The following is a 57671-nucleotide window of genomic DNA, read 5'->3' as shown; positions in this document are numbered from 1 at the left end:
AGAAATGATCGTGGCGACCCACTTGTTCTAAGCCTAACAAGGTTTGCCAGATTTGAGCCAAGGCAATTTCTGTCTCACTGATGGGTTCTTCGTAGTCACGGGTCGCCACATCTTTTGCATCAGGGGCAGGCAGTGCCCGACGGTCGAGTTTGCCATTGGGCGTCAACGGGAAAGCCGCTAATGTGACAAACGCGCTGGGCAGCATATGGTCGGCAAGGTGCCGGGCGAGTTGCCGGCGCAGTTCGGCGGGCAGGAGTTTGGCATCCGGTTCTGCCAGCAGATAGGCCACCAGCCGTTTCTGATTCGGTCTGTCTTCGCGCGCCAGCACGACCGCCTCACGCACGCCGGGGCACTGTCTGAGGCGAGCTTCGATTTCCCCCAGTTCAATGCGGAAACCGCGTAATTTCACCTGAAAATCATTGCGGCCAAGGTATTCGATATTACCGTCAGGCAGCCAGCGGCCAAGGTCACCGGTCTTATACATCCGGGCATCAGGATTGGAAGAGAAGGGGTCGGCGAGGAAACGTTCCGCGGTCAGTTCAGGCCGGTTCAGATAACCGCGCGCCACGCCGGCACCGCCAATATAAATTTCACCACTCATCCCAATGGGTACCGGCTGACCGTGGCTATCCAGAATATAGATTTGGGTATTGGCGATCGGGCGGCCAATCGGTGGCGCTTTTTCTTCCTGATTGTCACAAGGATAGAGGGTGGCACAGACGGTGATTTCCGTCGGGCCATAGGCATTGAGCATTTGCCGTCCTCGTGCCCAGCGTTTGACCAAGGTTGGCGGGCACGCTTCCCCTCCTACCAGCAAGGTGTGTAAAGTATCGGGTAGTGAATCCATGGCTGCCAGTACGGTCGGTGACAGGAGAACATGGCTAATCGCATGGGTTGCCAGATAGCCGGCCAGTATCTCACCAGGCAGCAGGTCAGCACGTTTGGCGAGATAGAGCCGGGCGCCTGCCACCAAAGCCATGCAGCATTCCCAGATGCAGGCATCGAAACTGTTCGAGGCGAACTGTAAGACGCGGCTGTCAGGGGTGAGTGCCAGCGTATTTTGTTGGGTGGTAATCAAATTACTCAGGCTGCGATGTTCAATCATCACCCCTTTGGGTTGGCCGGTGGAGCCGGAGGTGTAGATCACATAGGCCAGATGACGGGCGGTCAGCCCCAATATCTGAGCATCAGGATTGTCAGACGGTTGTGCCGTGAGCTGTGCCGCTGACAGCCGATCGCGGTCATCAAGGAAATGATCAAGTAACACCGTCGGCAGGGTGCCGGGCAGTTTGTCGCGTTGGGTGGTCTGAGTCAGCAAGAGTACCGGCGTGGCATCTTCAAGCATATAAGCCAATCGCTCAGCCGGATAGGCGGGATCCAGCGGCACATAAGCCCCGCCGGCCTTGAGGATAGCCAGCAAGCCAACAATTAGCTCCAGACTGCGTTCGACACAGATGGCGACCCGGTCATCCGGTTGGATACCGAGTGCAATCAGATGATGCGCCAGTTGATTGGCACGGCGATTCAGTTCGCCATAGCTGAGTGTTTGCCCCTCAAATACGGCGGCCGTGGCATCAGGACGTTGTGCGGCCTGCGCCTCAAACAGTGAGTGGATCAGCGCATCTTGCGGAAAATCAGCTTGAGTCGCGTTAAAATCCACCAGCACTTGCTGCCGCTCTGCTAATGGCAATATCGGTAAGTGGCAGATCGGTGTTTCTGGGGACATCAGGTCGGTTTCGGTGATCTCCTCTCCCCTGATTAAGCCACGATAAATATTGGCGACATCTTCAGCAATGAGTCTTAACGTGACCTCGTCACCGATCAGGGGATGGCAGCAAAACTGCCAGTACCAACGAGTATCACTCACGCGTAACAGTTCAAAACGCCAGCGTTCACCCGACAAATCAAACGGGCGCACAAAAGCGGCCTGAATGTGTTGTTTCGCTTGCTCTTCCGGGTCTGCATGGTCTGAAAAGTCACGGATTGTCACGGAGACATTCCCTGCATCCGTGAGTGCTTGTCGTGGTAATTCTTGACTATCGACGAGTTGTAAACGCAATGCCTCATGACGATAAACAACGGCTTCAAAAGCACGTACTAACAGCGCCTCATCCAATTCACCCTCAATCAGAACCACTGAACCAAAATGGTAACAAGTACTATTAGGATGGAGGTATTGAGCGAGCCAAGCGGCTTGTTGAGTAGAACTGAGAGAAAATTTAATACTTCTGTTGTTAATGTTATTGCATGACTTAGGCATTGCTCAACTCCTGTTCATGATATTAATTAACTTTGTCAATGAATTAAATTTGGCTTATGAGACATTGAGTCATATCCAAAATATTAAGGAGTTAAATAGGATATTAATTTGAAGTTTTATTCTTTAAAATGCATAAATAACGACATTTTAATCTATTTATTTTCTGTGGGTATTATTTGAGATGCTGAATATGGGGTGGAAGTGACACTAAAGTGGCTATGGCATACTTAATATAAAATTGATTTTTGTGTGCTGCCGTGATGTGAATGGGATATCTTGAAAAATCACCGCCAAATGACTGGCGGTGATGATAATATGACCCGATCATGCGACCCGGCGTATGTCTGTAAGGTCAACTAATCACAGCCCAAGCCTGTAGCGTTTGCCAGAATGGACTTTGCCGTGCTAATTGACGCTGTTCTTCAAGCATATTCCCCAGTATTTCCAACGTGGTCAGTGGGTTTGCCAGCACGACCCGCAGAACGGTGGTGGGTTGCCGATCCCATTGCACCGGTTTGAGACACGTGCGCGAAACAAAGGATGTTCCGGCACGCCACTGGGCAGTCTGAATATCCTGATTAAGCGCGTTAAGCCATTCATGCTGTGGCTGTCTGACTGGCGCCGAACTTTCCTGTAGCGCCTGTAATACTTTTGGCGGCACATATCGATACGTCAGCAGGCAAAGCTGCGGTTCACTGATTAATTCGAAATCCTCCTGCTGATGGATCAGATCGGCAAATTGCCGGGCTTTTTCGATGCCTGCCTCTATCAGGCGGGCTAATCCTCGCCGGCCAAGCAGATAGAGGTTGCTGTGCAGCATCAGCGACATGGCGCTGCGTGAGCCTTCCAAAGTATGACGTCCGAGATCCTTCGACCCTTTGCGTACAATATAATTGGCATGTTGGGCAATCGTGTTGGTCAGGGTTGGCTGGCGGAACAGCACCATGCCTGATCCCATTGGCACATACAGTTGCTTGTGGGCATCAATCGTTACCGTATCGGCACGTTCGATGCCGGCGAATAAATGTCGATAGCGTTCTGACATTAAGCTGGCACCGCCCCAGGCGGCATCAACATGGAAATGGCACTGCGCCTGTTCCGCGATATCCGCCAGTATGTTCAGGGGATCGATAGCACCGGTTTCGGTGGAACCGGCGATCCCGACGATAGCCATAGGCTTGATATTGCGTTGGCGCAGTGTCTGCAATTGTGCAAGCAAGGCATCAATGCAGATCCGCCCCTCTCGGTCAGTCTCAACCTTTACCAAGGCATCTTGGCGGTTTCAATTTCATCGTCATACCTCACTTTCACTATTAATCAGATTAGCAGGCTTGTGAGGTGTCCGGGATCATTAAACCACTACAATAGTTCACCGTTTAAATCAAACGGACAGGTAAAAGCAGCATGGATATATTGTTTCGCCTGTTCTTCTGCGTCTGCATAGTCTGAAAAATCACGAATTGTCACGGATACATTGCTTGTGTCCGTGAGTTCTTGCAGTGGTAATTCCGGAGTACTGACGAGTCGTAAGCGCAACGCATCATGACGATAAACAACGGTTTCAAAGGCGTGTATTAACAGGGCTTCATCCAACTTTCCCTCAATCAGAACGACTGAACCCAGGTTGTAACAAGTGCTATCAGGACGGAGGTATTGATCGAGCCAAACGACTTGCTGAGTAGAACTGAGAGAGAATTTACCAGAGGCAGAAGGATCCGCCGGCGGAAGTGGATCTCGGTTGTGAGTACTGTTGTTAATATTATCGTTGTTAATACCATTGCATGACATAGGCATTGCTTAACTCCTGCTCGTGAGGCTGGTGCACTTGGCTAATGAATTAAATGTCAGTTATGTGACGCATAAGTCACCGTAAAGATATTAATGATCTAAATCGTTTATAAATTGGATACTTTATTTTTTAAATCCACACTGTAAAAGTGTTTTTATCCATTTATTTTTGATAGGTATTATTAAAAATTCTGGTGGGTATATGGGGGAATATGACGCTAAAATAGTCAGGGCACATTCAACGTTAATTTCTGTGCGCTAGCGTGATGTAATTGAAATATCTTGAAAAGTCACCGCCAGTCATTTGGCGGTGATGATGTACAGGCTAAACGTTATAATAATTCAAATGCCCGTTTGATGACGGCATCAGAATAAGGCTGTCGGCCGTTTTCCATTTGGATAATGGCCTTAACCAGTCGGCTCATGGTGGCGATATTATCTACATCGATGACAGCGCTGTCAGGCACGCCAACGGATTTGCACACATAAGCAATATAACTCTCGGTATTATTTTCATTGGGGGGCGCCCAGCGGGAAATAAACTGGCGGATCGTGTTATATCCATATTTGCGTTCATAATTACGCAGAATTTTCAGCATTGCCCGTATGCCATATTCTGGTGCGATAAACTGACAAAATGATTTATCGGTCTGAATATCACGCAAACCCTGCCATTTATCCCCGTGGCGAATATTGCCGGGATTGTGGTTACGTATCCCTCTGGTCATTGTTTATCTCCTAAACGTTTATTGATGGCCCGAAGCGCAATCTCGCGGATTTTCTCGACGCCAATAAAACCCACAGCACCGCCGAGGGCAGGTGAAATACTGTTTGGAATGCCAAATAGTTCCAGCCCGCTGGAGAATCCCCACGACAGCGCGCCACAGAGTAGCGGTTCAACCCAGCGATTTTTCCGCTCCACACCGTCATAAATCAGTCGGCCATAACAGATCATGACGGCCAAAATAGAACCAGAAATTTGCGGCCAAGCGTTTTTCAGGCCGTTCAACAGTTCGGCCCATAAATCAGGATGTTCTTTCATTATTCGTCCCGTAATTTAATGATGGGCGTCATCAATGATGCCCGGTACTTTTCTATAGTAACGTCAGGAAAGAAGATCAACATGGTTACGCCATTGTGCGCTGGCTCTTACTAAAGCCGCGGTTAAATTGACATTAGGTAATTATCTGATTTTGCTTAAGAAGAGAGATCAATCACAATTTTACTGATGTACTTTTATCCACGCTGGAATAGATAAGCATTACTGCTATATCCTGTTTAATTGATGCTGTTATGAGCATCCATTGAAAATCAGATGACAGGAGACAGGAATGTCCTATCTTATTTACTTGTCGTTAAAGGGCAAGAAGCAAGGCTTAATCTCGGCGGGGTGTTCAACGCCTGAATCTATCGGCAACCGCTATCAGGCCGGGCGGGAAGATGAAATACAGGTATTGCACCTCAGCCATGGGATGGCACGCGATCAGAACGTCAATCACCTTCCGGTCAGTTTTACCAAACCCATTGATAAATCTTCCCCGTTGCTGGGATTGGCGATAGACAAAAACGAGTTGCTGGATGCCCTTTTTAAGTGTTACCGCGTAAACCTTGCCGGGCAATTGGAATTTTTCTATGAGATCAAATTGACAGGCGCAACCATTGTTGATTTTTCCTGTCACTACCCGCATTCGATAGATGACAATGACCAGATCCCGTATGAAACGGTGCAGCTTGATTATAAGTCGATGTCATTCACGCACCGCGCGGCAGGAACAACGGGTTACACTATATCGCAATTGCAGGGACGTGAAGAAGAAAGGCCGCTGCTTTCGGGATTTGATTCTTTGCTGAAAACCGCAACAGAGGCTTTATTCAGCCATAAGTTTACGCTAAAAAATGAAATTGACGGGAAAACATGTGGTGATCTTGCTTATGGCATCAAAACTGGAAAAGGGTTGATAGAAGGGGTTTCGAAAGAATCCGGTGTTACGAATTCTGTTAATTCGAAAAAAGAAGAAGATATTGAAATTGAATATTTGCATCAGATAAAAATAGGGATGGATAAATGAGTATTTTAAAAACAAGAACCGTTAAAGGTGGAGAAAATACAGAGGTTTATTTTAAAAAACCATCTCTTTATGATATTCCAAATCTCATGGATAAAATGGGTTGGCCTGTGGCTTCGGCTTTAATGCGTCATTGGTTTGAAAGACCACTTGCTGAAATTACGGATTCATTAAGAATTAAATACATGAAAGGGAAAGCCATTGAAATTCCTGATGATATGTACAATGATAATATAGTAAAAATGAGTTGGGCTATCAGATATAAGCAAGTACAGGATGCAATAGATGAGTTGATAAATGAAAAACTAGGTAATAAAGCCTCCAGTAATAGTCTATTTGGAAGATTATTAGAAAGAAATATAATTAAATCGTCATCATCGAAAGAAATATATGCTGGATATGATGATAATATTCTTGATATTGATTATACAACTCAAGTTAATATGACTCAATTTGGTGGTTTTTTTGATACTGTTGATGAGTTAAGAGGTGCCATTGGTTCCGGTAATTTAGAACTTTGCATTCGAGGATGCTATGATTTATCTGGGGAAAAGAAAAAATTTTTAGTTGATAAAATTGGATTTTATATTAAAGATTCCTATGATTTTTCAGGAGGTAGTGAATTATTAGGTATATGGAGTTGGGACGGAGTTCTTCCTTTTAGTGATATGCCAAAATATATGGCTAGTCATGCCGCAGGATTTTGGGGGAAACTATACAGAGAATATAAAGGATTTGTTCCTGTCTTTAATAAAGATTTCAGAGAATGGCAAAAAACACATCATGAAGGTGGTGACTTTATTGTTTTCTCAGATGTTTACTGGATAGATCCTCCGAGTAAATTTAAGGTGATGTATGAAATTAAGTAAGTTACTTAAATATGGCATCATTACCATGTTTTTTTTATGGTGGTTTTTTCTATCACATGTAACATTTGCAACAAGTTCGTTTTTTATAACTGAGGATAGGAATGATAACTATGTCGTTAGATATTATTATCCTGCACCTATCAATATATTTGGCATGTATTTCAGAATAATAAAGGAACGTCCGCATTATGTTGTCTTATATGATAAGGATAATAATTTCATCGGTCAAAGCTCACCTTTCGTAATTCCTAGCTCTATACATATTTTAGGTTCTGAACATATATTGCCGAATATGTCTACAGGGAATGAACAAGATCAGCGTTTCTATATTAGTGGTGAGCCTTTTGATGGAGCTTATACCATACCAGTGAAAGAAAAAAAATGGTGGAGTGAAATCCTCCAATACTTCCATTTGTAAAATGTAAGATTTTTTAAATTTTTTTCCTTCATGTTTTCGCAAGTTTAGCCTCTGAGTTTCAGGGGCTTTTTTATCATTTTTTATAATATAAAATAGTGTCTTATTATATAAAAAACCAATAGAATAAATAAAACCCAATCAAAAAAGTAATTGCAATAAGATATTAAAATAACCGTTATTGGCAATTTTTCCTGTTTTTTCAATAGATATGGCATGGGTTCTGTGTCGATAAATCTATGTGCTGCTGATTTGCTTAAATTGCACAAGTTCAAATAGATACTATATTGTTCAATATGATTTTTGATAGGCAACTATATTTCACAAAATAGTTAATCAATATGACTATGTTACTGGCAGTTTTTGCTATGACTCACTCGGCATCGTTAAAAATACTTTTAATCATTCTTATCTAGGGTCACTGTCAGGTAATCCTGAATTTATCCTTTTAGTTCAAATAGATGTAGCGTAAGGAATAATGTCATGAAAGTATTGATAGCCAAAAACGAAGTGGGTACACGATATCATAGCCACTATATTGAAAATGCGGTGCATAGATTGGCAGATAAATTAATCGAGAAAGACGTTGAGGTGGTGATTGCTGAGTCTTTTGATGATAGCTATACAATAATTTCAGCCAATGAGCCGTTCGATTGTTTAATGATAAGCTGTGCGCTCATGGATGATGATTTATATCTGCAAATACAGAAGCTATTGAATAAACTCTTTGAGCGACAGGAAAATGTGCCGGTCTTTTTATTAAGTGATCGGGAAAAAACGGTATTTTTGCTCAATCATGCATTACTGGAACAGCTAACGGAGTTTGCCTGGATATTGGAAGATTCTGCGGATTTTATCGCGGGTCGTGCTATTGCGGCCATGCAGCGTTATCGTCAACAATTATTCCCGCCTTTAATGTCCGCGTTGATGAAATACAGCCAAACCTATGAATATTCCTGGGCGGCACCCGGACATCAAGGGGGCGTCGGATTTAATAAAACCCCCGTTGGCCGCTTTTATCATGACTATTATGGGGAGAATCTTTTTCGTACCGACATGGGAATTGAACGCGCCTCATTAGGTTCACTGCTGGATCATTCCGGTGCATTCGGTGAAAGTGAAAGAAATGCCGCCAGAGTATTTGGTGCCGACCATTCGTATTCGGTCGTGGTCGGCACATCCGGTTCTAATCGCACGATTATGCAGGCTTGCATGACCGAAGATGACGTGGTCATCATTGACCGGAATTGCCATAAATCGATTGAACAGGGGTTGATCCTGACAGGCGCGAAACCGGTTTATATGCTGCCAAGCCGTAACCGCTATGGCATTATCGGGCCTATCTATCCGCAAGAGATGCAGGCCAAGACCTTACAGAAAAAACTGAAACAAAATCCATTGACTAAGGAGATGGCCGGTCAGAAACCCGTTTATAGCGTAGTAACAAACTGTACCTATGATGGTGTCTGTTATAACGCCAAACAGGTTCAGGAACTGTTGGATAAAAGCGTCGATAGGATCCATTTTGATGAGGCATGGTATGGCTATGCGCGGTTTAATCCGATTTATCATGATCATTATGCGATGCGCGGGGAACCGAAAAACCACACCGGGCCGACCGTCTTTGCGACCCATTCCTCCCATAAATTGTTGAATGCGCTCTCCCAAGCCTCTTTTATTCATGTCCGCGATGGCCGTAGCCCGGTGGATTTCTCACGGTTTAATCAGGCCTACATGATGCACGCGACCACCTCTCCGCTGTACGCGATTTGTGCTTCCAATGATATTGCGGTTGCCATGATGGACGGTAACAGCGGCTACTCTTTGACGCAGGAAGTGATTGAAGAAGCGGTTGATTTTCGTCAGGCACTGGCGCGTTTACACCGGGATTTCAGTAAGCAGGGGGACTGGTTTTTTAAACCCTGGAATCAGGAAAAAGTCACCGATCCGGCAACCGGCAAGAAAATAGCTTTTGCCGATGCCCCCAGGGAGTTACTGACGAAAGATCAAGGCTGTTGGGTCATGCGTCCGGGCGACAGTTGGCACGGGTTTGAAGATTTGCCGGATAATTGGAGTATGCTCGATCCGATTAAAGTCAGCATCCTGGCGCCGGGCATGGGAGATAACGGGAAGTTGCAAAAACAGGGTGTACCGGCTGCCTTGGTCACTGCATGGTTAAGCCAGCACGGTATCGTACCGACCCGTACCACGGATTTCCAAATTATGTTCCTGTTTTCAATGGGCATCACCAAAGGAAAATGGGGAACCTTACTTAACACCTTACTCTCTTTCAAACACCATTATGATGCGAATACGCTGTTGAGTAAGGTCTTGCCGGATTTAGTGGAGCAGTATCCGGAGGTGTATGAACATTTAGGCTTGCAAGAATTGGGCGACAACATGTTCGATTATTTACGCCAGAATAATCCGGGCGAAAAACTCAATCAGGCCTATGCGGGCCTGCCCAAAATGGAAATGACCCCGCGAGCCGCTTATCAAGCCATTGTGACCAATGCAGTGGAAATGGTGGCACTGGATAATCTGCCTCATCGCATTGCCGCCAACTCTATCATCCCGTATCCGCCGGGTATTCCCATGCTGCTTTCAGGTGAAAATTTTGGTGATAAGTCCAGCCCGCAGATTGGCTATTTACACGCATTGCAAAAGTGGGATCATGAATTTCCTGGCTTTGAGCATGAAACGGAAGGCACGGAAATTATCAACGGCATTTATCACGTCATGTGTATAAAAAAGTGAAAACGGGAAGATAAATTATGGCTACGGTTTCAGAGGCAAAAAAAGTCGGATTGATCCCGGTAACGCTGATGGTGGCAGGCAATATTATGGGATCGGGGGTTTTCCTGCTGCCGGCCAGTCTGGCGGCAACCGGGGGCATTGCCATTCTTGGCTGGCTGGTGACCATCATTGGCGCGGTGGGGTTATCAATCGTCTATGCAAAGATGGCCTCACTGGATGACAGTCCCGGTGGTTCTTATGCCTATGCAAGACGGGCCTTTGGCCCCTTTTTAGGCTATCAGACGAACGTGTTGTATTGGCTGGCGTGCTGGATCGGCAATATCGCCATGGTGGTGATTGGCGTGGGTTATCTGAGTTATTTTTTCCCCATCCTGAAAGATCCCATCATTTTAACCCTCACCTGTACCGTCATACTGTGGATATTTGTCATTTTAAATATCATCGGGCCGCATGTGATTACCCGAGTGCAGGCGGTCGCGACAACATTAGCCCTGATTCCGATTGTCGCCACTGCGGTATTGGGCTGGTTCTGGTTTAACGGCCAGACTTATATGGCGGCGTGGAACGTCAGTGGGTTGAATACCTTTGGTGCGATCCAGAGCATTTTAAACGTCACATTATGGTCCTTTATCGGCGTTGAAAGTGCTTCCGTTGCGGCGGGTGTGGTTAAAAATCCCAAGCGCAACGTGCCGATTGCCACTATTGGCGGCGTGTTGATTGCGGCGGTCTGTTATGTGCTGTCCAGCAGCGTGATTATGGGCATGATCCCTAATGCCGCGTTGAAAATCTCATCGTCACCTTTTGGTGATGCGGCCAGACTGGCCTTGGGCGATACCGCCGGCGCAGTGGTTGCCTTTTGTGCGGCGGCAGGCTGTTTGGGATCACTGGGCGGCTGGACACTACTCGCCGGGCAGACGGCCAAGGCTGCGGCAGACGATGGGCTGTTTCCTGCCATCTTTGCCAAAGTGAACAAAGCGGGGACACCGGTTGCGGGCTTGTTGATCCTCGGCATCTTAATGACGATTTTCCAGCTCAGCAGTATTTCCCCCAATGCGGCGAAAGAATTTGGCTTGGTCTCGTCTGTCTCGGTTATTTTTACCTTGGTCCCTTACCTGTATACCTGTGCTGCCTTGTTATTAATTGGTCATGGCCATCTTGGGCAAGAGAAAACGCAATATATCATCGTTACGTTTATTGCCTTCATTTATTGCATCTGGGCAGTTTTGGGAACCGGAGCGAAAGAAGTGTCTTGGACACTGGTTGTCATGATGGTCATAACGGCCATGTATACTTTTAACTACAACACAAAACATCCTGTCCCTTTTCCGTTAGATAAAAAAGAGTAATCCGATTTTGGGTGTCACATACTTGGCGTTATTTTGGTGCTGAATATCAGCACCTTTTTTATTTGCGGTATTACCTGAAATTTATATTGGATCATTATCTGATATCTGCCATCGTGTTGGTGTCAATGTGGAAACAAGCGCAGCAAATGAGACATTTTGCCACTTGGCGAGTAGATTGGTTGAGTTTTGCGAGAAACACGGGCAAGTGCAGATTGGTTAGCATGATAAGTCGCTAATTTCTGCTTATCGCGTAGTTGTAAGATCAAATGATGTATCATATAGTGATGCATAGCGACGCACTATGACTGTTTGTGACACACTATGATCGACTATTTGATAAGGTAAAACGTCATGAATCTATCACTAAGAAGTTGTTTAGCAGGGATATTATTTGGAGGTGCTTTAACAATCCCTTCATTCGTTGCTGAGCAAGTGGATTCAAAGGACGCTCGAAATATGTTTAGCTTTAATGTAGGTCAAACCACTTATAATTTGGATGATTTAAAAGCTCAATATCAAGAAAGAAGAGTAATTGTTGATTTATTGGCTAATGAAATCAGTGAATATTATCTAAATCTTCTAAGTCTTGATGAAAGTCAAGTTCGTGGTGTTATATTTCAAAATGATTTGGAAATGAATAAAGCCTGTGAAGCTACAATAAGAGGGTTTGAGCAGGGGCTTAGAGCTATGTTGAAGCAAGATCGCCCAGATGAAGAAAAGCAAGAAATGAAACTTTATCTTAAATCTGTGGCAAAAGTTAGATTTGAAATAGCCCGGTTGAACGACCTGTCTCGTCAATTGTTTAATTTGCCTAATATTTATAAAAGCGATATAAATAAAGCTGCCTTATCAGAATTAGCTGCCTATACGACTGAAAAGATTGAGTCTGGGAATTTTTCATTTACAGGGTGATAGATGGAACAGGTAGACGTATCAATAAATGAGCATACAAGAAAAGAATTTTTTGAAGACGTTTTCCTAAAATACCCGAAACTTGAACAGGCTATTCTCCAAGACTTTAAGCGCTATAAAGAAACTGGAGAAGTTCCAGACTATTTTGGCAGAGATGTTGCTTATACTCAGCCTGAGGCTGCATATAAATCATGCATGATGCACATTCATCTTCGTTTTCCGCCTGATTCATTTCCTAAAAACAGAGTGCAATATTACAGAACATGTGAACCAAATAATCCCAAGAATGATGCATGTTTGGTTTACGTTCAAGGGCTATTGGAAGAAAATAGATTTTCTTTGTTAGCCGTTATGCATCCAGATGCTCATGGTAAAGCTAGAAATCCCAAGGTAATGAATTATCTGGCAAGAATAGCCCAATATTTCAGAGATAATAACTAAACCCACCCTGTATGATAACCAGCCAAAAAAACGTCCTGCAAGCATATTTTCCGTTAGATAAAAAAGAGTAATCCAATTTTGGGTGTCACATACTTGGCGTTATTTTGGTGCTGAATATCAGCACCTTTTTTATACTTATTTTTAGTTGAGAAATGCTTTTTAACCAGCCATTTTGAATAAAATAGGTGTTTTTAAGTGAAAACAGTAACGTTTTCTGTTTATATTCATCACTCATAAAAGATTGTGAAATAAATCATCATCTGATGTAACGGATAATTCTCTGACAGTCCAAAAATCAATAATAATAGAAAAATAAACATATGTTGGTTTCGTTCTGCATTTGATGGATATGATTGTTTTTATTGTTATTATTACAACATAAAATATTATGCGTTCGATTTATTGATATAAAATTCTATCCTTTGGGATATTTTCATTATTAATATGGCGACATTAATCACATTTATCCGCTGTAAGCCTTTTTTCATGCGCTCTACGATCAATTTCTCACAATGACCATAAACATCATAAATCAACTTTACTGTTACCCAGTGATGAAATAGAAAGTTGTCATGTTAAAAACATCAATAAGGACATGAATATGGCAAATCGGGAAAAACAGATATTGCAGATTATCAGGCGCGATCCTTTTATTCAGCAGCAGGAAATCGCCGAAATTCTTGGAGTTAGCCGTTCATGTGTCGCGGGACATATTATGAATCTGACTAAAAAAGGAAATATAAAAGGAAAAGGTTATATTCTCTCAGAAAATAGTTATGCTGTAACGATCGGTGCCGCTAATATGGATGTTACCAGCTACGTGTTCTCTGAATTAATTTATGGAGATTCTAATCCGGGGAAAAATAAATCTACGGTGGGTGGAGTAGGAAGAAATATCGCTCATAATATCGCGTTATTAGGTAATGAAAGTTATCTTATTTCGGTTATTGGCGACGATATTTATGGCGAAACACTCTTTGAGAAAACAAAATTATCCGGTGTTTATACGGACTATCTGCATAAATTGTCAGGAGAAAGTACCTCAACTTATCATTCATTGATCGATGAACAAGGTGAAATGCAGGTTGCTGTTAATGATATGAGTATCTTAGAAAAGCTCACGCCGGCTTTATTATCTCAATCTAAGGCTCTCATTCAAAATGCGGGTATATTGATTATTGACTGTAATTTAACGGAAGATGCTTTAGCGTGGTTATTTAGTTATGCAGGAAATATCCCGATCTTTGTTGATACCGTCTCGACATTTAAAGCCAATAAAATCCGTCATTGGTTATCTCATATCCATACCTTAAAACCTAATCGGCTTGAAGCTGAAATATTGAGTGGAATAAAAATCACGACATTGGCAGATGCGGCGAATGCGTCCTTTTGGTTTCATCAGCAAGGCGTCCAACGGATCGCTTTGAGCATGGGAACAGAAGGGGTGTATTACAGCGAAATTGGTGGCGTTGCCGGGTGTTCGCCAGCTATTCCAATCAATATTGTCAACGCCAATGGTGCCGGTGATGCGATGATGGCTGGCCTTGCCCATTGCTGGCTGGAAGGGATGTCATGGGAAGAGAGTATTCGTTTTTCCCAAGGCTGTTCTGCACTGACTTTATCTTCAGAATTAACTAATTACCCGAATTTATCCTGTAGTAGAGTAAAAAAACTGTTGGAATGAAAATCATGAATAAAAATATTGCCTTAAATGAGTATTTGGATATTTCTCCGGAAGTGGTTCACGCATTAGCGGACAATCGTCCTGTCGTTGCGTTGGAATCGACGATTATTTCCCACGGAATGCCTTATCCGCTAAACAGAGAAACCGCCTTGCAGGTTGAACAGTGTATTCGGGAAAAGGGTGCGGTTCCGGCAACCATCGCGATTATTGGGGGGCGCATCAAAGTTGGTCTATCTCATGATGAGATTGAATTTTTGGCGAAAGAAAGAGATCAGGTTATCAAAGTCAGCCGGCGTGATTTGCCTTTTGTTATTGCGGCGGGAAAACAGGGCGCAACGACGGTTGCCTCAACCATGATTATTGCAGAAATGGCCGGCATTGCGGTATTTGCGACAGGGGGGATTGGGGGTGTTCATCGCGGGGCTGAACGCTCTTTTGATATCTCGGCCGATTTACAAGAATTAGCCATGACCAACGTCGCAGTCGTATGCGCTGGGGCTAAATCTATTCTTGATTTGGGGCTGACCGTAGAGTATTTGGAAACGCATGGTGTGCCTCTGGTGGGTTACCAGTCAGAAAAACTGCCGGCATTTTTCTGCCGTAGCAGCCCGTTTCCCGTTAGTGTCAGGCTCGATGATCCTCAACAAATCGCCCATGCCATGAGCGTCAAATGGCGCTCCGGGCTGAAAGGCGGGATTGTGGTTGCTAATCCTATTCCTGAACCCTTTGCCATGGCGGAAGAACGCATCAATAGCGCGATTGAACAGGCTGTCCATGAAGCAGAAAATCAGGGTATTGTGGGTAAAGAAAGTACACCTTTCTTATTGGCGAGAGTGACAGAAATCACCGGCGGAGAAAGTTTACAGGCGAATATCGAATTGGTTTTCAATAATGCTAAATTGGCCGCTGAAATTGCGATTGCTTACCAAGAGATAAATAAAACATCATAATTTCCATTCAATCTTTTTATCCAAAATCATCATAAAAAAGATGCCAGCCTGATTTGTTTTTCAGGCTGGCTAAAAAGCAGGAAGATAATCATGGATATTCTACGCAGTTTATTGGGTGTGGTTATACTGCTCTTTGTAGGTTACCTATTCTCCGTCAATAAAAAAAGAATTAACTTACGTACAGTGGGCGCCGCATTATTTCTGCAAGTCAGCCTTGGTGCAATAATGCTGTATATCCCTGCGGGGAAATGGTTAATTAATCATGTGGCTAATGGCGTCAATGCGGTGATTTCTTACAGTTCAGCCGGCAGTGCATTTATTTTTGGCAGTTTAGTCAGCCCCAAAATGAATGAGCTGTTTGATGGGGCAGGGTTTATTTTTGCATTTCAAGTATTGCCGGCGATAATTTTCATTACCTCGCTGATATCGATCCTTTATTATCTTGGCATCATGAAATGGGTGATTAATATCTTGGGATATGTGTTTCAGAAATCGATGAAAATTAGCAAAATAGAAGCTTTTGCTGCGGTCACCACGATATTTCTTGGGCAAAATGAATTGCCGGCGGTATTGAAACCTTTTGTCAATAAGATGAACCGCAATGAGCTTTTCACGGTTATGTGCAGTGGCATGGCTTCGATTGCCGGTTCGATGCTGGTGGGGTATGCCGGATTGGGCGTACCGATAGAATATCTTTTGGCGGCATCATTGATGGCGATCCCCGGCGGTATTTTATTTGCCCGTTTACTCAGCCCGGCGCTGGAACCTTCCCAAGTCCAGTTTGAACAAATTTCATTTAGCGACAAGCGTCCCGCCAGCATTATCGAAGCCGCTGCGGGAGGGGCAATGCTGGGGTTGAAAATCGCAGTTGGCGTCGCGACGGTGGTCATGACCTTTGTCGCCCTGATAGCGCTGATCAATGGTCTTATCGGTGGCCTCGGCGGGATGTTCGGTTGGCAAGGCGTCAGTTTGCAAAGCCTGTTTGGTTATCTCTTTTCACCATTGGCTTACATGATGGGGGTTAACTGGGAACACGCAGATTTGGCCGGGAGCCTGATTGGGCAAAAACTGGCCATCAACGAATTTGTGGCTTACGTGAACTTTTCTCCCTATTTGAACAATCCGGCGGTGGTACTGGAAACGAAAACCATTGCGGTTATTTCATTTGCCCTGTGTGGTTTTGCCAACTTTGGTTCGATTGCCGTGGTGGTCGGGGCATTTATCGCGGTTGTCCCTGAACGGACGTCAGATATTGCACGGCTTGGCTTCAGGGCACTGCTGGCGGCAACCTTGTCCAATCTCATGAGTGCCACGATTGCAGGGATGTTTATGAGTTTGTAGGCTAATCTCTATCCATAAATCTGAATAGGGCATAACATGTTTTAGATGTTAGGTGACTCACAGTAAGTTTTCCGTGTTTCAATATACTAAAGAAATCAGGATAACTTGGTATTTCAATAAGTAGGAGCGTGCATATGTACAAAACTATTTTAGTACCAGTCGATATTTCAGAAGAGGATCTCACCAACAAGGCCGTTGGCTGCGCGCTTAAAATCGCCAGAGAAACCGGGGCTAAATTGCATTTTCTACATGTATTACCCATTTCATCAGCGATTATTAATGCTTATGCCCTGGGCTATATGGAGATTAAGGACAGGGCGACTATCAAGGCAGAACAAGACTTGAAGAAGCTGGTTGACTCCATTGAATTACCCGATCATCAGATCGCCTATTCGATTGCATTTGGTTCTCCAAGAGATGAAATTGCGGCCACAGCGGATGAAATTGGCGCTGATTTGATTGTCATTGGTTCAAGGCGTCCCAATATCACCACTCATCTGTTAGGTTCCAACTCTGCCGGTGTTGTCAGATATGCAAAAACATCGGTATTAGTTGTGCGATAATTATTTAGTCACTGGCGGTGATATCCGATTACAGGGGAGTATGTATGTATAACACAATCTTAGTTCCAATTGATATTTCGGAAGATATATTAACTGATAATGCCATCAAGCATGCAGAGTATTTGGCAAAAATATCGAATGCAAAAGTTCATCTTTTTCATTCTGTGCCCGATATTTCCCGATTTTCTGTGAATTACAGTTACCACTATGATTTGTTAAGTGCTTTTGCCAAAAAAGCTATCACGAATTCTGAAGAAGAGCTTAAAAAAGTCGTAGAACGAATTGACTTACCTAAAGATAAAGTGTCGTTTTCAGTTGCCTTTGGTTCCCCACGCGATAAGGTGCTGTCTACCGCCCGTGAGGTTAATGCCGATTTGATTATTGTCGGCTCGCGTCGGCCTGATATTTCGACTCATTTACTGGGTTCAAATGCGTCGGGTATCGTTGGCTATGCCAATATCTCTGTCTTGGTCGTAAGATAACGGATTTAATTTGGATTAAATCCGTTATTATTTATAAAACCGTGCTTGAAAAAGCACGGTTATTTTTAATCAGAAAACGAATTCAGTGTAATATCTAACTGATTCTTACCGGCAATAATAACCTGAATCTGTAAATTATTTTCTGAATGGTTAGTGGTAATGACAGTCACTTCTTCGTTCCCTGAATATTTCTTTACAACTTCCAGCAACTCTTGCTCAAGTTGTTCAGTTTTAGTGCTAATGGTCATTTATCCTACTAAAATGAATTAAAATTTTTAAAACACCTTGATACTATCCAAATAAATGACATTCAATAGTTTAATAAACATAATATTTTTACGCTTAATATTCCCATCAAATGGGTTATAAAGAAAAATAGACGAATAATATTTGTCATTTTATAGTGTTGTCAGGCAGGATAATAGCTGAATGTTATGCAGCAATATTTTGATAAATAAGTAATAGGTATTATTTTGAACAGTAAAATTCACCAGTGGGCACGCTATCTTTTGGTTTTTGGGTTAACCCTCTCTTTCCATGCCTGGAGTGCACCAAGTAGCTTTGAACAAGCCAAAGTTGAATCAAGAAAGAATGTTTATAGCGGACAGACAAAATCAGGTATTGGCACATTATATTGTGGATGTGATTGGCAATGGGTTGGCAAAAGTGGCGGGCGTGTTGATCTGGCGTCTTGTGGTTATCATGTCCGATCACAGCAAACCAGGGCTGAACGCATTGAATGGGAACATATGGTGCCGGCTTGGGTATTTGGGCATCAACGCCAATGTTGGCAAAAGGGTGGGCGGAAAAACTGCGTTGAGACTGATCCCGTATTTCGCAGGATAGAATCAGATATGCATAATTTAGCGCCGTCAATTGGTGAAGTTAATGGTGATCGCAGTAATTTCGGTTACGGAATGCTCGCCAGAAACACACCTGATATGTATGGTTCATGTCGCAGTAAAGTGGATTTTAAGTCACATCTGTTTGAACCGCGCGACAGAGTGAAAGGCATGGTTGCCAGGGTCTATTTTTATATGCATGACCGCTATAATCTGACGATGTCACGCCAGCAGCAGCAATTGATGATGGCATGGGATCGTCAATATCCCGTGGATGCCTGGGAGCGTGAAAGGGATGACCGGATTGCCAAAATTATGGGGCACCATAACCCATTTGTGACTGGCAGCAAAAAATGGGAATTGGGGCATAAAAATTCAGGTCAAGGTTTGTTATCACAACAAGGATTAGCGGCACAGAACAGTGCGCCAAAGCAAAACCATTTGCAAGCCGGGAATCATCAGGTATCAGCCCAAAGAACCACCTCGAAAATGGGGCAAAATGAGATGATTAAGGGAAACAAAAATAGTCAGATTTATCATTTTGCGCATTGCTCTGGCTATAAGACGGTGGCAGATAAAAATGCAGTTTATTTCCGTTCAGAAGCAGAAGCTAAAACAGCAGGATATCGTTTAGCCGGTAATTGTAAAAAATAGCGATTGTGAATGGTGAAAAGGCGTTGCTAATAAAAATCAAAGAATGTTTCAGTAAAATTTAACCTTCAAGCTTGTCATAAGTAAAAAACTGTCATTATACTGACATCATAGTCCGTTAGATTACACCAAAGAAAGCGGAAAGATGCGAGGAATGCTAATGACAGAAACTGAAACTGCATTCTTGTTAGGAACCGGCGATTAAGATCATGTTGCTAATGAAAGTGTGACGATCTTAACGCCGGTTTTTTTATGGGCCCTTAATGAGCTTAAAAGGAAGCTCCTATTTATTACGCAGTTAATGCTATCGATATAAAACACCGTAAAGTGAAACTTAACGATAAGGTGTGCGATTATGGCTAGACAGAAAGCAGTGATCAAAGCTCGCCGTGAAGTGAGAAGAATGTTGAAAAAGGACATGCGACAATCACGTTATCGGAATAATGATAATGTCACTTCACTGGTACAGTTTGGAAGTGTTGAAGCTATCGGAATGGCACGTGAAAACAGGGATACTTCAGACGTTATGCCGCGCAGCGAAGTGCAGTATCGTTATATGCGGGCAATCAATAACAAGCAATTAATTATTGCCAATGGTGAAGCAGGCTGTGGCAAAACCTACCTTAGTGCTGTAATGGCAGCCGATGCTTTAATCAATAAAGAGGTTGATAAAATCATCGTAACGCGTCCGGTATTACAGGCAGAAGAAGATCTCGGTTTTCTGCCGGGAGATATGGCGGAGAAATTCGCGCCTTATTTTCGGCCGGTTTATGATGTGTTATTAAAACGCATGGGCGCTTCATTTCTGCAATATTGCCTGCGTCCTGAAATCGGTAAAGTGGAAATAGCCCCTTTTGCCTATATGCGAGGAAGAACATTTGAGAATGCCTTTGTGATCCTTGACGAAGCACAAAATGTGACTGTCAATCAAATGAAAATGTTTTTAACGCGATTAGGAGAAAACGTCACCGTGGTTGTCAATGGTGATATTAGCCAGTGTGATTTGCCGGTAAATATTACATCGGGATTGGCGGATGCACTGGAACGGTTTTCCGATGATGAAGCTATCAGTGTGATCCATTTTTCTCAACAAGATTGTGTCCGCTCCAAACTGTGTCAGAAAGCGCTTTTGGCTTATGGCTGATAACCTATAGATTTCAAGAAATACCCCCAGTTAATTTTGTGGCTGGGGGAGATAAATTGAACCCGTTGTTAATTGTATTTTAAAAAGTGAATTATCACTTAACCTTCATTCCCGCCAAGGTCATTAACGCGCGAAATAACGTGGAGACGGCGTATAAGGCCAGGACACTGCAAAACCAAATGATTACCAGCCAGCCTAAACGTTGCCATAATGAAGGGCGTTGTGGTGCTGTTTTAATGGTAACCTTGTTCATGGCTGATTTTTCCTCGGAAGACATAATAACTCCAAAAGGTATAAGTCAAGATAATCGGGATGATAAACAGGGCGCCAACCAGCATAAAGCCGAGCGACTGAGGCGGAGAGGCGGCCTCTTCATAGCTGATAAAGGGAGGGATAATGTTCGGCCAAATACTGATCCCCAATCCCGTGAAACCCATGAAAATCAGTAATAGTGCAGTCAGAAACGGGGTGTAATGGCTTGAGTTTGGAGACGCTTTTAATAGCTGCCAGCTTGACCCTAATACCAGTAATGGTATGGGCATAAAGAAAAACAGATTTGGCAAGCTGAACCAACGTTCAGCCACTGTTGGGTGAGCGAGTGGCGTCCATATACTGATCATGGCAATCACCGTTAGCATCAGCAAGGTTAAGGGACGCAGAACACGGGACATCTGTTGTTGCAGATGACCTTCGGTTTTCATCACCAGCCAGCCGCATCCTAATAAGGCATAAGCGATAATCAGGCCAAAGCCACAAAATAGAGGAAAAGGCGCCAGCCAATCAAAATAGCTGCCGGTATAAACACGATTTTCGACGGGAAAACCGGCAATAACCGCCCCAACAACAACACCCTGCATAAAAGTAGCGAGCATTGAACCGACAATAAAGGCCTTATCCCAAACGTGTTGGTGCTTTGGCGTGGCCTTGAAGCGAAATTCAAATGCCACGCCACGAAATATCAAACCCAATAACATTATGGTCAACGGAATTGCCAGTGCATCCAGAATCACGGCATAAGCCAATGGGAACGCACCAAATAATCCGGCACCGCCCAGCACCAGCCAAGTCTCATTCCCATCCCAGACAGGAGCCACGGAATTCATCATCAAATCACGATCGGCTTGCCCCTTAATCGTGGGATATAAAATACCGATGCCCAGATCAAAACCATCCATCACGATATACATCAGGGTGCTGAATATGATGATCAGGAACCAAATAAGAGGAAGATCAATGCCCATTGACGGACTCCTTCTTTGAGTTTTGTGGCAGTCCCTTACGGATGAGTTTCATCATATAGGCGTAACCCATACCGAAGACGGCGGCATAGACGACAAAGAAAATCAGTAAGCTGATACTCATGTGGATTTCGCCATGGGCGGATACCGCATCTTGGGTACGCATTAAGCCATAGACGACCCACGGTTGACGGCCAATTTCGGTGGTGAACCAGCCCGCCAGAATCGCAATAAGGCCGGAAGGGGCCATCAAAAGCATAAAACGGAGAAAGAACCGATTCTCATAAAGGCGCTTTTTATGCCGCAGCCATAGCCCCCAGATACCAGCCACAATCATCAAAACGCCCAGTCCCACCATGATGCGAAATGACCAAAACACCATAAAGACATTTGGGCGATCTTCTGGCGCAAATTCTTTCAGTGCCGGCACTTGTTTATCCAGACTGTGTGTCAGGATCAGGCTGGCAAGATAGGGAATTTTGACGGCATACCGCGTCTCTTCTGCTTTCTGGTTGGGAATCCCAAACAGGATCAGTGGGGTCGCTTCACCGGGATGATTTTCCCAATGGCCTTCCATCGCGGCGACTTTAACGGGCTGATATTTTAGTGTATTCAGTCCGTGCATATCGCCAATCATGGCTTGTAATGGCGCAATAATCAGGATCATCCACATCGCCATTGACAACATTTTTCGCATGGCGGGTGAATCATGGCCTTTCAGCAGATGCCAGGCGGCAGATGCTGCAATGAAAAATGCTGAGGCCAGAAATGCCGCTGTGCCCATATGCAGCAAGCGATAGGGAAAAGAGGGGTTGAAAATCACCGCCAGCCAATCAATTGGAACGACTTGATTATTAATAATTTCATGGCCTTGCGGTGTTTGCATCCAGCTATTGGAAGCTAATATCCAGAATGTCGAGATAATGGTGCCGAGCGCCACCATGCAGGTGGCAAAAAAGTGCAGTCTTTCGCCAACCCGCTGCCAGCCAAACAGCATAACGCCGAGGAATCCGGCTTCAAGAAAAAATGCCGTCAGTACTTCATAAACCAACAACGGGCCGGTAATTGTACCGGCAAAGTCAGAAAAGAAGCTCCAGTTAGTGCCGAACTGGTAGGCCATCACCAGGCCGGAAACCACGCCCATCCCGAAATTAACCGCAAAAATTTTTGACCAGAAATGGTATAGCGTCTTGTAGTCCGTATTACGTGTTTTAAGCCATAAGCCTTCCAATACTGCTAAAAAACTGGCTAAACCGATCGTAATGGCAGGAAAGATAATGTGAAAGGAAACCGTAAATGCAAACTGTATCCTTGCGAGCTCAAGGGCATTTAACCCTAACATAATGACCTCTTATTGAAATCTATTGGGGATATGGATAAACGAAGTGAGAAGGTGCAGACAAGTAGAACACAGGGGCTTGAGGTATAATAGTGACAATTTTTTGTTTGTTGGCTATAACAGTTGGGGTGGTTATGGAACGTGTTGTGAACAATGGAGTAAATGGAAAGTGATTATTGAGCAGAATATTTTATTTTTCGATTTATGGAAAATAGGATTAAATTTTATGTAATTTTTTTGTATTAATTGAATATTCTTATATTAAAGAAACTTATTTAAAATTTTGATAAAATATCATGGTAATTTGGGCTTGACAGTCTATCTGGAAAGGTTATATAACTAAAACTCCCATAGGGATTATAATATGTCCATGACTATAAACATATTGAGTTCCTTTATTTAGTATTGACTTCAAGTGAGTTTTGGATTAAGTGAGTATTTTTATGAAAAATAAAAATATAATTTCCAATATGTCATGTGAGGTCATTGTATTTAATTGTCTGCAATCATTATGAATTTACTTATAATTTATTATTAATGGTGACAGGAATAACAAAGTATCATGAAAATATTTTTCTTATATTACAAAGAGGGGGAGTATGACTCTCAACGATATTAATCACCAATTTCCCCCTTCCTCTTCCTCTTCGGATTTTTTGTATTATAGTGCATTCCTAAAAATGTCAAAGAAGTATAATGTAATTATAGGAATAAGAGAACCAAATCCACACGGTGAAGAACTATTAATAAATGGATATCCTTCTAAAAATTTCCATATGAAGGCCAAATCCAGTTCTACTGGACCAACTGCAGGTTTTATTACTGAGGATGCCACATATTCTAAAGTATCAACTTCTTCTTATGATAAGCAGAATAAGGCGATTAATGATGCTAAAGCTCGTGGGGCACGAGCGGTCAATTTAATGATTAGCAAAGAAAGAATAGATAAATTGTGCAAAGCTGGAGAGTTAAAACAGATAAAAGAGCAACAATATTCAGCAGTATATCCAGGAGGAGAACAAAAATTCTTTATTGAACCGAATGGGGGATTGGTACTTGACGTTAATAAAAATGTTGTAAAAGTAATGACTAATCCTCCAGAGGTTGGGGTTGAGGTTAACCCACATGAAAATTTACCAATCAAAATTCCATCCGAATCTGGATTAGAAGCTATCACTGCAGACTATGATCTCTTTGCTATTATTCCACGTAAAAATCAAGACTATAATATAAGGCCATTACAAGTGCCACCGAAACGTCTTAAAGGGAATTCAAACCTTGATTTTCTAAAACCTAAAATAGTAATGGAAAATGGGCAACATGAAAGAACGTGGAAGAATAAAACGGAAGAACATGGTAACATGGGGAATGTTCATTGTTTTGGCATGACGATTATTAATGCTTTAAATAAAGAAATTAAGAATGAAGGTTATAAAGGTGGAAAACTAGTCTGGCATAATGATGAGACGGGGAATCCATATGGACCTGGATTCGATGCCAAAGATAGGCCAATTTTTTTCCTTCCTAACGGACATATTTTTCAGGCTCACTCGAAATATCAAGTAATAGATTTTTATAGAAAGATTAAAGAGCTGGGGTTCTCTCCTGAATATAACCCAATTTTCGGATTCTAATTTATCTAATGTTATATCCGGCCTTGTGTCGGATATATTTCCTTCAATATGAACTAAGTAATATCAAGGTTGTATCGGTAAAATACAACGATCTAAGACTTGTTGATATCAATCTATATGAAAAGCAGATTTAACGCATAATGAGCCCCGATCTCCAAGTTGATCCCTATAAAGTCATTAGTGATTAAAGCTGCCTTATTTTGAGAAACTCAGAGCATGGCTTTTGCTCCCATCCGGTAAATTCGTTCACAGCCAGTCACCTCACCAAATTCAGCCCGGACTATCATGCCTTCGATAAACGTTATCAACGTTTCTGCTTTAGTTTCAGCGTCTTTTTGGTTGGAGGGAAAAATAGAGGATAAGAGCGCTTTTAGCCACTTTTTATGCTGTTGAGCCTGTTTGACAATAGTTTCGTCATGGCCTTTAAATTCTGCCAAGGCGTGCATAAACAGGCATCCTTTAAAATCAGGGGATTGGAACCATAAAAAATGCCAGTCAAGGATCGCATCCAGCTTGTTTTCCGTTCCTTTTGAGACCGATACCACGCGATTGAGTGACGCTTCAAATCTGTTATGTCTCCTCATTAATAGGCTTTCAATCAGCTTGTTTTTAGAGCCGAAGTAACGATACATAGAGGTTTTTGACACACTGGCTTTATCCCGAATCAAATCAACGCCGACTGCGTTGTAACCGAATTCATTAAACAGTGATTCCGCAATATCTAAGATGTGTTCTTTTTTGTTCATCGTCATTTTTCTTCGTTATTCCTATCAGCCTTGATTAATAACCTTATTTAATGAAAGGTTGTTTTGGAGTGTACAGGTCTGTACTATTTATTGAGTGAACAGATCTGTACATACTGTATCATGCTGACTGAATAATAGTGCATATTAATTATCTGGAGAATCAAATATGAGTAAATTGAGAGGGGGAGGTGTTTTACCACCAAAACCAGATTTTATTCAATTAATTAAAGGGTTATTGGGAGGGTTTCTGGGTATTTTGGTACTGAGTTATTTAAGTCAGACAACAGAGTATCCGTGGCTAATGGCTCCGTTTGGGGCAACTTGCGTTATCCTCTTCGCGGTTCCGGCTTCTCCGCTTGCTCAACCAAGAAATGTGATTGGCGGTCATTTACTGGCCACGGCTGTCGGGATTATCACATTATATACATTGGGAAACGCTTTAATTGTGATGTCGCTATCGGTGGGAATAGCCATTATGTTGATGCAACTGCTTAGAGTTGTCCATCCACCCGCAGGAGCTAATCCGTTGGTTATATTTTTGGCCGGGCAAGAAGCGGTTGGTTTTGATTTTCTTTTTACCCCTGTGCTGATGGGTAGCGTGGCGCTTGTTGTGATTGCCTCTTTTATTAATAACATGGGTAAAGAAAATCGTTGGCCGATATATTGGTATGGGTTTACCAGAAGAAAATAGGGTTGATACGGGACTGATTGCTTGACCGGATGCGGGTATAATCGGGTGTTCATTTGTCCATCAATTGATTGAACAATCTCCGGAGCATGAAACAATGTTGATGACCATTGCAGAAGAGCTTGAGCAAAAAGGGCGCGAGCAGGGTATCAGGCAAGGTATTGAACAAGGTATCAGGCAGGGTATCGAGCAAGGCCGGGAGGAAGGTAAACTGGAAACGTCAGCGCGCACTAATACGACAATGGCAATTAAGCAAAACAGATTTTTGCCCAGCGTGCCAGACCTGTTGTGACTGAGCCGAAGTAATTACCCCCAACCAACGGAATCCCCGGTAACTCCTGTTCAACCGTGTGGCGTAGAACAGGCGAACTGGCTGAACCCCCGGTCATAAAGATCACATCGGGTTGGGTTCCACTTTGTACCACGGCTTCGCTGACTAATTTCGCCATTTTCTCTTTGGTGGATTCGATCGCGGCAATCATCTGATCGCGCTGAATATTCACTTCAATAATTTCTGAAGATAGATTCAGTTTAATGCGATGTTCAAATTGCTCCGAAAGCGCAATTTTGGCTTTTTCCGCGCTGCGAACAAGACTGTATCCCAGTGTGTCTTGATATACTTTCAATAAGCGTGCTAATTTTTCGGGTTCTTGGGCATCTCTGTGCAAGGATTTTAATGCGGCAAAATTCTGGCGGGAGTAAAACTCTTTCTGAGACTGTATATCGTTAATGGCAATCGGGTTCCAGAACTGGGTCAATGGCATCTCAATACCTGAGGTAACTTTGCTTCCCAAGCCAAAAGGGTGCATCAGTTGCTTGAAGGTCAGATGAATATCTAAGTCATTCCCGCCAATACGTTGCCCCGTGTGCGCCAGTAAACTGTCATTGCGTTCAAATTGACCTCGCCAGCTTGGCCCCATTTGAATCACGGAGCAATCGGTTGTTCCGCCGCCAATATCGACGATCAATACCGTTTTATCTTCTGTTAATGTGGCTTCATATTCCAAACCGGCTGCCACGGGTTCAAATTGGAATTCAATATGGCGAAAACCTGCCCGTTTTGCTGCATTAAGTAAAATCCCTTCAGCTTGTTGATTTGATTTATCGCCACCACGCCCATGAAAATTGATTGGGCGCCCAATGACGACATCTTCGACAGTTTGCTGTTTATTGGCTTCGACTTGTTGTTTGATATTAGCCATCATGGCGCAAACCAGATCCTCAAAAAAGCTGATTTGGGTCTCTCTTAAGCCCATTGCGCCCAAAAAAGATTTCGGGGATTTAACGTAGTAAATATCTTGGGGATCTTCCAAATACCGCGTTAATGCTTGTTGCCCAAATACGATATCTGCGGGTAAAAGTTCGATGCCTTCCTCACGGTTTGCAGCAACCGCACGACGAAGCAGTTGCTTACCCGCTTGATTGTTTGGTCTGATATTCCAGTGGCGAAATAAATGCTCGGAAACGGATTCTCGGCTCGGTGCAGCCAGAGCAGAAGGCATATAAAAGTTAGCATTTTCGATAGCAATAAGCTGCGGTGTATCGCCGATCATTTCTGCTACCGCGCAATTTGATGTGCCATAGTCAAAACCGATGAACATAAGTTTCCTCATTTTTAAGCGTGGAAAATTTCAAAAAGGGCGCAGATGCTAGCTTAAATTAGCTTGAAACGCGAGTTTAGAGGAAAAAGTGCATCTTGAAGTATGATGAGTATAATACTGAAAATTTTTTGCTAAATACCTATAACAGTTTAAGCAAGGGCCAAGCATATGACGCGTTACGAACAATTGGCTGGCATGATCCGCCAACAAATAGAGGACGATATTTGGCAAGTGGGGGATAGATTACCGTCACTGCGGGAATCGGTGAAATCGTCGGGTTTGAGCTTGATGACGGTGCTACAAGCTTACCAGTTGCTGGAAAGTCAAGGATGGATAGTGGCACGTCCACAATCAGGATATTATGTTGCCCCCCGATTAAAACCTTTTGCGGCGGCAAAGGGAGGAAAAGAACTCAATTTAACTGAAAACGTGGAGATCAGTGCATCTATTTTTGATGTTTTGCAGGCATGCAAAGATCCGCAAATTATTCCTTTCGGTTCGGCATTTCCTGATCCCTCTTTATTGGCCGAGCCTAAATTGTCAAAAATATTGGCTTCCGTTGCCCGCCGTTTCGTTCCACACAGTTCGCTGGCAAATCTGCCGCCGGGCAATGAAAAGTTACGGCGCAATATCTCCCGTCGCTATGCCGCCCACGGTATTCATGTTTCCCCTGATGAAATTGTCATTACTGCCGGCGCAATGGAATCATTAAGTTTCAGTTTGCAATCCGTCACTTCGCCGGGTGATTGGGTGGTGATTGAATCGCCTGCTTTTTATGGCGCGCTACAGGCGATAGAGAGGTTACGTTTGAAAGCCATTGCCATTAAAACCGATCCGCTCACGGGTATTGATTTGGATACGTTGCAGCAGGTTGTACAGAAATATCCCATAAAAGCCTGTTGGTTGATGTCGCGTTTTCAAAATCCGTTGTGTAGCACCATGCCGCCCGAAAATAAACAGCGATTGGTAGAGATTTTGAATCACAGCCAGATTGCCTTGGTTGAAGATGATGTGTATGGCGAATTGTATTTCGAGCAGGAGCCTCCGGCACCCATAAAAGCCTGGGATACAGAAAATAATTTTATGCACTGTGCGTCATTCTCAAAATGCCTTGCCCCCGGTTATCGGGTAGGTTGGGTTGCAGCAGGTAAACACGCAAAGAAAATTCAGCAACTCCAGATGATGAGCACGGTATCTGCCAGTACCCCAACCCAGTTGGCCATTGCGGATTATCTGGCGCAGGGAGGGTATGACAATCACTTGCGTCGATTAAGGCGGCAGTTGGAACAGCGGCAAAGCCGGATGCTATGGGCAATCAGTGAATACTTTCCCCAATCCGTGAAAGTCAACAGCGCACGGGGTGGTTATTTTCTTTGGCTGGAATTTGAACCACCTTTTAATACTCACCGGCTCTATCAACTGGCGTTGGCAAAGCATATCAGTATTGCGCCCGGTAGTATGTTTTCCACCAGCGCTCAGTTTGATCATGCTTTTCGCCTGAATACTTCGTTTGCCTGGAATGAAACGCAGGCTTTGGCAATGAAGGAATTGGGGAAGCTGTGCCATCAGCTTTTAAAGGAATGCGGGTAATCAATCACACTTCAACGACTTTGATATTGTCGCAAGAGAAATTATTTGCCAATGTGCCTATTAACATTTTGATGCTGATTATCTTTTGGCTTTGTAAACAGAATATAAAAGTGGTGAGGGAGTGGCATGAAAATAAAATGTTTCGATTATGCAACATTACCAAGGCTGCAATGGTCTGAAGGGAAAGGCGAAACAAGGGATATTGTTTGCTGGCCTGTGTCTGATGATTTTGCCTGGCGAGCCTGTTTTACGACCCTCCATCAAAGCGGAGTAGTGGGGCAATTTCCTGATATTGAACGCACAATCATTTTATTAAAAGGGAAGGGTATCCGCTTGACCAGTCCGGGGTTTCTGGAACACGAGTTGGTGAAAAAGATGACGCCATTTAATTTCTCTGGCGATATTCTGGGACATGCGGAATTATTGGATGGTCCCGTTCAGTGTTTCAATATCATGACTCGCCGTTCATGTTGGGCTTCTGAGGTTTCAGTCATTTCTGAGGAACGTTTACTGCCAACATCACACAGCGGTGTACTCTATGTTTTAAAAGGGCGTTGGGAAATGGCAGGCGCAAATTGTGTCCAGCTTGCTTTTGGCCAAGGTGCATGGTGGTTGCCGGATATTAGGGAAGGGGTAATTAAGCCACTGGTTGCAGATAGTCAGTTGTTATGGGTCGATTTACGCCCGATAGGGTGAACGGGATCATCGTTGAAAACCAATATATAAGCGGCCTGTTTTTATAACAGGCTGTTGAATTTTATTTATTAAAATCCAATAGTTAAAAGTTTTAATCAAAAAATCCTGCCTAAAAAATGAAAAATAGCTAAAAGCGTATAATCTTAATCTATGAACATATAACGATAAAAGTAATATGACACAAATATTATTATTTCCTTTGTTGATAGTTAAAGAAATTATCTCTTTTAGCCGTGAGTTGTTGTCAGATAACAGGAAATAGAAATACTCAGCTTTTGTTCTGATAAGGTAATGATAAGTATGATTAAAAACTTGATAGTAATTCCATTAGTCACTTTATCTTTTGGAATTATGGCACAACCTGCGTCATCACAATATTATTGGGGAGATAATAGTGTCTCTTTTATGCTTGGGCTTGGCTGGCTGAAAGGCGAATCTAATGAACATCTCTATGGATATTCCGAAGACCCGAAATACAAAAGCAGTCAATTGAATTGGAAAATAGGTGATGCCCTGATTGCCAGAGGCAAAGTTTCCTGGGAGCCTCTTGACAGATTAACCGTGAATGGGGGTGGTTGGGTTAAATTATCATCTCGCAATAGCAAAATGGATGATTATGACTGGTTGGATGTAAACCAAAGCCATTGGACTCATTGGTCAACCAGCCCAGATACTTCCTTGAATGATGCCAATGAATTTGATTTAAATGCCGCCGGTTGGCTAATCAAACAACCCAATTACAAATTGGGTGGTGTATTGGGTTATCAGGAAACACGTTTTAGCTGGACGGCTTATGGTGGACATTATATCTATGATAATGGCGCTAATATCGGGGAATTTCCTTCTGGGATGGCAGGGGTGGGCTATAAACAAAAATTTAGTTTGCCCTATATTGGGTTAACCGGGCAGTATCGTTATCAGGATTTTGAATTTAACCTGTTACTGAAATATAGCCCGTGGGTAAAAGCCCGAAGCAACGACGAGCATTATATGCGTCGTTTAACTCTGCCCCAGAAATCGGATAAGGTTCGTTATTATGGTGCCAGTATCGATGCCGGTTATTATTTAAATCAAAATACAAAGATCTATACGGCATTTACCTGGAATAAATATCGTGAAGGTAAAGGCAAAACAAAACTCATCTATTATGATACTGGCTACACCAATGAGTTAGGCGACGATTCTATCGGAATTGAAAACCGAAACTACAGCATAGATCTTGGATTACAGTACCATTTCTAGCTTTCTTGTTATTACATTACTGGCGTAACTGACAGCTACCGTTTTCTTCGGTATCTGTCAGTTTAAAATGCATTCCTCCTCACAGTTCAATAAAATATCGTTTCACTATTTCTCGGCCAATCTCCATTGACGCCGTGGCTGCGGGTGAAGGTGCATTGCAAACATGCAGTGAACGGCGACCTTTCACGAAGTGAAAATCATCCACTAATTTGCCATCGGTGGTAAGTGCTTGGGCGCGAACACCGGCTGGCCCTGGTGTAATATCTTCTGGCTGCAAATCAGGAATAAGCTGGCGGGCATTTTCAGTAAAAAGCGAGCGAGAAAAGGAGCGTCGCATTTCGGCCATGCCTTCACAGAAATAACGGGTGGCGATTTTCCAGAATCCTTTGTAAGCCAGTACCTCTGCCATATCCCGTAGATTGAAGTCTGTCTTGTGATATCCCTCACGCTTAAAGGCCAGTACAGCATTGGGGCCAACATCCCGTTTACCATTGTGCATTCGCGTAAAATGAACGCCGAGAAAAGGGAAATCGGGATTGGGCACGGGATAAATCAGGTGATTGACCAGATAATTTTTACGGTTATTTAAAACATAATATTCACCGCGGAAGGGGACGATTTTCATCCCTGTTTCATAGCCTGCCAGTTTGGCAATTCTGTCGCTGTGCAATCCGGCACAATTCACTAACCATTTTGCCTGATAATGGGTTTGCTGAGTTTGTATCTCAACATAATCATGATGCTCACAAATACCTTGTACTTGCTGTTGATAATGAAGTTCGCCACCTCTGGTCTGGATAATTTCAGCCAATTTGGCGGCAATTTCCGGGTAATTCACGATCCCGGCATCCGGCACCAATAGTGCCTCAAGGCCGTTGACATAAGGTTCACGCTCTTTCAATTGGGCTTGCGAAAGCAGGCTAACGTCAAGGCCGTTCTTCAATCCTCGCTGATAGATATTTTCCAGCAAAGGCAACTCCTTGAATTGCGTTGCAACAATCACCTTACCGCAACGGTCGTAATATAATCCGTGCTGCTGACAAAACGCATATATTGAGCGGTTTCCCTGTTTCGCCAGCCGTGCCTTTAAACTGCCTGGAGTGTAATAAATGCCGGAGTGCACAACGTTGCTGTTATGGCCGCTTTGGTGTGCCGCCACGCCATTTTCTTTATCTAACAATAGCAAGCGCAGGTGCGGATGCTGTTCTTGCAAGGCATTGGCGGTGCCAAGCCCGATTAATCCTGTACCAATGATAATGACGTCATACATTTTTAGGATGTTCCTCATTATTTTTGTTTTTACACGTTCCGATTTATTGCGTAACCGATTTATTGCGTAACCGATTTATTGCGAAAGAAGTGCATAACACCTGCGGCGACAATCAATATCACCCCGGCCAGATCTGTGATCATTCCTGGTTTGATTAACAGGATTGCGGCAATAGCGAAGAGAATTCGCTCTAACCAATGGGTTTTGTACATCCAAAAATTAGCGCTGGCAATGGAAAGCGAATAGATGCCAATCAGGGCGGTCAGGATCATATATCCAATGGACAGGGCGTTTAAGTCATTGCCTTGCATCAATAATGCCGGGTTATACACCAAAATAAAGGGAATGATAAATCCTGGCAGCGCCAGATAGACGGCATTCCACGAAGTCTGTATGGGATCAGCACGGGCAATGCTGGCAGCCGTATAACTGGCAAGTGCGACAGGCGGTGTAATATTAGAAAGTGCGCCAAACCAGAAAACAAAGAAGTGAGCGGCTAAGGGTAAAACCCCCGCTTTGATTAATATCGGTGACACTGTCACGGCAACAACGATATACAAGGCCGTTGAAGGCAGCCCCATGCTGAGGACAATACAAACAACCATAACAACCAGCAGGATCATCCACAGTGTGTTGTCGGTCAGGGAGACAATATTGAAAGCGAGTGTCGAGCCAATGCCTGTCATGGTGACAACACAGATAATCACGCCAATGGCGGCACAGGCAACGGTGACCTGAATCGCACCACGGGCAGCTTCATTGAGGGCAGCGGCAATTTTCTTGGGCGTCATGCGCACGGAAGTATCTGGTGTGATCCAACTTGCGAGGATAATCGCGATAATGCCGAGAAAACCGGCATAAATAGGTGTTTTTCCGGCTAATAACGTCCCGATCACGATAAATAGCGGCAGTAACAACAGGCCACGGGATTTTAGAACCGTTTTGACTTGGGGAATATTTTCTTTGCTGACACCTTGCAATCCTTGTTTTTTGGCTTCCAGATCAATAGCAATAATCAGGGCGGCGTAATAGAGCAGTGCCGGAATGATGGCTGCAATCACAATGGTGGTATAAGAAATGCCCAAAAAACCCGCCATAATAAAGGCAGCGGCGCCCATAATCGGTGGCATGATCATGCCGCCTGTTGATGCCGCTGCTTCAACAGCGCCGGCAAAACGGGGAGACAGGCCGATATTTTTCATCAGTGGAATGGTGAAGGTGCCGGTTGTAGCAACATTGGCGACCGCGCTGCCACTCAGTGATCCGGTCAGGGCGGAGGAAATGACCGCAACCTGAGCAGGCCCACCGCGGCGGCGTCCGGCTATTGCCATCGCAAGGTCATTGAACAATGCTGTCGCACCGCTGACACTTAAGAAAGCGCCAAACAGGATAAAAACCATGATTGCCGTTGATGCGGTGGAGAGGGTAATACCAAAAATACCTTCGCTGGTCATAAATAAGCGAAATAATAGGCGCTCAAGTGAAAATCCGGCATGCCCGAAAATACCCATAAAATACTCTCCGAACAGGGCATAGATAATGGCAAACAGGGATAAACCCGGTATGAAATAGCCGGTCGTGCGCCTTGCTGCCTCAAATAATACCGCGATACCCATCACAGACATCACATAATCAGTGGTATTGGGAATGCTGTTGCGGACAACATGCAAGTCAGTGTAAGTAAAATAAAAATATCCATAACTGACCAAGGTGAGCAAAATAAAAAAGTAATCCCAATAATTGAATTTGGCGGTTGAATAACGTTGAGAAATGGGGAACAGAATAAAACCTAAGCTCAAAATACCCGCGAGAAATATCGCATTGCGGTAAAATTCCTGCGTATTGGATAACGCATTGGCATAGATAGCATAAAGGGAAATGGCGATGGCAAGTATCGTTGTAAGCTTCAAATAGAGGCCGGTTAAATGGCGGTTGCCTGATCCTGCTTCTTTATCCAGCTCAATGTTATTTGGTTCAATCGTGGATGGCGTTTTATTATCAGTATTCATGGTGACTCCATAATATTATGGCCAATAACATGGAAAATCAGGTTGAATTTTAGGGTGTCAGGTCAAAAATCATGGTTGTTTGTCCGCAGATTTTAGTTCTGGAGGGACAAGATAGTTCGGAATATTCAGGCCAATCTCGCGATAATATTGATAGGCACCAAGATGTAATGGAACGGAAACCCCTTTCAATGCGTTTTCGGGCAGAATATATTTCGCGGAGCTGTGGATTTGATGGACTTCCTTCTGATTTTCAAACATCACTTTAGTTAATTCATAGATGGTTTTTTCATCTATTTTGCAGGTTGTCATCAGAATATTGGGTTGCGCAATCGTTTGGATGGGCTGTGTTTGGCGTGGATAAGTCTTTGGTTGAATGACGAAGCGAAACCATGAATTGGCGATAGTGTTAATCTTTTCCAGTTGTTCATCGGTGACGTTTAGAATACGGGCAGGAACGCCACTGGCATACATATCTGTGACGGCCGATGCCGGTACACCGGCAGGTAAGGCGCCACCATCAAGACGACCATCCCGCATGGCTGAAACCGTATCACCATAACCAAGATATTCTGGACGGATATTTTGTTTGCTGAGGTTAACACCTTGCAGAATAATCAAGGTAGATTGTTCAGTCCCACTGGCTTGTGGCCCGACAGAAAAACGTGTTCCGGTAATATCGTTTAGTGTTCCATCCTTGATTTTATCGTCTAATAACACAAAGTGTTCTACATTCGGCCAAAGAACAGAGATAGAACGCAGATCCTGATAAGGGTGGTTTTTGAAATTTCGCACTCCTTGATAGGCTTCGACGGCGATCAAACTCTGTAAAATAGCGAGTTGAGCTTCATTCTTCTGGAGTAGATCAATATTTTCAATCGAACCGGCTGAGGATTGCCCTGTAACCTGAATATCCTCCTGTTTCAAATGGTGACTCCAGATATTGGCTAAGCCCACGCCCATTGGGTAATAAGTTCCGCCTGTGGACGCCGTTGCTACGGAGAGAAAACGTCTATTAGTATTTTCTATTTTTCCTGTCATGGCCATGATAACCAGGGCAATGGCGATCATAGCCGTTAATAGGAGCTTTACTTTTGAGGAAGCCATATTTTTTATTGTCATAATGTGATTACCCGATGATGTTGTGTCATAAATAGAGGCTAACTATTTGCATTAGCTTGTATACAACATTACCTGTCTGGATCAGAGTTTCATGTTGAAAATTTGTGATAGGTGTTTTGTATACCGTAAAAAAATAAACGAAAAATATGAAGTCACTGATAGATTTTAAGTGAAAGAAATGCCCTGTATAATCTTGCAGGGGATAAAAAAATCAGGTTTTATGAACAAATATCATATTCACTTTAGAGAAAGCCAAAACAATAAAAATCTCTGTTGTTTTATGATGGTTTAATATTAATGCTTTGTAAGCTAATTCAATAGCTTCCTTAAACTAATCTGTTATTGATTTTTGAGGAGATAGAATAATGGCTACCACACGTAACTATAATATTAAAACTCGTTATGCCGGTATTTCGGTAATCGATAGTGGCGGTAATGGATTGCCTGTGTTGTTAATTCATGGCAATTCCAGTTGTAAAGAAGTCTTTCGTCATCAAATTAATCAGTTAAAAGGAAAGTATCGGGTTGTGGCGTTAGATTTACCTGGACACGGTTTGTCATCAAATGCGACTGAACCACGTCAAGCTTATTCAATGCCTGCTTATGCCCACACGGTTATTGAGGTACTGGAAAAAATAGGCATTAACAGAGTCGTGGTTTTGGGCTGGTCGTTGGGGGGGCATATTGGGTTGGAAATGTTGGCCCTATTCCCTAAAATGATTGGCTTGATGATTTGTGGTACTCCGCCGGTAGCAGCGGGCGCGAATAACGTGGCTCTTGGTTTTCGCCCTGGCTTGGGGCTTGCCGGCAAAGCGGAATTTACTGAGGAAGATATTAAGCATTTTGTCTCTGATACTTACGGGATGAATGGATTTCAAGAACCTTTTATTGTTGAAGCGGTGGTAAGGACAGATGGATTGGCACGGCAATATATGTTTGAGGCGTTTCTTTCTCCTCAGGCAACCGATCAAAAATTATTGGCTGAAACCAGTGAAATACCGTTAGCGATTGTTAATGGGGCAGATGATCCCTATATTAATTTTGATTATATCAATGGATTGAATTACCGAAACCTTTGGCACGGAAAAGTGCTCAATTTGGCGAATGTTGGTCATGCACCGTTCTGGGAAGCGCCTGAATTATTTAATCCAGTCTTAGTTGAATTCCTTGAGGATTTTTAGTGTAATTGGGTATGGTAATCCATTGATGAAGATAAATGATAGTGGGAGCTTTTTATTACATATTTATTTCAATAAGTTAGCTTAAAAAGCTCCCGGCTATTATATTTAAGGTTTTGTTTAACCATTATTTTCAAGTAAAAACTTAAATTTCACGCTGTAAAATAATAACATGGTTTAGAATTAAATAATGACATTCTTTTTATTTATTGCTAAGTTACAGGCAAAATTCCCTTAAAATTTTGTTAGGTGCATTATTACAGAGGTTTTTGCAGTGGATTTTTATGGTGTTAGTAAATATCTCACAAGCTAATGCATTTGCATTAGCAGTAACAATTGTTCCTATCATTAATGACAGTATACAAGCAGCTAATTTTCTTTTCATATTTTTCACCTCATATGATTAGAGATTAATATAAATAAAATCTAAATATTAGCGACGTCGATAGTGTTAACAGAAACAGGGTTGTTTATGTCAACAGATTCATTCTTACAAATGTTCTGGGTTCTTGGCTATCGTTCTTTTTATTGTGTTTATGCTTTGTTTACAAAATAAAAACATTTTTATTATCTTATGGAAAAATAATAAAAAATAGAGGTTAATAAATAGTGGGGAGTAAATTAAATGATCGAAACCCCTGAAAAGGAAAACGCTCAATTTGACGGAAGATAATGATGTATCATTTTGGAGTAATTTTAAGTTATTTACCTCTAACTTAGTTGAGTTACTTAACGGTTTTCAACGAAATTAAGTGTGATAACCCATGAGTTATGATAAATATTGTGGAGTGTCTTAAAAGCAGAGCCTGAAATTGAATTGAATCATGGCAAGGATACTCCTTGACTGACTGAATATCCTTGTTTTTTATCTGTAAAATGTTAACGTAGAATTATAAGCAAATGGTTCTGGCTATCTTTAAGATGGTGCCTTCAAAAGGTATTAAATGACATATTTTTGCTAAAGACGATTTAATAGGGTTATCAAAACTATTAGCGATTAGCGCATTTGCGTTAGCGGTAACAATTGTTCCCAGTATTAATGAAAGTATACAAGCAGCTAATTTTCTGTTCATGGTTTATACCTCATAAAGTTAGAGATTAACATCAATAAAACATAAAGATTAACAATATGTATAGTGTTAACATTAACGTGATTGCTTATGTCAACATGATTATTTTTACAAGTGTTCTGGTTTTTTGGCTATTTGTTCTTTCATTTTGTTTATATGTTGTTTTTATTTTTTACAAAAAAATAGTAATAGTGTGTTTTTTCATTATGTTGTGGGAAATGAGAGCAAAAGAGATGTAAATATATTTTTAGTGGGCTTGATTTGTTTGGAAGCTAAAATATCCACTTGATATACAAATGGATATATATGATCTTTAATTAAAAAATGTCGATAAGTGTTTTTTTAATTGTTTAATGTATTGAGAAACTTGTGGGTTTTTTATCACATCATAGCAAGCAAATGTTGGGAGTGGAGACATCCCTAAAAATTGGTTTGCTTTATGGAAAGGGTAGTAAACACTGTCAATGCCTTTTCCTTCAAAAAATTGATTGGGATCTTCAAATGATTCCAGAGGTGCATTCCAGGTTACCGAAAACATATAAGTTTTGTCTTGTATTAGGCCACCTGAACCATATTTTTTGGCAGGATCATGACGGGTTCGTCCATCATCTTTAAACAGGGTACTGCGGCCAGCACTAAAAACTTCATCGACATATTGCTTTAAAATCCACGGGGCTTCCATCCACCAACCCGGCATTTGATAAATAATGCTATCCGCCCAAAGAAATTTATCCACCTCTGCGGCAATGTTATAGCCTTTATCGACATGGGTAACCTGAATATCATGGCCTGTTTCTGTCAGGTGATCTTTAATAATTTCGGTTAAGGTGTTATTTAGCTCTCCTTTTGATTCGCCAAAATCTTTTGCTGAATTGATAACTAAAATATGACCCATAAGCCATAATACTCGGTTCATACAACCAGCCAATGGGATCTGTGGGCTGTTCCAGATGGCAAAGCGTCAGTTGGGGAATTGCTGTTTTTACCGCATGGGTATTGGGTCGAGCTAATGTCGCTACTTTGCCTGCCAATTGTTGTAACTGGATTTCGATTTCTCTATCGGATTGGTGATGTGATTCATCCATTTTTTATTTCCTTATCTTTTAAAAATCATGATGATAAGAAAAATCCACGCCATTGCGTGGATTTTATTGAAATACGTTGAGACAAGAGAAACGATTAGACGTTAAACAAGAAATTCATCACATCGCCATCTTTAACGATATACTCTTTCCCTTCTGCGCGCATTTTACCGGCTTCTTTTGCCCCTTGTTCGCCTTTGTAAGTGATGAAATCTTCAAACGCAATAGTTTGGGCACGGATAAAGCCTTTTTCAAAATCGGTGTGGATCTTACCCGCTGCTTGTGGAGCGGTTGCACCGACAGGGATCGTCCAGGCACGCACTTCTTTCACACCCGCAGTAAAATAAGTTTGCAGGTTCAGCAATTGATAACCGGCGCGAATAACCCGGTTCAAACCCGGTTCTTCAAGACCCAATTCCGCCATGAATTCTTCGCGGTCGGCATCTTCCAGCTCGGCAATATCCGCTTCAATCGCCGCACAAACCGGAACAACGACAGAACCCTCTTTTTCCGCAATGGCGCGGACGGTATCAAGGTGTGGGTTATTCTCGAAACCGTCTTCATTGACGTTGGCAATATACATGGTGGGTTTCAGAGTCAGAAAGCTCAGGTAGCGAATGACGGCTTTTTCTTCTGCATTCAGATCCAAAGCGCGCAGCATGCCGGCTTGTTCAAGGTGGGGAAGGCATTTTTCCAGAACTTCCAGTTCTGCTTTCGCGTCTTTATCGCCACCTTTGGCTTTCTTCTGTATCCGGTGGATAGCGCGCTCGCAGGTATCCAGATCCGACAGCGCCAGTTCAGTGTTGATAATGTCAATATCAGCAGCAGGATCAACTTGGCCAGAAACGTGGATAATGTTGTCGTTTTCAAAGCAGCGCACGACATGGCCGATGGCTTCGGTTTCACGAATGTTGGTCAGGAATTGGTTACCCAAGCCTTCACCTTTTGACGCGCCTTTTACCAGACCGGCAATGTCCACGAATTCCATCGTGGTTGGCAGAATACGTTGTGGTTTAACAATCTCAGCCAATTGGTCGAGACGGGGATCTGGCATCGGCACAACACCGGTGTTTGGCTCGATAGTGCAGAACGGGAAGTTTGCTGCTTCGATACCTGCTTTGGTCAGCGCATTGAATAATGTAGATTTCCCAACGTTAGGCAGGCCAACGATACCGCATTTGAATCCCATATTTTTATCACCTTAAATCACTTATAAACCAACGAGCAATATGCTTGTCGGTGAGTTAGACAAAATTGGCGCTATTATACATGCAATAGCCCACAGTGCCATGTACTCCCTGTCAGGCGCTGGCTTTAAACGCATGCAGGCGGTTAATTGCTTTACTCATGCCGTCTTTAATCAGGATGTCGGTACAGCGCAATGCTTCATCGATGGCATCATCAATCAGTTTTTGTTCGCAAGCCAAGGGCTTGCCAAGGACGAAACCCACGACTTTGTTTTTATCGCCCGGATGACCAATGCCGATCCGCAGACGATGAAAGTTAGGATTATTACCCAGTTTATTCTGAATATCTTTCAGGCCATTATGACCCCCATTGCTGCCACCCAGTTTCATTTTTGCCACACCCGGTGGTAGATCCAGCTCATCATGTACAACCAAGATTTCATCCGGTTGAATGCGATAAAACCCAGCAAGGGCAAGGACAGATTTACCGCTGAGGTTCATGAAAGTACTTGGCACCAGCAAACGAATATCCTGCCCGTTAATGTTAATGCGGGCGGTAAGCCCAAAAAATTTACTCTCTTCTTTCAGGGGTTGGTGATAGCGTTGTGCTAATAAATCGACAAACCATGCTCCGGCATTATGTCTGGTCTGTGCATATTCAGCCCCAGGGTTTGCCAGGCCAACGATTAATTTTATGTTACTCACAGTTTAGGTTCGCTTATTGGCAATAGAACAAAAAGGAGATTAGTTTACCTATCTCAAAGCTTGAGTACAAAACTCATTATGTCCTTTCTTAACAAATATTATTTTGCCGGAATGTAAAAAATTAGGCTTAAATTTGTACGGCTTGTGATCGCTGCCGCAATAACCTTTTATATGATAAGGCTATAATTCAATTACAAAGAAGATGTCTACTTTCGTGCTTTTGCGTTCGTTGTATGTGCAAATTAGCGTTCACAAAAAGTATTGGAGGTTGGTTATGAGACGTGAAAAGGCGTTTGTTTTTGGCAATATCCTCATGGGTGCAGGAATGGCGGCAATGCTGGTGAGTCTGGCTTATGTATTGCTGAGCCATATCTTCAATTTTGATCTCTCTGAATTTTTGACCGGCCTTTCATTAATGGGGTTGTTTATTGGCGCATTTATTTGGCTGGTCGGGGCCAGTATTGGCGGTCGGGAACAGGTGACCGATAAGTATTGGTGGTTGAAGAATTACGATGAACGTTATCGTCGTAAAAAACATCGACATCCGTGATAATTTTAAATGTTAGCATTCGGTGAATTAAGATAAGGCGGCAATGGTGACCGCCTTATCTTTTCTGGTTAAATGTTCTGCATATTAAAAGCTGACATTGAAACCGAGGTTGAAATTGTAGTTATGATTCGGCCCATTATCATTTTTTTCATGCGATACAGCGGCAAATGCGTGGAAATTATCGGTCAGGTTAGCATTGACGCCGACGGTGTATTGAATGCGATTTCTATCCTGTTTTTCGCCCGGTAGTACGAAACTTGTTTTGGTAGAATTGATCGCGCTGCGAAGAGTATAACGTTCATCATCGAATTGGTGATTGAACAGGATAGAGGCATAAGGATTGAGATATCCCAATTTTGTATCGACTCGCCAGCCCACCGAACCCACTCTGGAATGGTAGTTTTGATCGCCAAAATGCATGGTGGTGCTGTTGTTACCCGTTTCACGATAACCATCAATACTTCCGTTGTCCCAGGCATATTGGATGATTGGGCTGGTGGTCAGGTAACGCGTGATGGGGATATCCCAGCCAGCCGTAATACGCCAGCCCCATTGCCTGCCCATCGTTGAACCTGATTCCCTGCGCGTCGCTGCTCCAAGCTGGATGGAACGTGACAGGTTATCGTAATGGGTGCGTGAATAATGCACATCGCCGCTCAACCATCCATTGTCATAGTAGTTCCAGAGTGTGTAAGCGGTTATAATATGACCCGTCGCGGCATAATTGAAATGAGATGTGACATCTTGTTCTGTTTTGTAACGTGAAAGGGTGGTGCCCAATAGCCAATTATCCGCTAATTGATAATCACCACCCAATGTCAGGGTACTATTGTTATTGCCTGTATAACCGCCGAATACGCCAACCTTACCTTGGGCATTACCATTATTGCGAAGCTGTTGCAGGTGACTGTCAAGTAAGCTAAGGGTCGTTGTGACGGGGATGCGGTTGACAGAGTTCAATACCCGCACCTGTAAAGGCGCTGTGTAGATCGACATAATATACTGGCCGATGACTTTGTGTGCGTCAGGTGTCGGGTGGAAACTATCGGAAAACAAGTAGGGTTGGCTTTTATCAAAGCCAGGATCGGAAGAATCACACGACGAAGCCCATATATCATACGGGCAGGCATAACCCAGCGTATTAGAAATACCATAAATGGTTGGATTCTCGATAATTTCATGTAAGAGCTTATTGACATCGGCACGCAGGATATTACCGTTACCGAGCAGGTTTTCTACTTGTTGGTTATATTGGTCGGAAAATTGGGACGCTGTTTTGCTGGCATTATTATAAGCATCAAGCAATTGGCGATAAATTTCTTTAGCCTTATCTGGATCTTCAGGAGAAGCTCCTTCAGCAATCTTTTCAAAAACCCCCTGAAGCACTTTATCTCTGATTTCCTTATTGGGGGTCGGGTATTTGTTGATGGCTTCATGAACTTGTTGCAGAATTTTTTTTATCTCTTCTTCGGATATCTGGCTTTTTCCTAAAGCGCCTTTAAGTACCTTTTCCATAATCTTGGGTGTTGTACCAATATCGGGAACATTCGGTGCAATAATCAAACCCGCGCCAGCCTTAGCAAGTTGATTGATCTGTGATGCTGCGGATGCGGAACTATCATTAATATTCTGTTGTGCCCCATCCTTATCACCCTGATCGAAATATTTCACAATGGCGTCCTTTACATCATTGCCGCCCACCCAATGTATGTACACACTATTAGGATCAGCTCGCCCAGAGTGTGCTTGCAAATAATCATCGAGCTGTCTTTGCGTTGAGTGTATGAATAGATTATCTGAATCATTCGCAGTTGCGCCTGCGTACGCATAATTGGTTCCGCCATTTTGGGAGGGCTTTAGTTTCTTATGAACGAGTTCGCGGGTGATATAATCATCGTAGAGTTCAGGATCTTCGTCATTTGTTGTGAATGTGAATTTTCCGAGAATAGTATTTCCTCCATCACTCAAACTATCCCCAAAAACAGTCACATTGTCATAGGCATACGAATTTGTCATGAAGTTGGCTAATAATAGTGCAGTGGTGGCTGATACCAAAAAGAGGGCTTTTTTCATATCGTTCTCCTGAAAAGACAGCGCATTAGGTTAATGCCAGCCAACACCTTGATTTAAAAGAGCACTAACTCATTTCTCATCGATTGATGGCTGATTTTCTGATTGTTTCAGTCCGATATTACTTCTATCTGCATATACGAAAATTAAACGAATGGTTAACGTTTACGTAACAGAATTAAACGGTAGGTAAACAAAAATGCAAGGCAGCCCTATTGACTGCCTTGCGTCCCTGAGTACTGAATTAGAAACTGGCGTTGATGCCCAAACTGAAATTGTAGGTAGGATCTTGCGTATTGCCGTCATTACGGGTGACGGCAGCAAAACCACGTACATTATTGGTGAAATTTGCGTTCATGCCGAGCGTGTATTGCCGCCAATTGGTGCTCTGTTTGCCACTTTCCATCTCAAAAGTCTTTTTGGAAGAGTTAATGGCACCACTCAGCTTAGAACTTGTATCACCAAATTGGTGATTGAACTGAACAGAGGCATAAGGATTAAAACGCCCCAGTTTAGTATCGACTCGCCAACCCAGTGTGCCGACTTTGGAGGTGTAGTCCTGATCAGCAAAATGCATGGAAGAGCTACTGTTGCCGGATTCGCGGTAGCCATCGACTTCACCTTTATCCCAGGCATACTGAACGATTGGGCTGGTGGTCAGGTAGCGAGTCACCGGGATATCCCAACCGGCGGTAATCCGTGCTCCCCACTGTTTACCGGTGGTCGCACCGGTTTCCCTGCGCGTCGCTTCCCCAAGCTGGATGTTACGGGTCAGGGTGTCATAATTGGTGCGTGAATAGTGAAAATCGCCACTCAGCCAGCCGTTATTGTAGTAATTCCACAAGCTATAAGCGGTCAGAACATGACCATGCCCTTCATAGGTGAAGTTAGCCGCCGGAGTTCGTTCGTCTGTATAGTTTGAGTACATGGCACCTAACAGCAGGTTATCGATAAGCTGATAATCGCCACCGAGCGTAAAGGTTTTGTTCTGGCTGCCGCTATAGCCGCCAAAGACACCGATTTTGCCCTGTTCATTGCCGCCATTGCGCAGTTGTTGCAGGTGGCCGTCAAGGGAAGAGAGGGCACTTTTAACCGGAGCACGGTTGGCCTGAGCCAGTGCCATGACCTGCGTGGGGGCAATAAAGATAGAGGTCATGTATTGCCCCTCAATTTCATGTGCCAATGGATTTGGGTGGAAGTTGTCAGAAAATAAAAACTTTCTGACAAAATCGGGATCATCGGAGGAGCATTCAGCGGCACTCTCGCCATATGGACAGGAATAGCCTAATGTATTCTGAAAGCCATAAATCAGCGGGTTTTCGATAACTTCTTTTAGCAGGCCATTAATATCGGCACGCATGATATTGCCGTTTCCTTGGCTAATTTGTTTGTCAATTTCCTCGTTATAGAGATTTGTCAGCTTTGTCGCACTTTCTCTGGCTTTTGCATAGCCCTCTGTCAGTTCTTTTTCAATGGCTTCAGCGGAAGCACCCGGAATTAATTCCTTACCTTTTTCCGCTAATGTATGAAATACTTTTTTTAGCGCTAAATCACGCGCTTCACCATTAGGAATAACATGTTTATTAATTTCTGTATGAACTTCTTGCAGAATAAAATTGATCTGATCTTTGGGAACCCCTTTACCTTCCAAACCTGTTTTTATTAAACTCTCCAATAACTTAGGCGTAGTACCTACATCAGGAACCGTAGGTACAATCACTAACCCTGCACCCGCGGCGACAAGGTTATTGATTTGGCTGGAAGCAGCGGCAGCACTGGTCTTGACAATTTTAAGCGCCTCCAAAGGGTTTTTTTGGCCTGCAATTAAGGCTTCGGCAAGATCATTACCGCCTACCCAATGGATGTATATGCTATTGGCATCTGCCCGGTTATTATGCTGGCTGAAATACTTATAAAGTTGTTGTTGGGTATTGGGATTAAAGGCATCCAATTTAGGATCTTGACGTGGCATGCTAAGCGCAGTGGCACCACCTTGAGCATAATTGGTTCCGCCATCTTTGGATGCGGTCAGCCTGGTGCCCGTAAGTTGTTGAGCAATGTACTCCGCATATAACTGGCTTATCTTACCATTTGTGGTGAAACGCCCCACATTCCCGCCATCACTCAGGCTATCACCAAAAACATAAACATTGTTATAGGCATAAGCATCCGCATTTGAAATTGCATTGATTGAAAGCGCTAATAGTGCAGGTGTCAATAAAAATGCCTTTTTCATCGGCACTCTCCTTAAAAAGTCGTATTTGTTATTTTGATCAGCCTGTTGCTTTTGGGCTGATGCATTGAGTATTTGAAACAAAATTGGAGTAGGCAGTTAACTTATTGATAACAATTGCCTGCGATTAAGTATGGTTGCCTGTGAGTAATCGGCCACGTTGATTTGGATTTTTTATATATAATGTGATGTTCGTACGTTCATCTATGAATAAAGTTTATATTTTTAGATTAGAAATAAGTATTACATGCTGATACTGCATTGTGATTTAAGGAAATAATATCTTGCCGTATTGAATGCGCGACAGGTTAGCAGCAACCTTTTGATGACACCAGTATTGTCAGAGAATGAGACAACTGGACGTACCAGATGAAGGGTTATGCTTGCAGGATAACTATTTTAAGTTGTTTATAAAACCATCAAGTTAAGGGCATGAAAAAAATGCACACCAGTTCGGTTAACATATTGATATAATTAATTATTTTATGCTTGTGAATATTTAAATCAGTGATTTATTCATTATTTAATCATTAGTTTCGCCGGTTAAATAAACAGAAAACCCCGTCGCTGTACAGGCAGCAACGGGGTTTTTCAGGCAATGATTTATTTAATCACTTGAATAAGTTAGCGCTTAATCTTTGCGCTGAAACGCAGACATTAATGCTCAAACATCGCAGAGATTGACTCTTCATTGCTGATACGGCGAATAGCTTCCGCCAGCATGCCAGACAGTGTTAAAGTGCGAACCTTGTGTAACGCCTTGATCTCATCAGACAGAGGAATGGTGTCACAGACCACAAATTCGTCGATCACGGAGTTCTTGATGTTTTCCACTGCATTGCCAGAGAAAATGGGGTGAGTGGCATAAGCAAACACGCGCTTCGCGCCACGCTCTTTCAATGCCTCGGCTGCTTTGCACAGAGTACCACCTGTGTCGATCATATCATCAACCAGAACGCAATCACGGCCAGCAACATCACCAATGATATGCATGACTTGAGAAACGTTTGCACGTGGGCGGCGTTTATCAATGATAGCCATATCGGTATCGTTCAGCAGTTTAGCAATGGCACGGGCGCGAACGACACCACCGATGTCTGGAGAGACAACAATCGGGTTTTCCAACTCTTTCTGGAGCATATCTTCCAGAAGGATTGGGCTGCCAAATACATTATCAACCGGAACATCAAAGAAGCCTTGGATCTGTTCAGCGTGCAGGTCTACCGTGAGAACACGATCTACACCCACGCTGGACAAAAAGTCCGCGACGACTTTGGCGGTGATAGGCACACGGGCTGAACGGACACGCCGATCCTGACGAGCATAACCGAAGTAGGGAATAACAGCGGTAATACGGCCAGCAGAAGCACGACGCAGAGCATCAACCATCACGACTAATTCCATCAGGTTGTCGTTGGTGGGGGCGCAGGTGGACTGGATGATGAAAACATCACCGCCACGTACATTTTCATTGATTTGAACACTGACTTCACCGTCGCTAAAACGGCCGACGGCAGCGTCTCCCAGGCTAGTGTACAGGCGGTTGGCAACACGTTGTGCTAGTTCAGGTGTAGCATTACCAGCAAAAAGCTTCATATCGGGCACGGGATAAACCTCAGGCTTGCGTCCAGAGAGATATTGTTGACCAATCGAACAAACAGCGTTCATTGGCGCAATAACACGGGTATCCCAGAGCGGAATGTATGCAATGGAGAAATGTTAACACCACGCGCAACAAAGCCCTGCATCCACTCTGGGGCTTGATTTAACACCTTACGGGCCGATGCTTCTGATTCGAACTCGCCGAAAACACACGCACCGGTTCCGGTCAGGCGTGACGGTGCGTATTCTAGCAGCCATAAAAGAAGCTGTTCAACCTCACGAAAACGTTTTCTTGCGATTGGTTCACAATCATTGGTGAATGGTGCCTGTAATAATGCGCCTGGAGCGCGAATCGGAGAATTTCTTTTTAATTCAGGATCTGTGAAGATTGTCGGCGTTGCTATTTCAATTCCAGGGTGGGCGACCAGAAACCATTTTTCTTCCGGTGAAGCAGGCTGGAGTTTTTCCCCAATGCCTTCGGCAAATGCAGCATGGCCTTTGACAAATACCGGAACATCGGCGCCAAGGCATACGCCAAGTTGTGCCAATTCATCATCAGACAGATGGGCTTGCCAATGGTGATTTAAGGCAATTAATACCGTTGCCGCATTGGAAGAACCGCCGCCCAACCCGCCGCCCATCGGCAGGCATTTATCAATGCGAATGTCGGCGCCCAAATAGTCGGTGATTTGTTTTTGTAACGTTCGTTTTTGTAACGTTCGTACTTGTAACAAGTGGTTCTGCAATAATCGGGCGGCTCGCACGATCAAATTATCATCATGGGCGACACCGGCAACCGGCGTCAGCAAGCGGATCTGATTATCTTGACGCGGCGAAATGGTGATTTCATCACCATAATTCAAAAATTGGAACAGCGTTTGCAGTTCGTGGTAACCATCGGGTCGCTGCCCTGTAATATACAAAAATAAATTCAATTTTGCCGGAGAAGGCCAGGTTAAAGTCATTATTGAATCGTCCAGTTATCCATCTTTAATTTTATGCGGTTTTTTCCTTGCGTCAGCTCCAATCGCGTGGGCAAGGCTGGCGTAATCGATGTATCGTATCCTTGATAAGTGACTTGCCAAATTTCACCATTCTTTTTGTCACTCACGGATTTCAACAGGTAATTAGCATCCAACTGGAAATGTTTGGCATGACCCGGCAGACCAATCATCCAGCTTTTTAGATTATCCAGAGGGATATTCATATTGGTTAGCTGGTAAATTAAGGATTCAGGTTCATCACTGAGATATTTTTTACCGTTATTGTCAGTGAGCTGAATCTTATTCGGTTCAACGAATAATTCCAATTCTGTTGTACCCAGTGGATTGAGCAGCAGTAATTTATAATTGTCAGGCGAATATTGTTGCCAGAAAAATCGGGCGTACACTTTTTTCTCATCTGTCAGATAAGCGAAAGAACCACGGGTTTGGTAGTGCCCCAGCGTTGTCAGTTGCTGTTCACGGGCGTGCCATTGCGGTGTATCCGCTGATCCCATGCCTGTCGGGGGCTGTGTGACAGTACAGGCCGTCAGCAAAACCCCGGTGAGGGGAAGTAGGCGAAAAAACGAAAATATTTTCATACGGTAACCCTTGGTGGTCGGAGAGCTTGAAACTATAAAGTGTGCAACCCAAGTCTATAATCAAGGGAGTAATTTAGCGAAAGTTTGCTAACAATTCTCGAATAAATTACCGCAGAACCGTCCGATTGACTTTTATTGAACTGACGCATCAAGTAGAATGCTCGGCCAAAGAGTCCTTATGAAAGGTGTGAGTTTATGAGAATAATTATCAATATCATCATAACCTTGCCTCCTATGATAACTCAATGCAGTTAAGATGACTTTATTAGCACTCGGTATCAACCATAAAACAGCGCCTGTTTCGTTACGTGAGCGGGTGGCCTTTTCTCCTGACACGCTAAAATTAGCGCTTGATGATTTGCTCCAACAGCCTCTGGTGCGGGGCGGCGTTGTGCTGTCTACTTGTAACCGCACGGAACTCTACCTCAGTGTTGAGCAGCAGGGTAATTTCAAAGAACAGCTAATTCATTGGCTATGCAGATACCATCAACTTAATCCTGATGATTTAACCGCAAGCCTTTATTGGCATTTAGGCAATGATGCCGTCAGCCATTTGATGCGCGTCGCGAGCGGCCTGGATTCCCTTGTACTGGGGGAGCCGCAGATTTTGGGGCAGGTGAAAAAGGCGTTTGCTGAGTCGCAAAATTATCAATCGCTGTCGGGTGAACTGGAACGCTTGTTCCAAAAATCGTTCTCGGTGGCTAAACGGATCAGAACAGAAACGGAAATTGGCGCCAATGCCGTTTCCGTGGCCTTTGCTGCCTGCACACTGGCGCGGCAAATTTTTGAATCCCTTTCCCAATTAAATATCCTGTTGGTGGGTGCCGGAGAGACGATTGAACTGGTTGCTCGTCACCTGAAAGAGCATGGTGTGAATCGCATGATGATCGCCAACCGGACAAAAGAGCGGGCACAGGTGCTGGCCAGTGAAGTCAATGCAGAGGTTATTTCCCTGCCCGATATTGATACCCGATTGGCACAAGCGGATATTGTCATTAGTTCCACCGCCAGCCCATTACCGATCATTGGCAAAGGCATGGTTGAAAGAGCGCTGAAATTACGCCGCAACCAACCGATGTTATTGATTGATATTGCCGTTCCCCGCGATATTGAACCGGATGTTGAAAAATTGAGTGATGTTTATCTGTACAGCGTGGATGATTTACAGGCCATTATTCAGCAGAATCTCGCCCAACGTAAGGCCGCTGCGGTGGTTGCGGAAGGGATTGTGCAACAAGAAAGCAGCCATTTCATGGATTGGTTGCGTTCTCAGGGCGCTGTTAATACAATTCGCGAATATCGAGAACAGGCAGAGAAAATCAGGGCTGAGATGACGGCAAAGGCATTAATGTCCATCAGGCAGGGTGCTGATGCTGAACAGATCATTAACCAATTGACCTACCAATTGACGAACCGTCTGATCCACACACCGACGAAATCTCTCCAACAGGCTGCCAGTGATGGCGATTTGGAACGCCTGAATCTATTACGGGACAGCCTCGGGCTGGATCATCATTAACCCTATCCTAAATTAAGGTCTTATATTACGAATGAAGCCTTCTATTGTCGCTAAATTGGAAGCATTACAAGAACGCCATGAAGAAGTATTGGCTCACCTCGGTGATGCTACGGTTATCGCCGACCAAGAGCGTTTTCGCGCTTTATCAAAAGAATATGCGCAACTGACCGATGTGACGAACTGTTTTAAAGCGTGGAAAAGCGTTCAGGATGATATCGAAACTGCTGAGATGATGCTGGATGATCCCGAAATGCGGGAAATGGCGCAGGAAGAACTCAAAGGCGCAAAAATTCGTAATGAAGAGTTAGAGCAGCAACTGCAACTGTTGTTATTACCGAAAGATCCGGATGATGAGCGCAACTGTTTCCTTGAAGTGCGTGCCGGAACCGGTGGCGATGAAGCGGCAATATTTGCCGGAGATTTATTCCGCATGTACAGCCGTTATGCAGAATCCCGCCGCTGGAAAGTGGAGATCATGAGCGCCAACGAAGGCGAGCATGGTGGATATAAAGAAGTGATTGCCAAAATTTCCGGCGAGCAAGTTTATGGTCATCTGAAATTTGAGTCAGGCGGTCACCGTGTTCAGCGTGTGCCGGAAACAGAATCTCAGGGGCGTATTCATACTTCCGCTTGTACCGTGGCTATTCTGCCGGAAATCCCGGAAGCGGAATTACCGGAAATCAGCCCCAGTGATCTGAAAATTGATACTTTTCGCTCTTCCGGCGCGGGCGGGCAGCACGTCAATACCACGGATTCCGCCATTCGAATTACCCACCTGCCAACGGGGATTGTCGTAGAGTGTCAGGATGAGCGTTCACAGCATAAAAACAAAGCCAAAGCGATGTCGGTACTGGCTGCCCGTATTCGTGCCGCTGAGATGCAAAAACGTCAGGAGGCTGAGGCTTCTGAACGCCGTAACTTGCTGGGTTCCGGCGACCGTTCAGATCGCAACCGGACCTACAACTTCCCGCAGGGACGGGTGACCGATCACCGCATCAACCTGACGTTATACCGCCTTGAAGAAGTGATGGAAGGCAAACTGGATATGCTCATTCAGCCTATCGTAACGGAATATCAGGCAGACCAATTATCCGCCTTGTCAGAGCAGGATTGATGAATTATCAACATTGGCTCCAGTATGCGGCCGGACAGTTGACTGAAAGTGATAGCCCTAAGCGTGATGCCGAAATTCTGTTGCAATACGTAACAGGGCGTTCCCGCACCTATTTAATTGCTTTTAATGAAACGCCGATTTCCCCAGAAGAAGCCGGCCGGCTTGATGCTTTTCTGGCGCGTCGTCTTCAGGGCGAGCCGATGGCTTATATTGTCGGGGAGCGTGAATTTTGGTCGTTGCCCCTGACAGTATCACCCGCTACCTTGATCCCACGTCCTGATACGGAATGCCTGGTTGAAAAAGCATTGGAGTTGCTGCCTGATTCACCGGCACACATTCTGGATCTCGGTACGGGAACCGGGGCAATTGCCTTGGCGCTGGCCAGTGAGCGGCACGATTGCGATGTAATCGGGGTGGATATCAACCCGGATGCGGTGGCGTTAGCGAAACATAATGCGGAAAGAAACGCTGGAAAACTGGCTTTTCACCCTCCTTTTCACAATGTGAATTTTTTGCAAAGTGAGTGGTTTTCTGCGGTCGGGGAAAGACAATTTGATATGATTGTCAGTAATCCTCCGTATATTGATGAACTTGACCCTCATTTGTGCGAAGGAGATGTCAGGTTTGAACCAGCCACTGCCTTGATTGCTGCACAAAATGGCATGGCAGATTTGCAGACAATTATAGAGCAGGCTCGCCACTTCCTGTTACCAAACGGTTGGCTATTATTGGAACATGGCTGGAAACAGGGGATCGTTGTCAGAAACCTATTTTTGGAAAAAGGTTATCAACAGATAGCCACCTTTCAGGATTATGGCGGTAACGAACGTATCACGGTAGGTCAATGGAATAAAGATGAAAACCATAGTTAATTATGAATTCAATAATGCTTCCCTGATAGATGGTATTATTCTAGTAACACGAGCCATTCGTCCTGATTTTCCCCAAACAAGGGTGACGGAACAATTAACCGCACTGATTGAAGAAGCCCGGCAGAAACTTTCTTCTATTGTCGGCCCCAAAGCAAAATTGCAATCGTTATTGACGCTTTTTTATCGAGAGTGGAAATTTGGCGGAGCCAATGGGGTGTATTGTTTGTCTGATACGCTGTGGTTAGACAGTGTATTGCATTCACACCAAGGCGCTCCCGTCGCACTGGGAACGGTATTTGCCCATATTGCCCAGACGCTGGAATTGCCCGTCCAGCCTGTCATATTCCCGACCCAGCTCATCCTGCGAGTGGATTTAGCTGATGAGCCAACCTGGTTTATCAATCCCATGAATGGCGATACGCTCAACGAACATATTCTTGATGTCTGGTTAAAAGGGAATATTGGCCCGATGGTTCGTCTGGAAAACAAAGACTTACAAGAAGCCGATAATATCAGTATTGTGCGGAAAGTCACCGATACCATCAAAGTTTCCCTGATGGAAGAGAAAAAGATGGAGTTGGCGCTAAAAGCCAGCGAAGTCGTGCTGATGTTCGATCCCGAAGATCCGTATGAAATCCGCGACCGGGGGCTGATTTATGCCCAGCTCGACTGCAATCACATTGCGGTTTCGGATTTGAGTTATTTTGTGGAGCACTGCCCCGAAGATCCTATTTCAGAAATGATAAAAATGCAGATTAACACCATTGAGCAGAGATCTATCATCCTCCATTAAATGGCTTAAATAGCTAAATAGCATTGTGGGACAGAATTTTTTTGTTCCTCATTTATTTTCTATGGGTACAGCAAATTTATTTGCCTTTAACTATTTGCCCTCAATAAAAGAAGGTATAAACATGCAACAGAAAGTGGTTAATATTGGTGACATCAAGGTCGCAAATGATCTGCCTTTTGTCCTGTTTGGCGGGATGAATGTCCTTGAGTCACGGGATTTGGCCATGCGTATTTGTGAGCACTATGTGACCGTCACGCAAAAACTGGGCATTCCTTATGTTTTTAAGGCGTCTTTTGATAAGGCTAACCGTTCTTCTATTCACTCCTATCGCGGGCCGGGCTTGGAAGAGGGAATGAAAATCTTTCAGGAGCTAAAACAGACTTTTGGCGTCAAAATCATCACTGACGTGCATGAACCTGCGCAAGCCCAGCCGGTTGCCGATGTGGTGGATGTTATCCAGCTTCCCGCTTTTCTGGCTCGCCAGACGGATCTGGTTGCAGCGATGGCAAAAACCAACGCAGTCATCAACATTAAAAAACCGCAGTTCGTCAGCCCCGGTCAGATGGGGAATATCGTTGAAAAATTCAAAGAAGGCGGCAACGACCAGATAATACTGTGTGACCGTGGCAGTAACTTTGGTTACGACAATCTGGTTGTCGATATGCTGGGCTTCGGTGTCATGAAGCAGGCAACGCAGGGTGCACCGGTGATTTTCGACGTGACTCACTCATTGCAGTGCCGTGACCCCTTTGGTGCCGCTTCGGGTGGCCGTCGTGCGCAAGTGGCAGAACTGGCTCGTGCGGGGATGGCGGTAGGCATTGCCGGGTTATTCCTTGAAGCGCATCCTGATCCGGAAAATGCAAGGTGTGATGGCCCGTCAGCACTGCCACTGGCAAAACTGGAACCATTCCTGATGCAGATGAAAGCCATTGATGATGTGGTAAAAAGTTTGCCGGAGCTGGATACCAGTAAATAAGCACTGAACCCGCCGGGTTTTCTGGATAATGCGGTTACAGGTATTTTGATCTGTAACCGCGGATTTAATAAACAGCTAATTCCTTTCCTTATCATCTACAACTTAGGCGGATCTATTTCTTGCAGCGCCTTGGGTAAAGTGGCGTAAAAACTCAATTGCCCCTTAATCGGCTCGACTTTGGCGCGTGCCAGCGTTTTCAAAGGCTGGAAGGAGATATCGCATACGACGATATGTTTCTCTTTTCCCATCTCCCGCACAAACCTTTGAAAGGCATGTAACCCACCGGCATCCAGAACGGGAACCGCATCCCACTGCATAATGATGGTGTGATAATCGCTTCCTTGTTCTTTCAGTTCCGCAAAAATACGCTCTGCGGCAGCGAAAAACAGAGGCCCATTAATGCGCACAACCAGCAGACCTGTATCATGATTTGTCGCCGGAGAAGTACTGATACGGGTCATATTGGCAATTTTGCGCATAAACAGCAGTGAGGTCAACACAATACCAATCGTAATGGCCACCACCATATCAAACAGAACCGTCAATGACAGGCACAGTAACATGACGATGATATCGTCTTTGGGGGCACGACGGATGAGATCCACAACCTTATGGGCTTCGCTCATATTCCATGCCACGATCAGCAAAATGGCGGACATCGCGGCAAGCGGCAAATAAGACAGCAGGGGAGCAAGAACCAGCAGTGTCAGCAGTACCAGCAGCGAGTGGACGACCGCGGCAATCGGTGAAGTTGCACCCGCCCGCACATTGGCGGCTGAACGGGCAATCGCCGCCGTTGCAGTGATCCCACCAAAGAAGGGGGCGACAATATTACCGATTCCCTGACCCATCAATTCACTGTTGGAATGATGTTTTTTTCCGGTCATGCCATCCAGGATCACGGCGCACAGCAGGGATTCAATCGCCCCCAACATGGCCATCGAAAACGCGGCGGGCAGTAATGCAGATACAGTATTCCAGCTAATATCGAGGGAATGGCTATCGGGCAAATCCCACGGCAGAACGAATTGGGGCAGGATGGGAGGAATACCCTGACCTTGTGTACCGTCTTCCAGCGTATAGCTGAATGATGAGCCAATCGTTGCTACATCATGACCCAGCAAATACATGATGCCCATGACACCCGTGCCTGCTATCAAAGCCGGTAAGTGACCCGGTAACTTTAACCCTAATTTGGGCCAGAAAATCAATATCAGCAGGGTGGTTAAACCGATAAGGGTATCGCTGACTTGTAATGAAGGAAAGGCTTGGGAGAGGGCAATCACCTTATTAATATAATTTTCCGGCACATGTTCCAGTTTCAGGCCGAAGAAATTTTGCACCTGCATGGTCGCGATAGTTATCGCAATACCGGAAGTAAAGCCAAGCGTGACAGACAACGGAATGTACTCAATAAGACGGCCAAATCGCGCCAATCCCATCACGAGCAAAATAATGCCTGACATCAGTGTGGCAATCAGTAAACCACTCAGGCCAAATTGCTGTGAAACCGGATAGAGTATCACCACAAAAGCCGCCGTTGGCCCGGAAACGCTATAGCGAGATCCGCCGGTAAGGGCGATAACAATCCCTGCAATGGCCGCAGTATACAGGCCATATTGTGGTGCAACACCACTGCCGATCGCCAGAGCCATTGCCAGTGGGATAGCAATGATCCCCACCGTGATCCCGGCAATCATGTCTTTGATAAAACGCTGGAAAGAGTAAGTTTCTTTCCAACACGCGTCAATAAGCGCACTAAATGGACGTATTCCCTTAATTTTACGTGTATTCATTTAATTGAGAACCAAAAATAAGCTATCAGATGATGGGCTAAAAAAGAGCTGTCAGCATATCGCGTTTGTTAGGTGAAAAAAGTGTTATATGTCAAAAAGTTAACTAATATCACCTCATATTCAGAAATATTTCAGATGGAACAATTTATAATCACTCATAACGAAAATAATTTTTACGTAGTTCCTTAAGATAGAAAATGTTTTTTGTCATTTGTTTTAATGCACACTTTTATCAATGGGAAATTGTGTTGAAGCGATTAAAGTAGTCTAATAATTATTAGATTGCTTTTTTATATTTTCCTTTTAAAGGCTAAGGCAAAATGGTAAAAATAGCGAGAAGAAAATATAAAATTCAACAAGAAACTATTAGGCATCTATTTATGAAGAAAAAATACCGCTGGCTAAAATTCATCCCTCTTATTTTTGGCTTTTTACTTTCGGCATGTGATGGAAACAATTACAGTTTTAAATTGCGTGAAGATGATTATGCTGGAGCACATAATAAATTCAAAACTCATATTGTTGATGATAGTTTTGTTGGTGATGGACAACCTGCGATGCCGCCGAAAGAAATTTTTTCATTGGTGTATTATCCTGCGGAGGATGGAAATATGGCTGCATTTATTAGTACCTCACCAACAGATAAAACTAAAAAATATCCGGCAATAATCTGGTTAACAGGGGGATATGGAGGTATTGGTAATGATGATTTTTTCTGGTCTGATCGTCCTGCTAATAATGATCAATCAGCTTCAGCATTTCGACGTGATGGATTGGTGTTGATGATCCCTAGTTTCAGGGGAGAAAATGCTAATCCTGGGCGTTATGAAATGTTTTATGGTGAATTACGTGATATTGAATCAGCAAGACAATATCTCGCCAAATTACCTTATGTTGACTCAAATCGGATTTATTTGGCTGGACACAGTACAGGTGGTACTCGAGCGCTATTAGCCAGCGAATATACCAAAGGATTTAGAGCAATTTTTTCATTGGGAGGTATTCCTGATCTACGTTTACGTCTCAATTATGCACCTATTCCTGTTGCAGTTCCTTTTGATCAAAATGATCCTAGAGAATTTGAGCTTCGTTCTCCCCGGACTTTTTTAAAATCTATAAAATCTCCCACTTTTTATTTTGAAGGGGAGTATGCTTACTGGGAGGAATTTGATGAGGTCAAAGAGATAACTTCAAACAAAGGTATCCCTTTGTATATTTACCGTATTGAAAATGGCGATCATTTTAATATTATTAGGCCATTAACCAATCTTATCGCGGAAAAAATATTAAATGATAGAGAAGAGAAAGTGAACATTGAATTTAACGAAAATGATTTTTTAAAGCTCCAATATAACCTTCCGTTGCCAAATTGATAAGTTGATTGCTGCGCCTCTAAAGAGGCGCCAGCGACAATCATTGCTCCGATATCTTTGGTAAGAATGTCATTGCTCAGTAGATTTTGTTTCACGCAAGGCGTTGACAACACGCAGGTAGTAAGTTACCAAAAGTAAAATAATCACGAGGCTGATATTAATAAAATAAATAACAAAAAAGCGCAATCAAATAAAATAGATTATCGTTTAAACGCTATTATGGAGTGATGGTGAATTTTACAAGTTTGAGTGACTTGGCTGGTTAATATTAAGGATAGGATAAATT

52 protein-coding genes and 2 pseudogenes (1 of these 54 running past the window's edge) are annotated in these 57671 nt (G+C 43.6%); 28 read left to right on the top strand and 26 right to left on the bottom strand.

From position 1 onward, the window contains the following. The 5 genes from PSI15_RS03205 to PSI15_RS03185 all read right to left on the bottom strand — a co-directional run. Window positions 1–2260 carry the beginning of a non-ribosomal peptide synthase/polyketide synthase gene (locus tag PSI15_RS03205; RefSeq protein ID WP_273582270.1) on the bottom strand. It extends 22928 nt beyond the left edge of the window, so the window shows 2260 of its 25188 coding nt (coding positions 1–2260); its start codon is at window positions 2258–2260; its stop codon lies off the left edge, out of view. Window positions 2261–2612: 352 nt separating this feature from the next. Then, complete coding sequence (locus PSI15_RS03200) at window positions 2613–3527, bottom strand: pyridoxal-dependent decarboxylase (RefSeq protein WP_273582269.1); 915 nt, start codon at window positions 3525–3527, stop codon at window positions 2613–2615. A 92-nt stretch (window positions 3528–3619) separates the two neighbouring features. Continuing rightward, window positions 3620–4054: a condensation domain-containing protein gene (locus tag PSI15_RS03195; protein ID WP_273582268.1), complete on the bottom strand. Its 435-nt coding sequence runs from the start codon at window positions 4052–4054 to the stop codon at window positions 3620–3622. Between the two features lie 326 nt (window positions 4055–4380). Then, complete coding sequence (locus PSI15_RS03190) at window positions 4381–4776, bottom strand: structural protein (protein ID WP_045970989.1); 396 nt, start codon at window positions 4774–4776, stop codon at window positions 4381–4383. Further along, window positions 4773–5090: a phage holin, lambda family gene (locus PSI15_RS03185; protein WP_273582267.1), complete on the bottom strand. Its 318-nt coding sequence runs from the start codon at window positions 5088–5090 to the stop codon at window positions 4773–4775. Before PSI15_RS03185 ends, PSI15_RS03190 begins: the two co-directional genes overlap by 4 nt. A gap of 289 nt (window positions 5091–5379) precedes the next feature. Here PSI15_RS03185 and PSI15_RS03180 point away from each other — a divergent pair. The 12 genes and pseudogenes from PSI15_RS03180 to PSI15_RS03125 form a co-directional block, all read left to right on the top strand. Beyond that, window positions 5380–5838 (top strand): annotated as a pseudogene (locus PSI15_RS03180) (Hcp family type VI secretion system effector); the annotation flags it as partial. 275 nt (window positions 5839–6113) lie between these two features. After that, window positions 6114–6983, top strand: coding sequence for a DUF6402 family protein (locus PSI15_RS03175; protein WP_273582266.1), 870 nt, complete (start codon window positions 6114–6116; stop codon window positions 6981–6983). Continuing rightward, window positions 6970–7401, top strand: a complete 432-nt coding sequence (locus PSI15_RS03170) for a DUF6201 family protein (protein ID WP_273582265.1) — start codon at window positions 6970–6972, stop codon at window positions 7399–7401. The genes PSI15_RS03175 and PSI15_RS03170 overlap by 14 nt, the downstream gene beginning before the upstream one ends. Before the next feature lie 480 nt (window positions 7402–7881). Then, a complete protein-coding gene (gene adiA, locus PSI15_RS03165; RefSeq protein ID WP_273582264.1) occupies window positions 7882–10155 on the top strand; it encodes an arginine decarboxylase in 2274 nt (757 codons plus the stop codon). A gap of 17 nt (window positions 10156–10172) precedes the next feature. After that, window positions 10173–11501, top strand: a complete 1329-nt coding sequence (gene adiC / locus PSI15_RS03160; RefSeq protein ID WP_273582263.1) for an arginine/agmatine antiporter — start codon at window positions 10173–10175, stop codon at window positions 11499–11501. Window positions 11502–11852: 351 nt separating this feature from the next. Beyond that, window positions 11853–12413 (top strand): hypothetical protein, encoded by a 561-nt coding sequence (locus tag PSI15_RS03155; RefSeq protein ID WP_273582262.1) that lies wholly within the window; start codon window positions 11853–11855, stop codon window positions 12411–12413. A gap of 3 nt (window positions 12414–12416) precedes the next feature. Then, complete coding sequence (locus tag PSI15_RS03150; protein WP_273582261.1) at window positions 12417–12854, top strand: type II toxin-antitoxin system YafO family toxin; 438 nt, start codon at window positions 12417–12419, stop codon at window positions 12852–12854. A 601-nt stretch (window positions 12855–13455) separates the two neighbouring features. After that, a complete protein-coding gene (locus PSI15_RS03145; RefSeq protein ID WP_273582260.1) occupies window positions 13456–14538 on the top strand; it encodes a PfkB family carbohydrate kinase in 1083 nt (360 codons plus the stop codon). A gap of 5 nt (window positions 14539–14543) precedes the next feature. Then, window positions 14544–15488, top strand: a complete 945-nt coding sequence (locus PSI15_RS03140; RefSeq protein WP_273582259.1) for a pseudouridine-5'-phosphate glycosidase — start codon at window positions 14544–14546, stop codon at window positions 15486–15488. A gap of 90 nt (window positions 15489–15578) precedes the next feature. Then, complete coding sequence (locus PSI15_RS03135; protein ID WP_273582258.1) at window positions 15579–16829, top strand: NupC/NupG family nucleoside CNT transporter; 1251 nt, start codon at window positions 15579–15581, stop codon at window positions 16827–16829. A 134-nt stretch (window positions 16830–16963) separates the two neighbouring features. Then, window positions 16964–17392 carry a universal stress protein gene (locus PSI15_RS03130; protein WP_045970493.1) on the top strand — a complete coding sequence of 143 codons (429 nt, stop codon included), beginning with the start codon at window positions 16964–16966 and terminating at the stop codon, window positions 17390–17392. A gap of 44 nt (window positions 17393–17436) precedes the next feature. Then, window positions 17437–17874, top strand: coding sequence for a universal stress protein (locus PSI15_RS03125; RefSeq protein WP_045970495.1), 438 nt, complete (start codon window positions 17437–17439; stop codon window positions 17872–17874). A gap of 65 nt (window positions 17875–17939) precedes the next feature. Here PSI15_RS03125 and PSI15_RS03120 read toward each other — a convergent pair whose 3' ends face one another. Further along, a complete protein-coding gene (locus PSI15_RS03120) occupies window positions 17940–18122 on the bottom strand; it encodes a hypothetical protein (RefSeq protein WP_045970497.1) in 183 nt (60 codons plus the stop codon). 225 nt (window positions 18123–18347) lie between these two features. Between PSI15_RS03120 and PSI15_RS03115 the strand changes: the two genes are divergently transcribed. After that, window positions 18348–19370 carry an endonuclease gene (locus PSI15_RS03115; RefSeq protein ID WP_273582257.1) on the top strand — a complete coding sequence of 341 codons (1023 nt, stop codon included), beginning with the start codon at window positions 18348–18350 and terminating at the stop codon, window positions 19368–19370. A gap of 352 nt (window positions 19371–19722) precedes the next feature. Next, the gene (phoH, locus tag PSI15_RS03110) at window positions 19723–20511 is read left to right on the top strand and encodes a phosphate starvation-inducible protein PhoH (protein WP_273582256.1); all 789 of its coding nucleotides are present in this window, start codon (window positions 19723–19725) and stop codon (window positions 20509–20511) included. A 94-nt stretch (window positions 20512–20605) separates the two neighbouring features. Here the strand turns inward: phoH and PSI15_RS03105 are convergent, their stop codons facing one another. The 3 genes from PSI15_RS03105 to PSI15_RS03095 are packed head-to-tail and all read right to left on the bottom strand — an operon-like array spanning window position 20606 to window position 23091. Beyond that, entirely contained in the window at window positions 20606–20764 is a 159-nt protein-coding gene (locus PSI15_RS03105; protein WP_071827259.1) for a DUF2474 domain-containing protein, read from the bottom strand. Then, window positions 20745–21752, bottom strand: coding sequence for a cytochrome d ubiquinol oxidase subunit II (gene cydB / locus PSI15_RS03100; protein ID WP_273582255.1), 1008 nt, complete (start codon window positions 21750–21752; stop codon window positions 20745–20747). The genes PSI15_RS03105 and cydB overlap by 20 nt, the downstream gene beginning before the upstream one ends. Continuing rightward, window positions 21742–23091: a cytochrome ubiquinol oxidase subunit I gene (locus PSI15_RS03095; RefSeq protein WP_273582254.1), complete on the bottom strand. Its 1350-nt coding sequence runs from the start codon at window positions 23089–23091 to the stop codon at window positions 21742–21744. The genes cydB and PSI15_RS03095 overlap by 11 nt, the downstream gene beginning before the upstream one ends. A gap of 596 nt (window positions 23092–23687) precedes the next feature. Here PSI15_RS03095 and PSI15_RS03090 point away from each other — a divergent pair. Then, a complete protein-coding gene (locus tag PSI15_RS03090) occupies window positions 23688–24722 on the top strand; it encodes an anthrax toxin-like adenylyl cyclase domain-containing protein (protein WP_273582253.1) in 1035 nt (344 codons plus the stop codon). A 209-nt stretch (window positions 24723–24931) separates the two neighbouring features. Here the strand turns inward: PSI15_RS03090 and PSI15_RS03085 are convergent, their stop codons facing one another. Next, window positions 24932–25468 carry a TetR/AcrR family transcriptional regulator gene (locus tag PSI15_RS03085; RefSeq protein WP_273582252.1) on the bottom strand — a complete coding sequence of 179 codons (537 nt, stop codon included), beginning with the start codon at window positions 25466–25468 and terminating at the stop codon, window positions 24932–24934. A 166-nt stretch (window positions 25469–25634) separates the two neighbouring features. On the opposite strand from PSI15_RS03085, the gene PSI15_RS03080 reads away from it, so the two are divergent. After that, the gene (locus tag PSI15_RS03080) at window positions 25635–26159 is read left to right on the top strand and encodes an HPP family protein (RefSeq protein WP_273582251.1); all 525 of its coding nucleotides are present in this window, start codon (window positions 25635–25637) and stop codon (window positions 26157–26159) included. A 52-nt stretch (window positions 26160–26211) separates the two neighbouring features. After that, window positions 26212–26448 (top strand): annotated as a pseudogene (locus PSI15_RS03075) (hypothetical protein); the annotation flags it as partial. On the opposite strand, the gene yegD reads toward PSI15_RS03075, so the two are convergent. Continuing rightward, on the bottom strand, window positions 26405–27757 hold the full coding sequence (yegD, locus tag PSI15_RS03070) for a molecular chaperone (protein WP_273582250.1): 1353 nt from the start codon (window positions 27755–27757) through the stop codon (window positions 26405–26407). The pseudogene PSI15_RS03075 and the gene yegD overlap by 44 nt on opposite strands. Window positions 27758–27925: 168 nt before the next feature. On the opposite strand from yegD, the gene PSI15_RS03065 reads away from it, so the two are divergent. From PSI15_RS03065 to PSI15_RS03055, 3 genes are all read left to right on the top strand, one after another. Next, the gene (locus PSI15_RS03065) at window positions 27926–29347 is read left to right on the top strand and encodes an aminotransferase-like domain-containing protein (RefSeq protein WP_273582249.1); all 1422 of its coding nucleotides are present in this window, start codon (window positions 27926–27928) and stop codon (window positions 29345–29347) included. Between the two features lie 126 nt (window positions 29348–29473). Continuing rightward, window positions 29474–30043 (top strand): HutD/Ves family protein, encoded by a 570-nt coding sequence (locus tag PSI15_RS03060; protein WP_273582248.1) that lies wholly within the window; start codon window positions 29474–29476, stop codon window positions 30041–30043. A 300-nt stretch (window positions 30044–30343) separates the two neighbouring features. Further along, a complete protein-coding gene (locus tag PSI15_RS03055) occupies window positions 30344–31285 on the top strand; it encodes an omptin family outer membrane protease (RefSeq protein ID WP_323858596.1) in 942 nt (313 codons plus the stop codon). Window positions 31286–31364: 79 nt separating this feature from the next. On the opposite strand, the gene lhgO is transcribed toward PSI15_RS03055, so the two are convergent. The 3 genes from lhgO to PSI15_RS03040 all read right to left on the bottom strand — a co-directional run bounded on the left by lhgO (window position 31365) and on the right by PSI15_RS03040 (window position 35668). Continuing rightward, on the bottom strand, window positions 31365–32555 hold the full coding sequence (gene lhgO, locus PSI15_RS03050; protein ID WP_273582246.1) for an L-2-hydroxyglutarate oxidase: 1191 nt from the start codon (window positions 32553–32555) through the stop codon (window positions 31365–31367). A 59-nt stretch (window positions 32556–32614) separates the two neighbouring features. Then, the gene (locus PSI15_RS03045) at window positions 32615–34564 is read right to left on the bottom strand and encodes a TRAP transporter permease (RefSeq protein ID WP_273582245.1); all 1950 of its coding nucleotides are present in this window, start codon (window positions 34562–34564) and stop codon (window positions 32615–32617) included. Between the two features lie 69 nt (window positions 34565–34633). Continuing rightward, entirely contained in the window at window positions 34634–35668 is a 1035-nt protein-coding gene (locus PSI15_RS03040; RefSeq protein WP_337928438.1) for a TAXI family TRAP transporter solute-binding subunit, read from the bottom strand. A gap of 380 nt (window positions 35669–36048) precedes the next feature. Between PSI15_RS03040 and PSI15_RS03035 the strand changes: the two genes are divergently transcribed. Beyond that, complete coding sequence (locus tag PSI15_RS03035; protein WP_273582243.1) at window positions 36049–36864, top strand: alpha/beta fold hydrolase; 816 nt, start codon at window positions 36049–36051, stop codon at window positions 36862–36864. A gap of 214 nt (window positions 36865–37078) precedes the next feature. Here PSI15_RS03035 and PSI15_RS03030 read toward each other — a convergent pair whose 3' ends face one another. The 6 genes from PSI15_RS03030 to pth form a co-directional block, all read right to left on the bottom strand. Further along, window positions 37079–37246 carry a hypothetical protein gene (locus PSI15_RS03030; protein ID WP_273582242.1) on the bottom strand — a complete coding sequence of 56 codons (168 nt, stop codon included), beginning with the start codon at window positions 37244–37246 and terminating at the stop codon, window positions 37079–37081. 505 nt (window positions 37247–37751) lie between these two features. Further along, entirely contained in the window at window positions 37752–37934 is a 183-nt protein-coding gene (locus tag PSI15_RS03025) for a hypothetical protein (RefSeq protein ID WP_273582241.1), read from the bottom strand. A gap of 310 nt (window positions 37935–38244) precedes the next feature. After that, window positions 38245–38826, bottom strand: a complete 582-nt coding sequence (locus tag PSI15_RS03020; RefSeq protein WP_273582240.1) for an NAD(P)H-dependent oxidoreductase — start codon at window positions 38824–38826, stop codon at window positions 38245–38247. Then, window positions 38762–39016 carry a hypothetical protein gene (locus PSI15_RS03015; RefSeq protein ID WP_273582239.1) on the bottom strand — a complete coding sequence of 85 codons (255 nt, stop codon included), beginning with the start codon at window positions 39014–39016 and terminating at the stop codon, window positions 38762–38764. The genes PSI15_RS03020 and PSI15_RS03015 overlap by 65 nt, the downstream gene beginning before the upstream one ends. 94 nt (window positions 39017–39110) lie before the next feature. Continuing rightward, the gene (gene ychF / locus PSI15_RS03010; protein ID WP_045970563.1) at window positions 39111–40202 is read right to left on the bottom strand and encodes a redox-regulated ATPase YchF; all 1092 of its coding nucleotides are present in this window, start codon (window positions 40200–40202) and stop codon (window positions 39111–39113) included. A gap of 112 nt (window positions 40203–40314) precedes the next feature. Further along, on the bottom strand, window positions 40315–40905 hold the full coding sequence (gene pth / locus PSI15_RS03005; protein WP_273582238.1) for an aminoacyl-tRNA hydrolase: 591 nt from the start codon (window positions 40903–40905) through the stop codon (window positions 40315–40317). Between the two features lie 274 nt (window positions 40906–41179). Here pth and ychH point away from each other — a divergent pair, with 274 nt between their 5' ends. Next, a complete protein-coding gene (ychH, locus tag PSI15_RS03000; protein WP_273582237.1) occupies window positions 41180–41455 on the top strand; it encodes a stress-induced protein YchH in 276 nt (91 codons plus the stop codon). A gap of 84 nt (window positions 41456–41539) precedes the next feature. On the opposite strand, the gene PSI15_RS02995 is transcribed toward ychH, so the two are convergent. The 5 genes from PSI15_RS02995 to lolB all read right to left on the bottom strand — a co-directional run bounded on the left by PSI15_RS02995 (window position 41540) and on the right by lolB (window position 48942). Then, window positions 41540–43528: an autotransporter outer membrane beta-barrel domain-containing protein gene (locus PSI15_RS02995; RefSeq protein WP_273582236.1), complete on the bottom strand. Its 1989-nt coding sequence runs from the start codon at window positions 43526–43528 to the stop codon at window positions 41540–41542. A gap of 241 nt (window positions 43529–43769) precedes the next feature. Next, entirely contained in the window at window positions 43770–45761 is a 1992-nt protein-coding gene (locus tag PSI15_RS02990) for an autotransporter outer membrane beta-barrel domain-containing protein (protein ID WP_273582235.1), read from the bottom strand. A 654-nt stretch (window positions 45762–46415) separates the two neighbouring features. Then, on the bottom strand, window positions 46416–47363 hold the full coding sequence (gene prs, locus PSI15_RS02985; protein ID WP_273582274.1) for a ribose-phosphate diphosphokinase: 948 nt from the start codon (window positions 47361–47363) through the stop codon (window positions 46416–46418). Window positions 47364–47422: 59 nt separating this feature from the next. Then, the gene (gene ispE / locus PSI15_RS02980; protein ID WP_273582234.1) at window positions 47423–48325 is read right to left on the bottom strand and encodes a 4-(cytidine 5'-diphospho)-2-C-methyl-D-erythritol kinase; all 903 of its coding nucleotides are present in this window, start codon (window positions 48323–48325) and stop codon (window positions 47423–47425) included. After that, complete coding sequence (lolB, locus tag PSI15_RS02975; protein ID WP_273582233.1) at window positions 48325–48942, bottom strand: lipoprotein insertase outer membrane protein LolB; 618 nt, start codon at window positions 48940–48942, stop codon at window positions 48325–48327. Before lolB ends, ispE begins: the two co-directional genes overlap by 1 nt. Window positions 48943–49198: 256 nt before the next feature. Between lolB and hemA the strand changes: the two genes are divergently transcribed. The 5 genes from hemA to kdsA all read left to right on the top strand — a co-directional run bounded on the left by hemA (window position 49199) and on the right by kdsA (window position 54216). Then, complete coding sequence (gene hemA, locus PSI15_RS02970; protein WP_273582232.1) at window positions 49199–50461, top strand: glutamyl-tRNA reductase; 1263 nt, start codon at window positions 49199–49201, stop codon at window positions 50459–50461. Window positions 50462–50492: 31 nt separating this feature from the next. Beyond that, on the top strand, window positions 50493–51575 hold the full coding sequence (prfA, locus tag PSI15_RS02965; protein ID WP_273582231.1) for a peptide chain release factor 1: 1083 nt from the start codon (window positions 50493–50495) through the stop codon (window positions 51573–51575). Continuing rightward, window positions 51575–52447: a peptide chain release factor N(5)-glutamine methyltransferase gene (prmC, locus tag PSI15_RS02960; RefSeq protein WP_273582230.1), complete on the top strand. Its 873-nt coding sequence runs from the start codon at window positions 51575–51577 to the stop codon at window positions 52445–52447. The genes prfA and prmC overlap by 1 nt, the downstream gene beginning before the upstream one ends. Continuing rightward, window positions 52431–53240 (top strand): invasion regulator SirB1, encoded by an 810-nt coding sequence (gene sirB1 / locus PSI15_RS02955; protein ID WP_273582229.1) that lies wholly within the window; start codon window positions 52431–52433, stop codon window positions 53238–53240. The genes prmC and sirB1 overlap by 17 nt, the downstream gene beginning before the upstream one ends. 121 nt (window positions 53241–53361) lie before the next feature. Next, on the top strand, window positions 53362–54216 hold the full coding sequence (gene kdsA / locus PSI15_RS02950; RefSeq protein ID WP_273582228.1) for a 3-deoxy-8-phosphooctulonate synthase: 855 nt from the start codon (window positions 53362–53364) through the stop codon (window positions 54214–54216). 95 nt (window positions 54217–54311) lie between these two features. On the opposite strand, the gene dauA is transcribed toward kdsA, so the two are convergent. Further along, a complete protein-coding gene (gene dauA, locus PSI15_RS02945) occupies window positions 54312–56012 on the bottom strand; it encodes a C4-dicarboxylic acid transporter DauA (RefSeq protein ID WP_273582227.1) in 1701 nt (566 codons plus the stop codon). 320 nt (window positions 56013–56332) lie between these two features. On the opposite strand from dauA, the gene PSI15_RS02940 reads away from it, so the two are divergent. Next, window positions 56333–57385 (top strand): alpha/beta hydrolase family protein, encoded by a 1053-nt coding sequence (locus PSI15_RS02940; RefSeq protein ID WP_273582226.1) that lies wholly within the window; start codon window positions 56333–56335, stop codon window positions 57383–57385. Window positions 57386–57671: the final 286 nt, after the last annotated feature.

The organism is Xenorhabdus sp. PR6a, from assembly GCF_028599065.1.
Taxonomy (GTDB): domain Bacteria; phylum Pseudomonadota; class Gammaproteobacteria; order Enterobacterales; family Enterobacteriaceae; genus Xenorhabdus; species Xenorhabdus doucetiae.
This window is presented reverse-complemented; position numbering and strand designations above follow the sequence as displayed.

Bases quoted from the DNA above. Each gene is read 5' to 3' on its own strand.
- PSI15_RS03155 (WP_273582262.1), top strand. From the start codon at position 11,853: ATGAATCTATCACTAAGAAGTTGTTTAGCAGGGATATTATTTGGAGGT.
- phoH (WP_273582256.1), top strand. From the start codon at position 19,723: ATGGCTAGACAGAAAGCAGTGATCAAAGCTCGCCGTGAAGTGAGAAGA.
- PSI15_RS03065 (WP_273582249.1), top strand. From the start codon at position 27,926: ATGACGCGTTACGAACAATTGGCTGGCATGATCCGCCAACAAATAGAG.
- PSI15_RS03150 (WP_273582261.1), top strand. From the start codon at position 12,417: ATGGAACAGGTAGACGTATCAATAAATGAGCATACAAGAAAAGAATTT.
- PSI15_RS03130 (WP_045970493.1), top strand. From the start codon at position 16,964: ATGTACAAAACTATTTTAGTACCAGTCGATATTTCAGAAGAGGATCTC.
- PSI15_RS03125 (WP_045970495.1), top strand. From the start codon at position 17,437: ATGTATAACACAATCTTAGTTCCAATTGATATTTCGGAAGATATATTA.
- PSI15_RS03030 (WP_273582242.1), bottom strand. From the start codon at position 37,246: ATGAAAAGAAAATTAGCTGCTTGTATACTGTCATTAATGATAGGAACA.
- PSI15_RS03090 (WP_273582253.1), top strand. From the start codon at position 23,688: ATGACTCTCAACGATATTAATCACCAATTTCCCCCTTCCTCTTCCTCT.
- PSI15_RS02940 (WP_273582226.1), top strand. From the start codon at position 56,333: ATGGTAAAAATAGCGAGAAGAAAATATAAAATTCAACAAGAAACTATT.
- ychF (WP_045970563.1), bottom strand. From the start codon at position 40,202: ATGGGATTCAAATGCGGTATCGTTGGCCTGCCTAACGTTGGGAAATCT.
- lhgO (WP_273582246.1), bottom strand. From the start codon at position 32,555: ATGTATGACGTCATTATCATTGGTACAGGATTAATCGGGCTTGGCACC.
- dauA (WP_273582227.1), bottom strand. From the start codon at position 56,012: ATGAATACACGTAAAATTAAGGGAATACGTCCATTTAGTGCGCTTATT.
- PSI15_RS03095 (WP_273582254.1), bottom strand. From the start codon at position 23,091: ATGTTAGGGTTAAATGCCCTTGAGCTCGCAAGGATACAGTTTGCATTT.
- adiC (WP_273582263.1), top strand. From the start codon at position 10,173: ATGGCTACGGTTTCAGAGGCAAAAAAAGTCGGATTGATCCCGGTAACG.
- PSI15_RS03120 (WP_045970497.1), bottom strand. From the start codon at position 18,122: ATGACCATTAGCACTAAAACTGAACAACTTGAGCAAGAGTTGCTGGAA.
- PSI15_RS03105 (WP_071827259.1), bottom strand. From the start codon at position 20,764: ATGAACAAGGTTACCATTAAAACAGCACCACAACGCCCTTCATTATGG.
- PSI15_RS03085 (WP_273582252.1), bottom strand. From the start codon at position 25,468: ATGAACAAAAAAGAACACATCTTAGATATTGCGGAATCACTGTTTAAT.
- PSI15_RS03140 (WP_273582259.1), top strand. From the start codon at position 14,544: ATGAATAAAAATATTGCCTTAAATGAGTATTTGGATATTTCTCCGGAA.
- PSI15_RS03185 (WP_273582267.1), bottom strand. From the start codon at position 5,090: ATGAAAGAACATCCTGATTTATGGGCCGAACTGTTGAACGGCCTGAAA.
- hemA (WP_273582232.1), top strand. From the start codon at position 49,199: ATGACTTTATTAGCACTCGGTATCAACCATAAAACAGCGCCTGTTTCG.
- kdsA (WP_273582228.1), top strand. From the start codon at position 53,362: ATGCAACAGAAAGTGGTTAATATTGGTGACATCAAGGTCGCAAATGAT.
- PSI15_RS02990 (WP_273582235.1), bottom strand. From the start codon at position 45,761: ATGAAAAAGGCATTTTTATTGACACCTGCACTATTAGCGCTTTCAATC.
- PSI15_RS03035 (WP_273582243.1), top strand. From the start codon at position 36,049: ATGGCTACCACACGTAACTATAATATTAAAACTCGTTATGCCGGTATT.
- PSI15_RS03060 (WP_273582248.1), top strand. From the start codon at position 29,474: ATGAAAATAAAATGTTTCGATTATGCAACATTACCAAGGCTGCAATGG.
- PSI15_RS03080 (WP_273582251.1), top strand. From the start codon at position 25,635: ATGAGTAAATTGAGAGGGGGAGGTGTTTTACCACCAAAACCAGATTTT.
- PSI15_RS03175 (WP_273582266.1), top strand. From the start codon at position 6,114: ATGAGTATTTTAAAAACAAGAACCGTTAAAGGTGGAGAAAATACAGAG.
- PSI15_RS03190 (WP_045970989.1), bottom strand. From the start codon at position 4,776: ATGACCAGAGGGATACGTAACCACAATCCCGGCAATATTCGCCACGGG.
- ychH (WP_273582237.1), top strand. From the start codon at position 41,180: ATGAGACGTGAAAAGGCGTTTGTTTTTGGCAATATCCTCATGGGTGCA.
- PSI15_RS03055 (WP_323858596.1), top strand. From the start codon at position 30,344: ATGATTAAAAACTTGATAGTAATTCCATTAGTCACTTTATCTTTTGGA.
- cydB (WP_273582255.1), bottom strand. From the start codon at position 21,752: ATGGGCATTGATCTTCCTCTTATTTGGTTCCTGATCATCATATTCAGC.
- adiA (WP_273582264.1), top strand. From the start codon at position 7,882: ATGAAAGTATTGATAGCCAAAAACGAAGTGGGTACACGATATCATAGC.
- PSI15_RS03170 (WP_273582265.1), top strand. From the start codon at position 6,970: ATGAAATTAAGTAAGTTACTTAAATATGGCATCATTACCATGTTTTTT.
- PSI15_RS03045 (WP_273582245.1), bottom strand. From the start codon at position 34,564: ATGAATACTGATAATAAAACGCCATCCACGATTGAACCAAATAACATT.
- prmC (WP_273582230.1), top strand. From the start codon at position 51,575: ATGAATTATCAACATTGGCTCCAGTATGCGGCCGGACAGTTGACTGAA.
- yegD (WP_273582250.1), bottom strand. From the start codon at position 27,757: ATGTTCATCGGTTTTGACTATGGCACATCAAATTGCGCGGTAGCAGAA.
- PSI15_RS03020 (WP_273582240.1), bottom strand. From the start codon at position 38,826: ATGGGTCATATTTTAGTTATCAATTCAGCAAAAGATTTTGGCGAATCA.
- PSI15_RS02995 (WP_273582236.1), bottom strand. From the start codon at position 43,528: ATGAAAAAAGCCCTCTTTTTGGTATCAGCCACCACTGCACTATTATTA.
- PSI15_RS03040 (WP_337928438.1), bottom strand. From the start codon at position 35,668: ATGGCTTCCTCAAAAGTAAAGCTCCTATTAACGGCTATGATCGCCATT.
- ispE (WP_273582234.1), bottom strand. From the start codon at position 48,325: ATGACTTTAACCTGGCCTTCTCCGGCAAAATTGAATTTATTTTTGTAT.
- PSI15_RS03025 (WP_273582241.1), bottom strand. From the start codon at position 37,934: ATGAACAGAAAATTAGCTGCTTGTATACTTTCATTAATACTGGGAACA.
- PSI15_RS03195 (WP_273582268.1), bottom strand. From the start codon at position 4,054: ATGCCTATGTCATGCAATGGTATTAACAACGATAATATTAACAACAGT.
- prfA (WP_273582231.1), top strand. From the start codon at position 50,493: ATGAAGCCTTCTATTGTCGCTAAATTGGAAGCATTACAAGAACGCCAT.
- lolB (WP_273582233.1), bottom strand. From the start codon at position 48,942: ATGAAAATATTTTCGTTTTTTCGCCTACTTCCCCTCACCGGGGTTTTG.
- sirB1 (WP_273582229.1), top strand. From the start codon at position 52,431: ATGAAAACCATAGTTAATTATGAATTCAATAATGCTTCCCTGATAGAT.
- PSI15_RS03145 (WP_273582260.1), top strand. From the start codon at position 13,456: ATGGCAAATCGGGAAAAACAGATATTGCAGATTATCAGGCGCGATCCT.
- PSI15_RS03015 (WP_273582239.1), bottom strand. From the start codon at position 39,016: ATGGATGAATCACATCACCAATCCGATAGAGAAATCGAAATCCAGTTA.
- PSI15_RS03135 (WP_273582258.1), top strand. From the start codon at position 15,579: ATGGATATTCTACGCAGTTTATTGGGTGTGGTTATACTGCTCTTTGTA.